This is a genomic window from Pyxidicoccus caerfyrddinensis, from assembly GCF_010894405.1.
GTDB classification, from domain to species: Bacteria; Myxococcota; Myxococcia; order Myxococcales; family Myxococcaceae; genus Myxococcus; species Myxococcus caerfyrddinensis.
In genome coordinates, this window is the sequence record NZ_JAAIYA010000010.1 from 57,302 (window position 1) to 113,773 (window position 56,472).

General features: G+C 70.1%; 49 protein-coding genes and 2 tRNA genes (2 of these 51 only partly in view). 36 read left to right on the plus strand and 15 right to left on the minus strand.

Features of this window, described 5'->3' with window-relative positions; all coding sequences use genetic code 11:
* Nucleotides 1–2,148: the 5' portion of a penicillin acylase family protein gene (locus tag G4D86_RS24490; RefSeq protein ID WP_163996437.1), read on the minus strand. 306 nt of this gene lie to the left of the window's left edge; the window shows 2,148 of its 2,454 coding nt (coding positions 1–2,148); the start codon lies at nucleotides 2,146–2,148; its stop codon lies off the left edge, out of view.
* Nucleotides 2,149–2,330: 182 nt separating this feature from the next.
* Here G4D86_RS24490 and G4D86_RS24495 point away from each other — a divergent pair, with 182 nt between their 5' ends.
* The 3 genes from G4D86_RS24495 to G4D86_RS24505 all read left to right on the plus strand — a co-directional run bounded on the left by G4D86_RS24495 (nucleotide 2,331) and on the right by G4D86_RS24505 (nucleotide 5,549).
* Nucleotides 2,331–2,612, plus strand: coding sequence for an FtsB family cell division protein (locus G4D86_RS24495; RefSeq protein ID WP_163996438.1), 282 nt, complete (start codon nucleotides 2,331–2,333; stop codon nucleotides 2,610–2,612).
* Nucleotides 2,609–4,774 carry a sensor domain-containing diguanylate cyclase gene (locus G4D86_RS24500; protein WP_163996439.1) on the plus strand — a complete coding sequence of 722 codons (2,166 nt, stop codon included), beginning with the start codon at nucleotides 2,609–2,611 and terminating at the stop codon, nucleotides 4,772–4,774. Before G4D86_RS24495 ends, G4D86_RS24500 begins: the two co-directional genes overlap by 4 nt.
* Nucleotides 4,775–5,027: 253 nt before the next feature.
* The gene (locus tag G4D86_RS24505) at nucleotides 5,028–5,549 is read left to right on the plus strand and encodes a hypothetical protein (RefSeq protein WP_163996440.1); all 522 of its coding nucleotides are present in this window, start codon (nucleotides 5,028–5,030) and stop codon (nucleotides 5,547–5,549) included.
* Between the two features lie 140 nt (nucleotides 5,550–5,689).
* On the opposite strand, the gene G4D86_RS24510 is transcribed toward G4D86_RS24505, so the two are convergent.
* Nucleotides 5,690–7,933: a di-heme oxidoreductase family protein gene (locus G4D86_RS24510; RefSeq protein ID WP_163996441.1), complete on the minus strand. Its 2,244-nt coding sequence runs from the start codon at nucleotides 7,931–7,933 to the stop codon at nucleotides 5,690–5,692.
* 224 nt (nucleotides 7,934–8,157) lie between these two features.
* Between G4D86_RS24510 and G4D86_RS24515 the strand changes: the two genes are divergently transcribed.
* Genes G4D86_RS24515 through G4D86_RS24525 form a run of 3 tightly spaced genes read left to right on the plus strand, consistent with a single transcriptional unit; the run spans nucleotide 8,158 to nucleotide 11,053 of the window.
* The gene (locus G4D86_RS24515; RefSeq protein ID WP_163996442.1) at nucleotides 8,158–8,943 is read left to right on the plus strand and encodes a class I SAM-dependent methyltransferase; all 786 of its coding nucleotides are present in this window, start codon (nucleotides 8,158–8,160) and stop codon (nucleotides 8,941–8,943) included.
* 23 nt (nucleotides 8,944–8,966) lie between these two features.
* Nucleotides 8,967–10,157: a DmpA family aminopeptidase gene (locus tag G4D86_RS24520; RefSeq protein ID WP_240360453.1), complete on the plus strand. Its 1,191-nt coding sequence runs from the start codon at nucleotides 8,967–8,969 to the stop codon at nucleotides 10,155–10,157.
* 23 nt (nucleotides 10,158–10,180) lie between these two features.
* Nucleotides 10,181–11,053, plus strand: a complete 873-nt coding sequence (locus G4D86_RS24525) for an aminotransferase class IV (RefSeq protein WP_163996443.1) — start codon at nucleotides 10,181–10,183, stop codon at nucleotides 11,051–11,053.
* On the opposite strand, the gene G4D86_RS24530 is transcribed toward G4D86_RS24525, so the two are convergent.
* From G4D86_RS24530 to G4D86_RS24540, 3 genes are all read right to left on the minus strand, one after another.
* A complete protein-coding gene (locus G4D86_RS24530) occupies nucleotides 11,050–11,643 on the minus strand; it encodes a Uma2 family endonuclease (protein WP_163996444.1) in 594 nt (197 codons plus the stop codon). The two genes, G4D86_RS24525 and G4D86_RS24530, sit on opposite strands and share 4 nt — an antisense overlap.
* A 118-nt stretch (nucleotides 11,644–11,761) precedes the next feature.
* Nucleotides 11,762–13,033: a glycerophosphodiester phosphodiesterase family protein gene (locus G4D86_RS24535; protein ID WP_240360454.1), complete on the minus strand. Its 1,272-nt coding sequence runs from the start codon at nucleotides 13,031–13,033 to the stop codon at nucleotides 11,762–11,764.
* Between the two features lie 120 nt (nucleotides 13,034–13,153).
* Nucleotides 13,154–14,803 (minus strand): HAD-IG family 5'-nucleotidase, encoded by a 1,650-nt coding sequence (locus tag G4D86_RS24540; RefSeq protein ID WP_163996445.1) that lies wholly within the window; start codon nucleotides 14,801–14,803, stop codon nucleotides 13,154–13,156.
* Between the two features lie 449 nt (nucleotides 14,804–15,252).
* Between G4D86_RS24540 and G4D86_RS24545 the strand changes: the two genes are divergently transcribed.
* From G4D86_RS24545 to G4D86_RS24565, 5 genes are read left to right on the plus strand one after another with little or no spacing between them, the layout of a single operon-like run.
* Entirely contained in the window at nucleotides 15,253–17,364 is a 2,112-nt protein-coding gene (locus tag G4D86_RS24545; protein ID WP_205519719.1) for a serine/threonine-protein kinase, read from the plus strand.
* 4 nt (nucleotides 17,365–17,368) lie between these two features.
* Nucleotides 17,369–18,034, plus strand: a complete 666-nt coding sequence (locus G4D86_RS24550; RefSeq protein WP_163996447.1) for a response regulator — start codon at nucleotides 17,369–17,371, stop codon at nucleotides 18,032–18,034.
* 26 nt (nucleotides 18,035–18,060) lie between these two features.
* Nucleotides 18,061–19,374, plus strand: coding sequence for a M16 family metallopeptidase (locus G4D86_RS24555; protein ID WP_163996448.1), 1,314 nt, complete (start codon nucleotides 18,061–18,063; stop codon nucleotides 19,372–19,374).
* A gap of 32 nt (nucleotides 19,375–19,406) precedes the next feature.
* Complete coding sequence (locus G4D86_RS24560; RefSeq protein ID WP_163996449.1) at nucleotides 19,407–20,882, plus strand: M16 family metallopeptidase; 1,476 nt, start codon at nucleotides 19,407–19,409, stop codon at nucleotides 20,880–20,882.
* A complete protein-coding gene (locus G4D86_RS24565) occupies nucleotides 20,879–21,586 on the plus strand; it encodes an RluA family pseudouridine synthase (protein ID WP_163996450.1) in 708 nt (235 codons plus the stop codon). Before G4D86_RS24560 ends, G4D86_RS24565 begins: the two co-directional genes overlap by 4 nt.
* On the opposite strand, the gene G4D86_RS24570 is transcribed toward G4D86_RS24565, so the two are convergent.
* The 3 genes from G4D86_RS24570 to G4D86_RS24580 are packed head-to-tail and all read right to left on the minus strand — an operon-like array spanning nucleotide 21,573 to nucleotide 24,554.
* Nucleotides 21,573–22,421: a hypothetical protein gene (locus G4D86_RS24570; protein WP_163996451.1), complete on the minus strand. Its 849-nt coding sequence runs from the start codon at nucleotides 22,419–22,421 to the stop codon at nucleotides 21,573–21,575. The genes G4D86_RS24565 and G4D86_RS24570 overlap by 14 nt on opposite strands.
* A complete protein-coding gene (locus tag G4D86_RS24575) occupies nucleotides 22,418–23,926 on the minus strand; it encodes a hypothetical protein (RefSeq protein ID WP_240360471.1) in 1,509 nt (502 codons plus the stop codon). The genes G4D86_RS24570 and G4D86_RS24575 overlap by 4 nt, the downstream gene beginning before the upstream one ends.
* Before the next feature lie 46 nt (nucleotides 23,927–23,972).
* Nucleotides 23,973–24,554, minus strand: a complete 582-nt coding sequence (locus G4D86_RS24580; protein ID WP_163996453.1) for a hypothetical protein — start codon at nucleotides 24,552–24,554, stop codon at nucleotides 23,973–23,975.
* A 186-nt stretch (nucleotides 24,555–24,740) separates the two neighbouring features.
* On the opposite strand from G4D86_RS24580, the gene G4D86_RS24585 reads away from it, so the two are divergent.
* From G4D86_RS24585 to G4D86_RS24665, 17 genes are all read left to right on the plus strand, one after another.
* Entirely contained in the window at nucleotides 24,741–25,556 is an 816-nt protein-coding gene (locus G4D86_RS24585) for an MlaE family ABC transporter permease (RefSeq protein WP_163996454.1), read from the plus strand.
* A 56-nt stretch (nucleotides 25,557–25,612) separates the two neighbouring features.
* Nucleotides 25,613–26,350, plus strand: a complete 738-nt coding sequence (locus G4D86_RS24590) for an ABC transporter ATP-binding protein (protein WP_163996693.1) — start codon at nucleotides 25,613–25,615, stop codon at nucleotides 26,348–26,350.
* Nucleotides 26,351–26,455: 105 nt separating this feature from the next.
* Complete coding sequence (locus G4D86_RS24595) at nucleotides 26,456–27,985, plus strand: MlaD family protein (protein ID WP_163996455.1); 1,530 nt, start codon at nucleotides 26,456–26,458, stop codon at nucleotides 27,983–27,985.
* 143 nt (nucleotides 27,986–28,128) lie between these two features.
* A complete protein-coding gene (locus G4D86_RS24600; protein WP_163996456.1) occupies nucleotides 28,129–29,055 on the plus strand; it encodes a PfkB family carbohydrate kinase in 927 nt (308 codons plus the stop codon).
* A gap of 101 nt (nucleotides 29,056–29,156) precedes the next feature.
* Nucleotides 29,157–29,510, plus strand: coding sequence for a TIGR02266 family protein (locus G4D86_RS24605; RefSeq protein WP_240360455.1), 354 nt, complete (start codon nucleotides 29,157–29,159; stop codon nucleotides 29,508–29,510).
* 29 nt (nucleotides 29,511–29,539) lie between these two features.
* Nucleotides 29,540–30,271 carry a metallophosphoesterase family protein gene (locus tag G4D86_RS24610; protein ID WP_163996458.1) on the plus strand — a complete coding sequence of 244 codons (732 nt, stop codon included), beginning with the start codon at nucleotides 29,540–29,542 and terminating at the stop codon, nucleotides 30,269–30,271.
* A 76-nt stretch (nucleotides 30,272–30,347) separates the two neighbouring features.
* Nucleotides 30,348–31,043: a hypothetical protein gene (locus G4D86_RS24615; RefSeq protein WP_240360456.1), complete on the plus strand. Its 696-nt coding sequence runs from the start codon at nucleotides 30,348–30,350 to the stop codon at nucleotides 31,041–31,043.
* Between the two features lie 77 nt (nucleotides 31,044–31,120).
* Nucleotides 31,121–31,963 carry an archaetidylserine decarboxylase gene (gene asd, locus G4D86_RS24620; protein ID WP_163996460.1) on the plus strand — a complete coding sequence of 281 codons (843 nt, stop codon included), beginning with the start codon at nucleotides 31,121–31,123 and terminating at the stop codon, nucleotides 31,961–31,963.
* 26 nt (nucleotides 31,964–31,989) lie between these two features.
* Nucleotides 31,990–33,252, plus strand: a complete 1,263-nt coding sequence (hisS, locus tag G4D86_RS24625; RefSeq protein ID WP_275899146.1) for a histidine--tRNA ligase — start codon at nucleotides 31,990–31,992, stop codon at nucleotides 33,250–33,252.
* Nucleotides 33,253–33,435: 183 nt separating this feature from the next.
* Nucleotides 33,436–33,843, plus strand: a complete 408-nt coding sequence (locus G4D86_RS24630; RefSeq protein ID WP_275899142.1) for a S24 family peptidase — start codon at nucleotides 33,436–33,438, stop codon at nucleotides 33,841–33,843.
* Nucleotides 33,840–34,136, plus strand: coding sequence for a PqqD family protein (locus G4D86_RS24635; protein WP_163996463.1), 297 nt, complete (start codon nucleotides 33,840–33,842; stop codon nucleotides 34,134–34,136). Before G4D86_RS24630 ends, G4D86_RS24635 begins: the two co-directional genes overlap by 4 nt.
* Nucleotides 34,136–34,666, plus strand: coding sequence for a hypothetical protein (locus G4D86_RS24640; RefSeq protein ID WP_205519720.1), 531 nt, complete (start codon nucleotides 34,136–34,138; stop codon nucleotides 34,664–34,666). Before G4D86_RS24635 ends, G4D86_RS24640 begins: the two co-directional genes overlap by 1 nt.
* Before the next feature lie 16 nt (nucleotides 34,667–34,682).
* A complete protein-coding gene (locus G4D86_RS24645; protein WP_163996465.1) occupies nucleotides 34,683–37,763 on the plus strand; it encodes an outer membrane protein assembly factor BamB family protein in 3,081 nt (1,026 codons plus the stop codon).
* A gap of 17 nt (nucleotides 37,764–37,780) precedes the next feature.
* Nucleotides 37,781–37,939 (plus strand): hypothetical protein, encoded by a 159-nt coding sequence (locus G4D86_RS24650; protein ID WP_163996395.1) that lies wholly within the window; start codon nucleotides 37,781–37,783, stop codon nucleotides 37,937–37,939.
* On the plus strand, nucleotides 37,927–38,829 hold the full coding sequence (locus tag G4D86_RS24655; RefSeq protein ID WP_240360457.1) for a hypothetical protein: 903 nt from the start codon (nucleotides 37,927–37,929) through the stop codon (nucleotides 38,827–38,829). Before G4D86_RS24650 ends, G4D86_RS24655 begins: the two co-directional genes overlap by 13 nt.
* A complete protein-coding gene (miaA, locus tag G4D86_RS24660) occupies nucleotides 38,822–39,742 on the plus strand; it encodes a tRNA (adenosine(37)-N6)-dimethylallyltransferase MiaA (protein WP_163996466.1) in 921 nt (306 codons plus the stop codon). Before G4D86_RS24655 ends, miaA begins: the two co-directional genes overlap by 8 nt.
* Nucleotides 39,743–39,920: 178 nt before the next feature.
* Entirely contained in the window at nucleotides 39,921–40,511 is a 591-nt protein-coding gene (locus G4D86_RS24665; protein WP_163996467.1) for an HdeD family acid-resistance protein, read from the plus strand.
* Here the strand turns inward: G4D86_RS24665 and G4D86_RS24670 are convergent, their stop codons facing one another.
* The 3 genes from G4D86_RS24670 to G4D86_RS24680 all read right to left on the minus strand — a co-directional run bounded on the left by G4D86_RS24670 (nucleotide 40,512) and on the right by G4D86_RS24680 (nucleotide 44,396).
* Complete coding sequence (locus G4D86_RS24670) at nucleotides 40,512–42,245, minus strand: response regulator (protein WP_163996468.1); 1,734 nt, start codon at nucleotides 42,243–42,245, stop codon at nucleotides 40,512–40,514.
* 51 nt (nucleotides 42,246–42,296) lie between these two features.
* Nucleotides 42,297–43,253, minus strand: a complete 957-nt coding sequence (locus tag G4D86_RS24675) for a diguanylate cyclase (protein ID WP_163996469.1) — start codon at nucleotides 43,251–43,253, stop codon at nucleotides 42,297–42,299.
* A 399-nt stretch (nucleotides 43,254–43,652) separates the two neighbouring features.
* Nucleotides 43,653–44,396 carry a tetratricopeptide repeat protein gene (locus G4D86_RS24680; protein ID WP_163996470.1) on the minus strand — a complete coding sequence of 248 codons (744 nt, stop codon included), beginning with the start codon at nucleotides 44,394–44,396 and terminating at the stop codon, nucleotides 43,653–43,655.
* A 96-nt stretch (nucleotides 44,397–44,492) separates the two neighbouring features.
* Here G4D86_RS24680 and G4D86_RS24685 point away from each other — a divergent pair.
* The 5 genes from G4D86_RS24685 (at nucleotide 44,493) to G4D86_RS24705 (ending at nucleotide 47,311) form a co-directional block, all read left to right on the plus strand.
* Nucleotides 44,493–44,578: transfer RNA gene (locus G4D86_RS24685), tRNA-Leu, on the plus strand.
* Between the two features lie 96 nt (nucleotides 44,579–44,674).
* A complete protein-coding gene (locus G4D86_RS24690) occupies nucleotides 44,675–45,337 on the plus strand; it encodes a response regulator (protein ID WP_163996471.1) in 663 nt (220 codons plus the stop codon).
* Between the two features lie 107 nt (nucleotides 45,338–45,444).
* Nucleotides 45,445–46,725, plus strand: a complete 1,281-nt coding sequence (locus G4D86_RS24695) for an RsmB/NOP family class I SAM-dependent RNA methyltransferase (RefSeq protein WP_163996695.1) — start codon at nucleotides 45,445–45,447, stop codon at nucleotides 46,723–46,725.
* Nucleotides 46,726–46,780: 55 nt separating this feature from the next.
* Nucleotides 46,781–47,182, plus strand: a complete 402-nt coding sequence (locus G4D86_RS24700; RefSeq protein ID WP_163996472.1) for an aminoacyltransferase — start codon at nucleotides 46,781–46,783, stop codon at nucleotides 47,180–47,182.
* 56 nt (nucleotides 47,183–47,238) lie between these two features.
* A tRNA-Ala gene (locus G4D86_RS24705) sits at nucleotides 47,239–47,311 on the plus strand.
* A 179-nt stretch (nucleotides 47,312–47,490) separates the two neighbouring features.
* Here G4D86_RS24705 and G4D86_RS24710 read toward each other — a convergent pair.
* Nucleotides 47,491–48,414, minus strand: coding sequence for a class I fructose-bisphosphate aldolase (locus G4D86_RS24710; protein ID WP_163996473.1), 924 nt, complete (start codon nucleotides 48,412–48,414; stop codon nucleotides 47,491–47,493).
* Between the two features lie 291 nt (nucleotides 48,415–48,705).
* Between G4D86_RS24710 and G4D86_RS24715 the strand changes: the two genes are divergently transcribed.
* Nucleotides 48,706–50,490, plus strand: coding sequence for a TolC family protein (locus G4D86_RS24715; protein WP_163996474.1), 1,785 nt, complete (start codon nucleotides 48,706–48,708; stop codon nucleotides 50,488–50,490).
* 55 nt (nucleotides 50,491–50,545) lie between these two features.
* Nucleotides 50,546–51,172: an MlaC/ttg2D family ABC transporter substrate-binding protein gene (locus tag G4D86_RS24720; protein ID WP_163996475.1), complete on the plus strand. Its 627-nt coding sequence runs from the start codon at nucleotides 50,546–50,548 to the stop codon at nucleotides 51,170–51,172.
* Between the two features lie 83 nt (nucleotides 51,173–51,255).
* Here the strand turns inward: G4D86_RS24720 and G4D86_RS24725 are convergent, their stop codons facing one another.
* Genes G4D86_RS24725 through G4D86_RS24735 form a run of 3 tightly spaced genes read right to left on the minus strand, consistent with a single transcriptional unit; the run spans nucleotide 51,256 to nucleotide 55,018 of the window.
* Entirely contained in the window at nucleotides 51,256–52,257 is a 1,002-nt protein-coding gene (locus tag G4D86_RS24725; protein ID WP_163996476.1) for an NAD-dependent epimerase/dehydratase family protein, read from the minus strand.
* Between the two features lie 18 nt (nucleotides 52,258–52,275).
* Nucleotides 52,276–53,460, minus strand: a complete 1,185-nt coding sequence (locus G4D86_RS24730) for a GNAT family N-acetyltransferase (protein ID WP_163996477.1) — start codon at nucleotides 53,458–53,460, stop codon at nucleotides 52,276–52,278.
* A 7-nt stretch (nucleotides 53,461–53,467) separates the two neighbouring features.
* Nucleotides 53,468–55,018: an aminotransferase class I/II-fold pyridoxal phosphate-dependent enzyme gene (locus G4D86_RS24735; RefSeq protein ID WP_163996478.1), complete on the minus strand. Its 1,551-nt coding sequence runs from the start codon at nucleotides 55,016–55,018 to the stop codon at nucleotides 53,468–53,470.
* Nucleotides 55,019–55,440: 422 nt separating this feature from the next.
* On the opposite strand from G4D86_RS24735, the gene G4D86_RS24740 reads away from it, so the two are divergent.
* A protein-coding gene (locus tag G4D86_RS24740; RefSeq protein ID WP_163996479.1) for an efflux RND transporter permease subunit crosses the window boundary here: on the plus strand, nucleotides 55,441–56,472 show its beginning. It continues 1,503 nt past the right edge of the window; the window shows 1,032 of its 2,535 coding nt (coding positions 1–1,032); it begins with the start codon at nucleotides 55,441–55,443; the stop codon falls past the right edge of the window.

Consider the following 56,472-nt stretch of genomic DNA (forward strand, 5'->3'; position numbering starts at 1 on the left):
CTCGTTCCGGTGGGCGCGCTGCACCGTGCCTGGCGACACGTCCAGGGGGAGGCCGCGGTCTCGCATCACCTGCACCGCGCCGCCGAGCGCCTGCACCACCTGCGGGTGCAGCGTGTTGAGGCCGCGCGGCGTGTTCACCGGGTCCGTGGGCAGGAAGGGCACGAGGTACGGGCCGCCCGTCACGGGCACGATGCGGGCGATGAACTGGCGCCACAACACGCCGCCCGCGCTGTCCAGGTCGCCGCGCAGGTTCCACTTCTCCAGCACGGGGCACGCGGCGCGCACGTCCACCAGCCGCCCGTCCTCCGCGAGGATGAACGGCGTGCGCTTGCACAGGGCCACCGTGCCGTCGCGAAGCAGCTCGCCGGAGTGGTTCCGGTTGTTGAACATCACCGTCTGGAGCTGCTCCAGCGTGAAGCGCTGGCCCTCCAGCCCGTCCGTGCCGGCCAGGCGCCCCTGCACCAGCTTCAACCCCAGCCGGGTGCGCAGGCTGCGCGCGGCGTTCTCGTCGCCGATGATGCGGTCATACCCTGTGAGCGGCTGGGCCGGGTTGGACAGCCAGTAGCTGTCGTTGGAGTTCGTCACGTAGTCCTGGCGCACCAGGTGCGGCATCCGGCCAGGGCCGAACATGCCCGGCTCCACCGCGTCCGCGTCCGTGCCCCACTCGCAGTCCGCGCGGGTGCCGTCCAGCACCGGGAGCTTCGCGGACTGGTACACGAGCAACGCCACCGGGGAGAGCACGCAGCGCGCCACCATTTCATCCGTGACGTGCGGGACGACGGCGGAGTCCGCGTAGAACGCGCGGCCCTGGTCGTCCGCCGCCACGGTGTTCACCCAGGGGATGCCCTGCCAGTAGTCCTGCGCCTGTCGCAGCTCGTCCACGCTGCCGGCCCTGTTCATGGCGAGGAACTGGTCCAACACGCGGAAGTTGGTCGCGTTGACGTCGCGGAACGCGTAGCCGGTGAGCGCGTTCCACGTCATGTACCCGGCCGGGAAGTCGAACATCGGTCCGAAGCGCGTCCAGTAGAACGTGTGCGTGCGCGGCTCCAGCGTCCCGTCCGCCTTGCGTGCGAGCACCGTGGTGGGGCGCGGCGTCATCTGCTGGAGCTGGCCGTTGTAGAGGTACGTCGTCGGGCTGCCCGGGACGAGCTTCAGCTCGTACGGGGTGAAGCGGAAGCCCGTGGACACGGTGTGGCTCCAGGCCACGTGCGCGTTGTGTCCGATGAGCACCGCCGGCACCCCGAGCAGGCTGGCGCCGCTCACGTCGAGCTGGCCCGGGAGCGTGAGGTGGACCTGGTAGAAGCGCTCCGAGCCCTCCCACGGGAAGTGGGGGTTGCCCAGCACCATGCCGTTGCCGTTGCGCGTGCCCTCGCGGCCCAGGCCGATGGCGTTGCTGCCCATGCCCAGGTCCGTCGCCTTCGGAATCGCGCCGGCGGGGAGCACGTCGGGCAGGGTGAGGGGCACGGGCAGGGCGCCATCCGGCAGTGGCCCGGGCGGCTGCGCGTCGACAATCGAGGTGAGGAACGCGCCGGAGCTGGCCAGCAGGCTGAGCTGGTAGTAGCGCCGGAAGAGGTCCAGCTCGGTGAGGGGACGGACCCAGGCCGCGCCCCGGCACCGCGGGTCCGGCAGCGCGTCCACGCCCGTCTCGCGCAGGTAGCGGTTGTAGCCGGCGACATAGCCCCGGACCAGCTCGCGCACTTCCGCTGACGGGCCGCGCGGCGGGGCCTGCGCCACCAGCGCCTCCACCGTGCCCGCGTCGTTGATGGACTGGTAGAAGAAGTCGCTCTTGAGGTTGGGGATGTTGCCGACCAGCGTGGCGGGGTACGTCGCGTCCGGTCCGAAGTACTGGGAGCGCTGCGCGCTGACGGTGACGACGATCTGCGCCAGCTCGCAGAGGTTGTCCTGCGCGAAGGCGTAGCCGTACCCGTAGCCGAGGCCCGCGTAGTCCTGGGCCAGCACGTGGGGAATGCCGTGCGACGTCCTCCGCACCGTGGCGGAGAACCCGCCCGTCGCGGCCAGCTTCACCGCGGGCAGGGACGGGGCGTGCGCGGTGGCCGCGGGGCTCCCGGTGTCACAGGCCGTGGCTAGCAACAGCAGGGCCAGCGGCGCCAGACGGACGCCTCGTGTCGAAGCAGGGATGGGTTTCATGATGGCGCTCCAGGATGGGTGCGAGACCTCGGGGTCTCCGTGGCCCCAGCCTCGGGGCGCGCGGGAGTCCGCGTCTCCTGGGACAGATTGTGCGGAAGGGGGCCGGTTGGATCGCGCGGCTGCTACATGCCTGGAGCGGTTTTCTTGCGGGGCAGGGGGTCGCTGGTACCTTCGGCGCGTTCATGACGGCGAGGCGAAAGTTCCTGGTGGTGGCGGTGGGTGTGGCGGGGGCCTTGAGCCTGCTGTCGGTGGCGGATGCCAAGGGCTTCCGCCGCTACATGTCGCTGCGCCAGGACGTCGACTCGCTGCACGAGCGCAACCGCACGCTGGCCGAGCAGAACGAGGCCCTGCGGGAGGAAATCAATGCCCTGCGCAAGGACCCGGCCGCCCTGGAGCGGGCCGTGCGCGAGGAGCTCGGCTACGTGAAGCCGGGCGAGATGGTCTTCCACCTGGAGTCCCCATGACGTCGCTGACCGCTTTTCCGTCTCCCGGAAGGTTGCTGCGTCACGCCGTGAGGGCCATCCCCGCGGCCGCGGCGCTCGCCACATTCATCCACCTGGCGCGCGGAGGCTTCCGAGGACTCTCCACGCTGGAGTGGACCGAGGCGGCCCTGGTGGGCTTCCTCCTGGTGGGCATCGCTCTGGCCGCGTGGCGCCGTGCCATGCGTGGCGCCGTGGGCGCCGTCATCGACCTGCGCGACGACCTGGACCTGGGCGGCGGGCTCATCGCCGCGGCCTTCATCGTCGTGGCCATCGGCGGAGGGGAGCTGTTCCCCATCGTCTACCTCCTGATGGCCTTCCTGGTGGCGTTCCTGCCGCGCAACGCGGGGCTGACGCTGCTGGGCGTGGCGCTGGTGTTCGACGCGCTGGTGACGCTCGCCGGGCACGTGCCGAACTGGTCTGGCTTCGCCACGCATGCGGCCTTCCTGGCGCTGTTCTCCGGGCTCTACCACCTGGTGCTGGCGGCGCGGATGGCCGCGGCGCGCCGGGCGGAGAGCGATGCGGTGCAGAAGCGCATCCGCGAGGTGGAGGAGCGTGCGCGCACCTTCCGCCTCGTGTCCTCCGGCACGCAGGACAGCTTCAGCGGCATGAGCAGCGACGAGAAGTGGCTCGTCGCCTCCGTGAAGGAGATCGAGGGCGCGGTTCATGCCGCGCTCGAAATCGCTGAGACGGGCCTGCGCACGCACACCTGCGCGGCGTTCCTGCTCACGTCGGATGACCGGAGCCTCAAGCTGTACGACTGCCGCTCGGGCTCCGAGCGCGTGCAGCGCGAGCGCTTCTCCGCCGGCGAGGGCATCATCGGCGGCGTGCTCAAGCGCCGGGCGCCGGTGCGGATGAACTCGCCGCAGGGGCTCAAGGGCGTGACGCACTACGAGGGCAGCGCGCCCACGGTGCAGGCGCTGCTCGCCGTCCCCATCCTCGAGGGCAGTGGCCTGGTCCGCGGCGTGCTGGTGGCGGACCGCGTGGCCAACGAGCCCTTCAGCGACCAGGACGAGAAGCTGCTGTCCATCATCGCCGGCGAGGTGCTGCGCTCCATCGAGGTGGAGCGGGTGATGAGCTACATCCGCAAGACGCGCGACGAGAAGGACCGGTTCTTCCGCGCCATCGAGGAGCTGAACCGCGCGGGCAGCCCGGACCAGGTCTTCGTCGCCGTGCTGGAGAGCACCCGGCACCTGGCGGGGCTGGACTTCTGCGCGGTGACGCTGGTGTCCGAGGTCGACGGCAAGCGGATGCACCGCGTGGTGCGCATGTCCGGCGTCACGGCGCAGGGCCAGGCGCTGGAGGGCCAGTCCTTCCCGGACAACAACGGGCTCGTCGCCAACGTGGTGCGCTACGGCGCGCCGCTGCCGGGCCGCGACATCAAGGCGATGGACCGGCAGATCATCTTCGACGACGAGACGCAGATTCGGGGCTTGGGCGCGCTGAAGATCTTCCCGCTGGTGGCGGGGGACCGCATCCTCGGCACGCTCGTCGCGGGCTCGCGCAAGAAGGCCGCCTTTGAGCAGGACGTGCTGCGGATGATTGAGGTCATCGCCATCCAGGCCGCCCAGGCGGTGCTGCGCGCGCAGCTCTACGAGCAGATGGAGCGGATGGCCACCACGGACGGCCTCACCGGCCTGTACAACCACCGCACCTTCCAGACGAAGGCGGACGAAATCCTCGCCCAGGCGCGGCGCTACCAGCGCAAGTGCTCCGTCGTCCTCACCGACGTGGACCACTTCAAGAGCGTCAACGACACCTACGGCCACCCCACGGGTGACCAGGTGCTCAAGGGCGTGGCGCGCATCATCAAGTCGCTGGCGCGCGACACGGACATCGTCGCCCGCTACGGCGGCGAGGAGTTCGTCATCGTCATGCCGGAGACGGACGCCAAGGGCGCCTTCACCATCTCCGAGCGCATCCGCGAGGCCGTGAAGGCCGAGGTCTTCCAGACCGAGATGGGCCCGCTGAAGATCACCATGTCGCTGGGCATCGCCACCTTCCCCGACAACGGGATGGAGAAGCAGCAGCTCATCGATCTCGCGGACCAGTGCCTGTACCACTCCAAGCGCAACGGCCGGAACCAGTCCGTCACCGTCGCGCAGATGCAGGGCGGCCGGAAGCTCCAGGTGGCGGACGCTTCCTGAGTCCTGGCGCGGTGCGTACTCCCGCCCCACGTGGCTCACGGGCCCCCGCCAGGCGCGGGTCTCAGGGGAGGTGGGGCGCGCGGCGCGGATGTCGTGCCGCCATGCCGCGCCAGGGGAAAAGTGCGCGGCACGCGGAATGGCATGCGCCGTCCCGCACCATGCATGCGCTTTGACCTGGACTGTCTCCGAGGCTCGGCTATCCCAGGACGGCCGTCGGGCACGCCGCCCGGCGGTCATCCCCCGGAGGAAGTCCATGAAGCGTCTCACCCTCCCGTCGTTCCTCCTGAGCAGCGCCCTGTTCGTCGCCTGTGGTCCCGCCGCCGAGCCCACGCAGCAGCCCGAGCCCACCTCCACCACCGAGCAGTCCGTCACCAACATCGAGTTGGTCGAGACGGCGCTGGACGCGCAGCTCGCCGCCACCGCCGCGCAGGTGGGCGCGGACGTGCACGCGCTGGAAATCAACGAGCCCGTCACCGGCGCGGTGAGCCCGGCTGACGCGGCACCGCTCGCGATCGAGCTGGTCAGCGACTCGCGCATGCCCTGGCAGTACGGCGCCACGCTGACGCGCGCACAGGTCCGCGCGCAGATTGGCACCACGCTCGCCAACGACATCGAGCGGTACATCAACACCGGCGAGAGCTACACGGCCGTCGTGTACGGCTGGAGCCGCGAGACGCAGCCGGACTACTGCTCCACCGGTCACTTCTACACGCTCGTCTTCAACCAGGCGCGCTTCGTGATGACGGTGGAGGTCAACGGCGGCAACGAGTGCTGAGCTGACGCGAAGAGGCCCGCCACCGCGGCGTGTGCCACGGCGGCGGGCCCCCGTTTGTCAGCGCGGCTTGCAGGAACTCATGCAGTGCTGAACCAGAAACGGCCACCGCGTGCAGCCCGGGTGGCCGTTTCCCTGTTTCGTTACAGCGACTGCAGGAACTTGAGCAGCGCGGCGCGGTCCGAGGCGTTCATGCCGTTGAAGGCGTTCTTCGCGTTCTGCGCCTCACCGCCGTGCCAGAGGATGGCCTCGGAGAGGTTGCGTGCGCGGCCGTCGTGCAGGTAGGCCTCGCCGCCGCTGACGCCCGCCGTCAGGCCGATGCCCCACAGCGGGGGCGTGCGCCACTCGGAGCCCGTCGCCTGGCCCTCGCCGAGGTTGTCGGCCAGGCCCGAGCCCATGTCGTGCAGCAGCAGGTCCGTGTACGCGTGGATGGTCTGGCTGCGCAGCTCCGCGTTCGGGTGGTACTGGCTGGTGGTCAGCGTGGCCGTGTGGCACTTCGCGCAGCCCGCGCTGGCGAACAGCGTCTCGCCGCGCAGGGCGGTGGTGTCGCGGTAGTCACGGCGCGACGGAACACCGAGCAGCGCGATGTAGCGCGTGAGCTTGTCCAGGTCCGCCGCCGCCAGCTCCGTGCTGGTGCCCGCGCAGCCCGTCTGCTGCGGGCCGCAGTCCATGGCCGTGAAGACGGGCGAGGTGACGCCCATGTCATTCACCAGGGCGTCCGCCACCTGGTGCTTCAGCTTCGCCGCGCCGGCCTTCCAGCCGAAGCGGCCCAGCCGCGTCGCGCCCGTCTCCGGATCGCGCACCGTCTGCATCTTCCCTGAGATGCCGTCCCCGTTGCTGTCGTTCGGGTCCGCCAGCGCGGCGATGGCGCTCTCCGGCACCGCCTCCAGCAGGCCCATGCCCACGAGCTGCGGCGTGACGCGCGCGGAGTAGTTGGTGGGGATGACGTTCACGAAGCTGTAGGTCGGCCGGCGCAGCTGGTACGCGGTGCCGTCGCCGAAGGTGCCGCTGCTGTTGGTCCACCCGGAGATGCGGACGTCCGCCTCGGGCGTGCCGCTGGTGCGGCGGGGCTGCAGGCGGTAGCCGAGGAAGGCGTCCGCGCCGCCGCTGGCGTTGCCCACCTTGACCACGTAGTTGGCCAGCGTGGTGTTGACGGCGGGAGGCAGGCCGCGGCCGTTCTGCACGTGGCAGGAGATGCAGGACGCCGAGACGAAGTTCGGCCCCAGCTTGCCCGCCTGCGCGGTGAGCACGGGGTTGGGCTGCTCGGAGTGGCTGCCGTCCCCGAAGTTCGTGTGGTGCAGGCGGCGGCCCTCGACGAAGGGCTGCGCATTCACCGGGGCCATGTTCAGCGCCATCTGGAGGAACCGGTTGTCCGGCTCGTTGGACATGGGCTGGTTCTGCGTCGTCGCGCCGCCGCTCAGGCCGGCCGCCGGCATGGGGAACGAGTCCTCCTGCGCGCCGGACACCTCGAACGGGGCGATGCCGCCGGTGCCGACGATGTAGAGCATGGCCGTGGAGTAGTAGTTGAACCGGCCTTCCACCGGTGCCCGAAGGAAGACACCAATCTCGATTTCCATCCGGTCGCCGATGCGGATGGCGCGGCCTTCCTTCGCGTTGAAGTTCACGCTGGCCGTGTAGAGGTAGTCGTTGACGGTGGTCATGTCCGCGTTGTGGAAGTACTCGGCCACGGTGTTGAGGCCGCGGAAGAACGCGCGGAAGTCCGGGCTGTCGTACGGGTAGATGGTGCGGAGGTTGACGACGATGCGGCTGCCGCCCTTGGCCACCTCGTCGATGATCTCGACGTTGTGCGTGCGGCTCTGGAAGTAGAACTGCAGGTAGTGGTCGTAGGCCTGGTACTCGTCCTCGCGCGCGTGGCGATCACGGACGCGATCTCCGACGCGGGTGATGATGGCCGTAGAGGTGTTCTCCACCGTGGCCGGCTCCAGCGCCGTGGTGTTGTCGAAGAGGGGGACGATGTTCCCCGTCGGAGGAGGCTGGCCCGCGTCCGTCGGCGGCGGTTGGCCGGCGTCTGGCGTGCCCGAGTCTACGGGTGGAGGTGGCGTGCCGCCGTGCGTGTACCGCGCCCACGCGGTGTCGCGGGCACAGTTGCAGGACACGTCCCAGTACGTGAACGAGTAGTCGATGAAGTCGCCCGCGACGAGCCCCGTCACCGTGTACTCGTTGCGGCCGTTGATGATGGCCATCCGGTAGTTGAGCTGCCCTCCGTTGTTCTTGATGAGGTGGATGTCCGCCCACGACGTGGTGTCGACGTAGAAGATGGCGGAGGAGCCAGACTGCGTGGCGCCGTAGGTAGCCGCGAATGCGTCAAACGCCAACAGGGCGGTGACGAGAACCACCACTGCGAGTCCTGCACTTCTGTTGCGCATGGTTTTCTCCCAGCGAGCCACTTCGGGCGGCGGGGGTGACATTCTTCACCGTCCGAAGGAAGTCCAGACTTAGGGCAGATGGATTAGAATTCCTATAAATTTCGGTAAGCAGGTCTGCCCCTGTCGGGTGTGCGACTGCGCACGAGGTCGGCGGCGCGGCGCGTCATTCCGCTCGACGGAGGCGTTGCCACGGGCGCGGTGTCGGGCAGGATGGGCGGCCTCGAATGGCTCCGATTCCGCTCGCGGTGACGACCAGCACGAAGGTGGACGCGGCCCAGATTCGCGAGGCCCGCGCCGTGGCGTCGCGCTGGGGGCTGCCGTTCCTTCCGCGTCGCTCGAAAGAGGGCATCGCCCCGTGGCTCGGGGTGAAGGCGGACGCGCTGCTGGTGGTGGGCGGTGACGGGGTGACGCTGTGGGACGCGGAGGGCTCGTTCGCCTTCCACGCGGGCATGGCGCACCTGCGCCGCATGCGACTGCGCGAGGGCGAGCCGGATGTCTTCGTGCGCGTGGCGGAATTGAAGCCCGGGGACACGGTGCTGGACTGCACGCTGGGGCTGGCGCAGGACGCGCTGGTGGCGTCACTGGCGGTGGGGCCCACGGGGCGCGTGGTGGGGCTGGAGAAGAGCCTGGCGCTGGGCGTGGTGGCCGGGGAGGGGCTGCGCCGCTACGAATTGGGGCCGGACTCGGGGCCCATCGAGGTGCGGCACGCGGATGCGCGCGAGTACCTGAAGACGCTGCCGTCCGGCGCGTTCGACGTCGTCTTCTTCGACCCGATGTTCGCGAAGCCGAAGAAGGCACAGCCCGCGTTCGAGGTGCTGCGCCGCTTCGCCGAGCACGCCCCGCTGACGCCGGAGACGCTGGCGGAAGGGCGCCGGGTGGCGCGGCGGTGGGTGGTGGTGAAGGGGGCGAAGTACTCGGACGACTTGAAGAAGCTCGGGCTCGCGGAGGAGCCCGGCTCGCGCTTCACGGACGTCGTCTGGGGACGGCTGGGGCCGGTGGCGGTTCCGTAGCGCTTCCTGTCTGGAGGTGGTGGATGCGGCGCATTGCACGGGCGTGGTGCGTGCTGGGCCTGCTGGTGGGCGAGCCGGCGCTCGCGCTCGCCACGAAGGAGGAGAAGATGGCGGACGAGAAGAAGGCACCCACGGAGGCGCGCGTGCGGGCACGGGAGCTCGGGGTGGCGCCGGGCATCTTCACGCCCGGGCCGCACAACGGCATCACCGACGTGGCCGGCGTGCGGGTGGGGCACACGACGCTGATGGCTGGTGACTCGGTGCGCACGGGTGTCACCGCCATCCTCCCTCATGGGGGCAACCTGTTCCGCGAGCGGGTGCCGGCCGCCATCCACGTGGCGAACGGCTTCGGCAAGCTGCTCGGCAGCACGCAGGTGAACGAATTGGGGGAGCTGGAGTCTCCCGTGCTGCTCACCTGCACGCTGTGCGTCTGGCGCGTGGCGGATGCGCTGGTGGGCTGGATGCTGGAGCAGCCCGGGATGGAGGACGTGCGCTCCATCAACCCGGTGGTAGGCGAGACGAACGACGGGCGGCTCAACGCCATCCGCACGAGGCCGGTGGGGGAGAAGGAGGTGCGGGCCGCGCTCGCGCAGGCGTCCACGGGGCCGGTGGTGGAGGGCAGCGTGGGGGCGGGGACGGGGACGGTGGCCTTCGGGTGGAAGGGCGGCATCGGCACGTCGTCGCGCGTGCTGCCGAAGAAGCTGGGCGGCTACACGGTGGGCGTGCTGGTGCAGTCCAACTTCGGGGGCGTATTGCAGGTGCTGGGCGCGCCGGTAGGCAGGGCGCTGGGGCGCTACGCGTTCCAGAAGGACGTGGAGGAGCGAGGGGACGGGTCGATCATGATGGTGGTGGCCACGGACGCGCCGTTGGAGCACCGGAATCTCCGGAGGCTCGCGGAGCGCGCCACGCTGGGGCTGGGGCGCACGGGCTCCTCGGCGTCGAATGGCTCCGGGGACTACGTCATCGCGTTCTCCACGGCGGACTCGGTGCGCCGGGCCTTCAATGCCGAGCGCATGACGGTGGAGACGCTGGGCAACGACGCGCTGTCACCGTTGTTCCAGGCGGTGGTGGAGGCGACGGAGGAGGCCATCTACAATTCGCTCTTCATGGCCAGCACGGTGAGCGGGAATGGCCAGAAGGTGGAAGCGATTCCCCTGTCGAGAGTGCGCGAGGTGCTGCGCCGGCATGGAATCGGGCAGGCCGTGACACCCTGAGGCACGAGCACTCGGAGGCGCGCATGCACGTCTATCTGAACGGGGAGGTCCTCCCGCTGGAGCAGGCCCGGGTGTCGGTGGAGGACCGGGGCTTCCTCTTTGGCGACGGGGTGTACGAGGTGACGCGGGTGCTCCCGAGCGGACTGTTCGCGGAGTCCGAGCACTGGGAGCGGCTGCAGCGGGGCATCAAGGAATTGAAGCTGCCGACGCCGGAGGGCTTCAACAAGGCGCAGGTGCGCGGCATCAGCGAGCAGCTGCTGGAGGCCAACGGGCTGACGGGGGGCCAGGCGACGGTGTACCTGCAGCTCACCCGTGGCGCCGCGCCGCGCAACCATGCCTTCCCGCCCGCGGGGACTCCGCCCACGCTCTACCTGTCCGCCTCGCCGTTCCAGGTGCCGTGGACCCAGCGGAAGGAAGGCGTGAGCGCGCTGATGCTGCCGGACCTGCGCTGGGCGCGGTGTGATTTGAAGACGGTCAACCTGCTGCCGAACATCATGGCCAAGCAGCAGGCGCGAGATGCCGGCGTGTACGAAGCCGTGCTGGTGCGCGACAACGTCATCACCGAGGGGGCATCGACGAGCGTGTTCATCGTGATGGATGGCGTGCTCCACACGCACCCGAAGAACCAGCGCATCCTTCCCGGCGTCACCCGGGACCACGTGGTGGCACTGGCACGCGAGCTGGGGATGACGGTGAAAGAGCAGCCGGTGGCGGTGAATGACCGGGGCCGCTTCCAGGAGGTGTTCCTCGCCGGTACGACGACGGACGTGCAGCCCGTGGTGGCGTTGAACGGGGCGAAGGTGGGGGAGGGGAAGCCGGGCCCGCTGACGCTCGCGCTCCAGCGGGCACTGCTCCAGCGGATGGGGCTGGAGGCGCCTGCGGACCTCGGGCTCTAGGGATGGGCCGCACCACTCGGGTCCGGCGACCACAGGAGGCCCAGATCCAGGGGGACAGCCTCGAAGGGTGCCTCGCGTATCACCGTGTTCCCACCGTACAGGGCCGTCCGCACCCAGCCGTTCTTCCCGCGTCCGTACACTTCCAGGGTGCGGCGCACGGGATCGATGAGCCAGGCGTGCTGCACGCCTTCGCGGTGGTACAGGGGCATCTTGCGTACCCGGTCGAGGGACCGGGTTGAGGGGGATAGCACCTCGCATAGCCAGTCCGGTGCGGCCGTGAGCCAGGGCGTCTCCGGGTCGGGTGGCTCTGGAACCCGCTCACGTCGCCATCCCGCGATGTCAGGTACCAGGATGTTGGGCTCGAAGTGCAATTCCGGCTCGGCCATGAACCACCAGCCTCCCGGGCCGGTCGGAGTCTGCTCGACCTGGGTGGCCAGAACCGCGCCAAGTTTCCACGAGGCGCGCTGATGTCCGACCGCAGGCCGGGGTGACGCATACAGCTCACCCGCGACGATTTCCCCCACCCATCCCGGCGGAAGAGCCTCGATGTCCTCGTAGGAAACCGGCTTCTTCCCCTTGTCCTGCCCCATGCGCACGCCTCCCGGAGAAATGACCTGACAGGTTGGCCATATGGCACCCGATGCGCTGGGGAGTCAACCTGCCAGGGCGGGAGTCTACGGAGGGGTCTGACATTCACTGCCGGCGCGACTACAGGCCCATGCAATTCGCGTAATACGTCACGCTGCCGGGCCAATCGCTGAAGATACCGATGACGCCGACGTGCCGGGCAAGCACGTCGAGCGCGACGTACATGTCCCCGTCGTTGTCAATCGCGGGGGCCACGGACTGGTAGTAGAAGCCGCCGCCCGTCTTCAGGGGACCGGCGCGCTCGAAGGACCAGGTGATGATGTCCAGGCCCGCGGCCCGCGCGGCCTTCGCGTACGCGGAGGGAACGATCTTCCCCGCCGAGTCCAGCGTGAGGAGCACGTAGATGGGCGGCGCGATGATCTTCACGCCCGAGTCGACCAGTTCATCCATGCTGGGGACCCAGGTGGTCGGGTTGTTCGGGTCGAAGATGGTGCCCGGGATTTCGTAGCGGCCGTCCAGGTACACGCCCTGCTTGCCGAAGCGGGGCTCGTGCTGGAGCCAGTAGAGGACGTCGTTGAGGTCGAACGACTGCGGCCAGACGTCGCTCGGGTCGACTCGCGCCTGCTTGTACTCGTTGATCATCTGCTGCGCGTACTGCTGCTGCGTGTACTCGCCCTGGAACGGCATGGGGACGCTGGGGGCCTTGAGCTCGGGCGTGAACTTCACGTCGAGCTTCTTGAAGAGCTCGATGCTCTCCCTGTGGGAGAGGACGGTGCCGCAGGTGGAGTACAGGTCCGTGCGCCAGTTGGCCGTGCCCCCGAGGTACTGGGCCACGGTGGTGGCGGCCGGGTTGGCGGCGTCCATCTTCCCGCAGAGTTGCTTGAACTCGGCGAGGGTGATGTCGCTGGTGCAGCAGAGCGCCGAGGCGGTGCGACCCGTGGTGGGATTCGCCGGCAGGAAGGGCTGCGTGCACTTCGAGGCCAGCGAGGGGATGGCGAGGATGTTGGTGGTGGTGTGCAGGTCACACTGCGAATGACGGCACACGAGCTGCCGGTCCTTCGTGAAGGTGACGTCGCACTCGAGGATGCCGGCGCCCATTCGGGCCGCGGCCTCGTAGGACTCCTTGGTGTGCTCGGGGAACTGGAGCGGGGCACCGCGATGGGCGATGGAGAACTCTGTCTTGTAGAACGGGCCCTCGGAGCACTGCTGGAGCTTGCGCTTGAGGGGGCTCTCGTCCATGTCCTCGACGAGGTAGTACGGGCGCGGGCCCACCTGCACGTTGAGACGGCGCGGAGGCCTGAGCTCGTTGTCCTTCGCGGACACGACGGCGGGGGAGGCGAGGCACGCGGTGAGGGTTACAGCGGCGAGAGTCATCATCCTCGTCGGGGTCATGAGTCGCACGGCTCCTTGCGGGAGTTCGGGGTCGGAAACCGCGCGCACCTTGCAACTCCTCGCTAGAACCGTGACGTCAAGAGTCCGCCACGTTTCCACGGCGGACTCGTGATCAACGACTCAGTCCTTCCCCGCACCCTTCGGAGGACCCTCGCCACCCATGGGCGACAGCGCCGCGGACAGTGCACCAGCCTGCTCGTGCGGCATCTTGTCGCGCGGTGAGCGGTAGTACTGCATGGGCGAGTGGTGCAGGAAGTTCGACACGCGGCTCGTATACAAACAGGCGTACTGCTCCACCTGGTACCCGAAGCGGCTGTTCTCGTTGCCCTCCTTGAACAGCAGCCCCCAGTACGGGTTGAAGCCCTCTTCGACGTCCTGCTCCAGCGTGTCCGCGATCTCGTTCGCGTCCTTCAGTGCCCGGCGCATCCGGTCCAGCTCGAACTTCGTCTGCTTCCGAAGCTCCTCCGCCTGCGCCCGCTCCGCCGGAGTCAGCGGCTCGCGCTCCAGCCTGCGCTCCAGCGTGTTCAGCAGCGTCTTGTGGTGGTTCACCTCGTCGTCCAGACGCTCGCGCACCACCTCCACCTGCGACAGCGTTCCAATCTCCTCCTGCCGTGAATCCGTGTAGGTGATCTCGTCTTCAATCTCCTGCACCACCATGCACGTGCGCCACAGCGACGACTTCTTCGACTTCAGGATGTCGCCGTAGATGTGGTCACCCACGTAGAGGATGTTCTCCCCGCGGTACCCCGTCAGCTCCTCGAACCGCGCCAGGTTGCCGCCCGAGTACACCTTGCCGCGATCCAACGAGCTCGCCTCGCCGATGACGCGGCCTTCCTCGGTGCTCGCGTCCAGCTCCAGGAACGGACGCCCCTCCGTGAAGAACCCCGGCTTGCCCGCCGCCGTCACCACCACGTCGAAGTAGTTCCGCCAGCTCGGGTACTCCGCCAGCTGCCCGTCCAGCAGGTACTTCATCACCGCGTCCGTGTAGTCCCACGCCGAGTTCGTCAGCAGGAACAGCCGCTTCCCACCCGAGCGCAGCTTGTGCAACGCCGGCCCCAGCTCCGGATCCAAAAACACGTAGCGCCCCAAGTCCTTGCGGACCTCGCGCTTCAGCGAGTTGTCCCGATGAATCGTGTCGATGGCCTCGCGGATGTCGTCGTACAGCTTCCCGTAATCCACCCGCTGCCCGAGCGACTCCATCAGCTCGATGATGCCCGCGAACAGACACGTCTCCGGCAACGCGAAGAGCGTGTCGTTCCACGCGAACTGCGGGTTGCGCAGCCGCACCCGCTTGTTGCGGTACAGCTCGCGCCACACCTCGAGCTTCAGCGGGCGCAGCCCGTGGTACGCACGCCCCACGTGGCCGAAGCGGTCCATCTTCAGGATGTTTCCGTTGACGCGGTCCACCGCCAGCCCGCGCATCACGAAGTGGTGGTCGTAGAGCAGGCCGCCCACCATCGGCGGGTAGCCGTACTCGGTCACCAGCTTCGCCAGCGTCATGTCGAACGAGAGCTGCTCCAGCCGGCGCATGTGGTAGATGGCCAGCGTGTAGTCCATGTCGAAGCCGAGCATCTCCACGCTCGACATGCGCAGGTTGCGGTTGACGAACACCTCTCGCGCCCGCGGCACCACGTCCCGCCGCTCGCGCGGCAGCGTGAGCAACCGGGTGAGCCCCTCGTCGGCCAGCAGCTCGTGGGCGCGCCGCGAGGCATTCGCCGCCCGCGCCTGGTTGAGTGGAGAACGAAAACTCCCGTGAAGCGGGTCCTGCATGGGCCCGCCCGGGATGGGTCGGAAGGGGGAGACGGTCTGGGGCACGGGACATCAACACATATCACGCGTGCGCCCCCTCGGCTCGTCCTTGCCGGGTCCAGAGAGAGCGTGGCACGCTCACCTTCTGCAATGCGCTCGCCCGCCCGACGCCAACCCTCGGAAGATGCCGAGGAGGTCCATGCGCGCCTGTCCGCCCGGATCGCCGCGCTCGAAGACCGCGTGCGACTCCTGGAGGCCCGGCTCCGCGTGAGCACCCGCGCGCCCGCGTCCGCCGTCCGGCAGGCCTCCAGGCGGGCCGGCGAGCCGTCGCGTCCCGCCCCCGCCCGCGCGCGGCCTCGCTGCCCCGGCTGTACCCTGGAGCTCCCCAAGGGACGGCGCGGTGAGTCGTGCGTCTGGTGCGGCTTCGTCTTCTCCGCCGTGTCCCGGCGCCGCCCGACACGAAAGAAGCGATGAGCGCCACCTACAGACTGACGGGCCGCATCGAGGCCGGCGAGCTCGCGGAGCTGTACGAGGGCCTCGCGCTCCCCGCGACCGAGGTGGTGGTGAAGCTCTTCCACCCCAAGACGTCGGACCCCGCCTACGCGCTGGACCTCGCGGAGACGACGCGGCTGCTCCAGTCCGTGCGCCACCCCGGCATCCTCCACGTGGTGGACATCGGCGTCGTGCGCCAGCGGCTCGCCGTGGTGCGCGAGGAGGTGGAGGGCTTCACGCTCGGCACCGCGCTGCAGCGGCTCCACACCAAGGAAGTGGTGCTGCCTCCCGCGGTGGCGCTCCACATCGTCATCCAGTTGCTCGAGGCCGTGCAGCAGGCCCATGAGGCCGGCGTCCTCCATGGCGCCCTCACGCCGGGCAACGTGGTGCTGTCGCGCGACGGCACGCCCGCGGTGTGCGACTTCGGCGCGCTGCGCGCCCTCATGGCGGTGCCGCAGTTGCGCCGCTCGTTCGCCAACCGGGGCCGCGGCACGTACCGCTCACCCGAGGTGACGCGCGGCGAGGCCCACACCGAGCAGTCCGACGTCTACTCCCTGGGCGCCATCGCCTACGAGCTGCTCACGCAGCGCGAGCCCGTGGTGGCGGGAGGCGGGGGCGTGTCCACGCGCCGCAGCGAGGCGCTGCCTCCGCCCAGCCGGTTGGACCGGCGCATCAACTCGCGGTTGGACTCGCTCATCCTCCGCGCCCTGGAGGCGACCCCCCAGCGGCGCTTCCGCTCGTGCGGCGAGTTCGCCTCGTCCCTGCGCAACTTCCTCTCCGCGAGCGGCGGCCTGCCGAGCGTGGACGACGTGCGCCGCTTCGTGGTCGAGCTGTTCCCCAACGAGGTGAGCCTCGCCGGCACCGTGGGGCCCGCGCCGTTCAAGGAGACGTTCACCCTGGAGCCCATCTCCGGCGCGGAGATGGACGACCTCCACGCCGAGGAGCCCGAGGCCTCCATCATCCAGCGCACGCCCTTCAGCCGCTCGCTCTCCGAGACGGAGGCCGGCGCGGACACCCAGGAGTCCGCCGAGCCCGCCTTCGAGGCGTACCGCCCGGAGGACTACGAGCCGGACATGGCCGCGCCATCCCTCACGCGCACCCGCGCACCCGAAGCCTCCGCGCAGCGAGAGGCTCCGGTGGGGGAGGGCGAGACGACGGGGCCGGGACAGGCGGGGCCGCTGGAGCGCGGCTGGGAGGCCCCGCCGGGCGCCGCGCCGGCCAGGCCGCGCCGGCAACTGGTGCCCCAGGGCGGGGCCAACGGGCAGCAGGGCACCCGCGTCGGCGCTCGCAACCCACGCATGCGGATGGTGGAGGACTTCTCCGGGCCGAGCCCTTCCGAGGACGACGAGGAGCTGTCCGTCTCCGTCTCGACGTCCGGCCGCCGCAACGCCCGGCCGCGCCGCCCTGCCGCAGAGCGCACGCCCCGTCCGCTGCCCGAGCCGTTCCCCGCCTCGGCGCGCGCGGAGGCGAAGTTTCGCGACGACATCCCCATGCCGCCGCCGTCGGAGCCGCATTCCCCCCGGCTGCTCACGGACGAGATGGACCTGTCCGGCGCCACGAAGCGGCGCGGGAAGATGGTGGCCATCGCCGGCGCACTGGCCCTGGTGGGGCTCATCAGCTTCGCCATCGCCGCGTGGCGCCTCGGAGGAGGGCCGCCGGAGGAGGGCGGCCCCCCCATCCGCGCCCCGGACCTCTCGGCCCAGCAGCCCGAGGCGCAGGGGCCGACGGAGCCCATCCCCGTGCCTCGGCCTCCGCCCCCGCCGGAGCCCGTGAAGACGGAGGAGCCCGTCCGTCAGGCCGCGCAGGACACCGCTCCGGCGGAGGAGGAAGACGTCTCCGAGGCGAAGCTCCCGCCGAAGTCGCAGCGCGCGTACGTCACCATCTCCGCCAACGGGCCCGCGCGGGTGTACATCGACGGGGAGCGGGTGGGCCGGACCACGCCCCTGTCCCGCTTCCCCATCAAGGCGGGCACGCGGCTCATCCGGCTGGTGTCCATCGCCACGGGCGAGGCGCAGGATTCGGAACTGCGCTTCACGCGCGGGCAGCATCGCAAGCTGGTGGTGAACTTCGTCAATTCTCCGAGACGGTGACTCCATGGACCGGACCCGCATCTTCGTCGTCGAGGACCAGCCGCAGCTCTTGAAGAACCTGGTCAAGGTGCTGGGCACCTTCCCCGAGCTGGAGATCGTGGGCACCTCGCAGGAGGGCGAGGCCGCGGTGGAGGCCATCCTCGAGGTGAAGCCGCAGCTCGTGCTGTTGGACCTGGAGCTGCCGGGCATCAACGGCATCCAGGTGACTCAGCGGGTGAAGCGCCGCGCGTCGGACATCGAGATCCTCATCCTCACGTCCTTCGACGACGAGCAGAAGGTGTACGAGGCCATCCAGGCCGGTGCGTCCGGCTACCTCGTCAAGCGCGTGGGTCCGGAGAAGATCCGCTCCGGCATCCAGGAGGTGATGTTGGGCGGCACCGTGCTGGAGCCCATCATCGCCCGCCGCTTCTGGAACTACTTCCAGTCCGTCCAGGCGAAGCCGGCCTCGCCGGAGAAGAAGGCGGACAACCCCTGGGCCCTCACGCCCACGGAGTTCGAGGTCCTGCGCTACGTGGCCAAGGGCCTGTCCAACGCAGAGGTGGGGCAGGTGATGACGCTGGAGCGGCGCACCGTGCGCACCCACCTGTCACATATCTACCGGAAGATGGGCGTCAACTCTCACGTGGAAGCCGTCGTGATGGCTCTGCGTGCGGGCGTCGTGGATCTATAGCCGCGCTCTATGTACGTTGGGGGCCTATGCGCAAGGCTTCCCAAGTCACTGCCCCCGCTCGCGCGGCGGATCCCGCCCTCGAGTCCCTGTTCGACGTGCACGAGGCCACGCTGCCCAATGGCCTCCAGGTGCGGTTGCTGGCCAACCACCAGGCTCCGGTGGTCAGCCTCTACACCTTCTTCCAGGTCGGCAGCCGCAACGAGCGGCCCGGCATCACCGGCATCAGCCACCTGTTCGAGCACATGATGTTCAACGGGGCGAAGAAGTACGGCCCCAAGATGTTCGACAAGACGCTGGAGTCCAGCGGCGGTCGCTCCAACGCGTACACGTCCAATGACATGACGGTGTACTACGACGACTTCGCCGCCGACTCGCTGGAGACGGTGCTCGACCTGGAGTCGGACCGGATGCGCTCACTGCGCATCTCCCAGGACACGCTGACCAGCGAGCGCGAGGTGGTGAAGGAAGAGCGCCGCGTCCGCGTGGACAACGACATCGCGGGCATCATGGACGAGGAATTGGGCACGCTCGTCTACAAGGCACACGCGTATCGCTGGCCCGTCATCGGCTGGATGGCGGACATCGAGAACATCACCCGCGAGGACTGCCAGGAGTACTTCCGCACGTACTACGCCCCCAACAACGCGGTGCTCTACATCGTGGGGGACATCGACCCGAAGAAGACGCTGGCCCTGGTGCGCAAGTACTACGGGAACATCCCCCGCGGCCCCGCGCCCGCGAAGGTGCTCAACGCGGAGCCGGAGCAGAAGGGCGAGCGCCGCGCCCTGGTGCGCCACCCCGCGCAGTCACCCGCGCTGATGCTCGGCTTCCGTGGCCCCTCCGCGCGCGAGGACGACACCTTCACCCTGGACGTGGCGCAGTACGTGCTGACGAAGGGGGAGGGGAGCCGGCTGGTGCGCTCGCTCGTGTACGAGCAGAAGCTGTGCGTCTCCATCATGCTCGACTGGAGCTGGCGCATCGACCCGGGCACCATCCTCTTCTACCTGGAGCTGAAGCCGGACTCCGACCCGCAGAAGGTGGAGGCCGCGCTGTACGCGGAGCTGGAGAAGCTGGCCCGCGACGGCATCACCGACCGCGAGCTGCAGAAGGCGCAGAACAACCTGCGCGCGGACCACATGCGCGAGCTGGCCACCAACAACGGCCGCGCCCACGCACTGGGCCACTACGAGGCGCTGCTGGGTGACTGGCGCCGCCTGCTCACGCTGCCCAATGCCTACTCGTCCATCACCAACGACATGGTGAAGGCCGCCGCGGCGAAGTACTTCGCCCCCGAGCGCCGCTCCGTGGTGACGCTGCTGCCCGCCCCCTCCGAGGCTTGAGCCTGGACCGGAAAAAGAAAGCCCCAACGCCCATGGCCTCTCGCAAGAGCTCCTCCCTGAAGTCCTCCGTGAAGTCCACCGCCGCCCGCGCCGCGAAGGCGCCCGTCCGGGCCCTCAAGCGCGCCACCCGCAAGGCCCCGGCCTCCGGACGGACGGCCTCGCCCCGCAAGGCGGCGAAGGCGTCCACCGGCGCGCTGAAGCTGCCCACGCTGCACGAGAGCACGACATCCAGCGGCCTGAAGGTGATTGCCGCCGAGCGCGGCCCGCTGCCGCTGGTGTCCATGCGGCTGGTGCTGCGCGCCGGCAGCGCCACCGACCCCGACGGCAAGCACGGCCTGGCGGACTTCACCGCCCGACTGCTGCGCCGGGGCACGCGCCGCCTCACCGCCCAGGCCATCGACGAGACGGTGGAGTTCGTCGGCGCCAGCCTGGGCGTGGGCGTGGGCGAGGACACCATGTCCATCGCCCTCACCACGCCGGCCGAGCACTTCGCCCAGATGCTGGGCGTGCTGGGCCAGCTGGTGCGCGAGCCCACCTTCCCGCAGTCCGAGGTGGACGACGCGCGCGAGCGCGCCCTGGCCCAGTTCTCCAACGACCTGGACGACCCGTCCGTCATCGCCGACCGGGCGATGGTGCGCGCGCTCTGGGGTGACCATCCGTACGGGCACGACGTGGGCGGATCGTCGCGCACGGTGCGCACCTTCACCCGTGATGACGTGGTGCGCTTCCACCAGGAGCGCCTGGGCCCGAAGGTGGCCATGCTCGTCGTCGTGGGCGCGGTGAAGCCGGAGCGCGTGGCCGCCGCGGCGGAGGAGGCCTTCGTCGGGTGGACGGGCGGGCCGGACGCGCCGCCCACCGTGCCGCCGCTGAAGCGCATTCCGCAGGCCGGGCGCGTGCTGCTGGTGGACAAGCCGGACCAGACGCAGTCCCAGGTGCGCCTGGGCGGCCCCGGCTTCCGCATGGGGCACGAGGACTACTTCCCGGCCACGGCGATGAACATCGCGCTGGGCGGTGGCTTCACGTCGCGGCTGATGAACGAGATTCGCGTCAACCGTGGACTCACCTACGGCGTCAGCTCGTGGTTCGACTCGATGAACGCCGGCGGCGTCTTCGCGCTGTCCACCTTCACGAAGACGGCCTCCACGCGCGAAATCATCGACGTGGCGCTGGGGGAGATTCGCAGCGTCCGCGAGAAGGGGCTCAAGCCGAAGGAGCTGGCGGACGCGCAGGCGTACCTCGCCGGCCTCTATCCGCTGCGCACGGAGACGAACGAGTCCATCGCCGGCAGCATCGCCGACACGCGCATCCACGGGCTGGGCGATGACTGGGTGGAGAAGTTCCGAGATCGCCTGCGCGCGGTGACGCCGAAGCAGGTGTCCGCGGCCGCGAAGAAGTACTGCCTGGCGGAGGCGCCCGCCGTGGTGGTGCTCGGCCGCGCGGCGGAGGTGAAGAAGCACCTCAAGGGCCTGGGCCCCATCACCGTGGTGCCCGCGTCGGAGTACGAGTGACGGACGCCCGCATCCTCTTCGAGGGCGGGGGCGTGCTCGTGGTGGACAAGCCGCCCGGGGTGCCGGTCATCCCCGGGCGTGACGGTGGGCACTCGCTGCGAGACGCGCTCGAAGCGCAGCGGGGCCAGAAGGTCTTCGTGGTGCACCGGCTGGACAGGGACACGTCCGGGGTCCTCGTCTTCGCGCTGGATGCGGCGGTGCACCGCGCCCTCTCCGTGGCCTTCGAGTCCGGCAAGGTGCGCAAGCGCTACCTGGCGCTGGTAGAGGGCCGGCTGGAGGCACCGCGCCTGGTGGACGCGCCGCTGGTGGCCGCGCGCAAGGGCCGCATGCGCGTGGCGCGGCCGGGAGAGACGGACGCCAAGGCGTCGCGCACGCGGGTGCGGCCGGTGGAGACCTTCGAGCGCGCGTCGCTGGTGGAGGCCGAGCCCCTCACCGGACGCACCCACCAGATTCGCGTCCACCTGCTGTCCCTGGGGCACCCGCTGCTCATGGACCACCAGTACGGCCGCGACGCGCCGCTGACGGAGAAGGACCTGGGCGGGGCAGGGGACGCGGTGGTGCTCGCCCGGACGCCGCTGCACGCGGCGCGCGTGGAGTGGCCCGCGTTGCCCGGTGTGGAGGCTCGGGCGGTGGAGACACCGCTGCCGGCGGACATGCTGCGCGCCCGGGAGCTGCTGCGCGGTGCGGCGGCTACTGCACCTTGAAGCCGTTGCTGGTGCCCTGGGCACCGTAGGCATCCGTCACCGTGAGCTTCACGTTGGCGCCGTGCGCGTCCACGGTGACGAGCTGCACGCACAGGCCGAAGTCGAACGGGCCCAGCTTGAGGGGGCTCACGCCCCCGTTCAGCTTGTTGACGGTCAGCTCCACGCCGTCCTGGAAGTGCGCGGCGCGCGGCCCCATCGCGCGGACGGTGACGAGGAAGGGCACGCCCCGAGCCTGGTCTCCCAGCGTGTCCAGTTCGAAGCCGGTGATGTCTCCCGGGAGGATCGGGTCGTCGGGACCGGGCTCGCCGGGCGTCTTCACCCCCGCGTCCGGAGACGTGCCGCCATCCTCCAGCGAGCCGCCATCCAGCAGGACGACAGGGCCCGCATCCTCACCTTCGGGAATCTCCACCGTTCCCGCGTCGGTGACCTGCCGGCCGTCGTCCCAGGGGATGAGGCGGAGGACGGAGGACCGCGTCGACTCGCGTCCGTCGGACAGGGCGACACGGACGTCGTAGCTGCCCGTGTCGAGCGCCTCGGGCACGACCACGGTCAGGGTGCCGTCCTGCTCCACCCACTGCACCAGTGCCTCCTCGGAGCCAATCCACACCCGCGCGGCGTCGGTGCGCACCTGCTCGTCGCCGTAGTCCACGCGGACGGGAATCACCGCGTTGAGCGACACCCGGACGGGGCTGCGCAGCTCGACGGGGACCTCCCGCGGCACGGCGACCTGGTTGGGGGTGACGGAGAGGATGTCCGGGGCGGGCAACGACGTGCTGGAGTCGCAGGCGCAGAGCAGGGCGGCGACGAGCAGCGCGGTGACCCGGCCCAGGCTCATGGCTCGAACCTCACGCCGAGGAGTCCGCTCAAGCCGCCGAGCTGCGCGTCCAGCCAGGGCGTGCGCGCAGGCGCCCACGACCCACGCACCTCCGCCAGCGCGCTCCAGCGCCCGAGTCGGTACGCCCCCTGTACGGAGAGGAACCCCATCCCCGCCACCTTGCTCTCTTTCAGGTCTTCCTGGAAGTCACTGAGGAGCCGGTGCTGGAAAGGCAGCACTCCGCCCCCTGCTCGTCCGTGCAGGGAGAAGGCGGCACGCTGGAAAATCACACCGCGCACCGAAGCGAGCACCGGCACCGCCAGCACGCGCGAGCGCACCGCGCCCAGCGAGTCCACGCGCCCGTCGAAGGTGGCGCTGCGCAGGCCTGCTTCGAGCTCGGCGGCGAAGCGGCCTCCCCACCATGGCGGCGACAGCGAGACGCCCACCGCGCCCGCGGGCCCCGTGTTCGCCCCGCTCGCGATGGCGCCACCCGCGAGCACGAAGACGGAGGGCCGCCAGGGCCCCGTCACCGTGGGCGCGGGAGTCGGCGTCTCGGGCCGTGGCACCGGAGCGGGAGGAGGCACCACCACCGGCACGTGCGTCACCTCCGCCACCGTGCGCGCCTGGTCCTCGTACCCCTTGCGCCGCACCGTCACGGTGACGGCGGTGGCGTCTTGCGCGGGCCTGATGCGGTAGCGCAGCGGCGCGCCTTCCACGGCGGACAGCGCGGCTCCAGTGGCGGACAGCATCGGTTTGCCCGAGCGGTGGTCCTCTGAACCGGACCGCGTGGCTTCATCCGCTGTCGGCGTCGGTTCGCCCGCACGGCGGCCCGCCTCATCGGACAGCGTGGCGCCTTCGACGGTCAGCTCCAGCGCGTCCGCGCGCAGGCCCTCCTCCCCGGCGACGAGGAGCCAGCCGCCCTCGCGGAGGGGGAGGGGAGACGGCGTGAGGGCCGCGACGAGCGGCACTTCCTGCGGCGGGTCCAGGGGAATGGTCGCGCGCGTGCGCAGCGTCTCGCGCGTGGCCAGCACGCTCGCGGAGCGGACACCGGGAGGCACCTCCACCGGCACGCGGGCCCGGCCGCTGTCATCCGCCTGCACGGGGCCGAAGCGCGTGCCGCCCACCTCCACCACCACGCTGGCACCTGCCGCGGTGGACACGTCCAGCTGGGTCTTGCCCAGCAGCGGAATGCGGACGACGGCCTGGTCCAGTGGCTTCGCCTCGGAAGCGTCCGTGCCGCCCTCCAGCCAGAAGGTGAGCACGGCCACCAGCGGGTAGCGCACGGATGGGGGCGTCCACTCGAAGGCGCGGACCTCGCCGCCTTCCATCCGCTCCCTGGCGAAGGTGCCGGAAGAGGCGGCGCCGCGCACGGGGCCGGAGCCCGCGGGGACGCGCACCTCCACCGTCACCCGCGTGTCCTGGCCCAGCACCACCCGCGCCGGCGTCCAGGACACCGTCACTCCGGGCGGGGCCGCCCACGCGAGCGGGGCGGCGAGGAGCAGCAGGAGGAGGGGGAGGGGACGCATGCTCACGGGACGTGGCATCGACTTCACCCCCTCCTTCCCGACACGGTCAACCCTCGGTGGAGACCGGAGGCTCACCCTCGGCCACGGGCTCGGCCGGGAGCTCGCTTCCCTGGGCAGGCTGGGGCTTGTCCGCCGGGCCGGTGGACCGGGCGTTGGGCGGGCTGAAGGCGGGCTTTTCGGCGGGGGCGCCGCCGCGACCGTGCACCAGCGTCTTGGTGTCGGTGCGGAAGGTGATGTCCACCTTGTCGCCGCGCACCGCCGTCACGAAGCCCGTGCCGAACGTCGGATGCTGGATGACCTGGTCCACCTGGTAGGTGTCCTTCGGGCTGTACTTCGGCGCGTTGGCCACGTCCTTGCCGGACAGCTGCTCCTCGAAGGAGATGATGACCTTCTCCGCCTTGGCGGCCGCCGCCGTCGCGGCCCGGGCCGCGCGCGCGGTGCCGCTGCTGGACGCGGACGGCCGGTCCGTGACGCCCGGAGCGGCGCGGTACACGTGGTCCCCGCCGCAGGTGTTGCAGCGCACCCGCGCAATCTTTGGCCCCACCATCGCCAGGATGGTGTGCGCGAGGGTGAGCTTGCAGCGGGTGCACTGAGCGTCCACCTCGCCGCCGACCTTTTGAGTTGCCATGTTCGTCTGTTTCTCGACCCGGACTGGAGACGCCGGGCGTGTGATTGAAGATTAAGGGGCGCGGAACATAACGGCTTCACTCCGACGGGAGGAAGTGTCTTCGACGCCCGCCTCCTCTCCTGCCCCGGAGTCATCACTTCGCTTGCACCCAACGCCCGGTCAGTCAAGAGTAGGTTCCACACCGCAATGACCACGCAGACCCCCAGCAGCCCGAACCGCGAGCCCGGATTCCTCCATCAGTCCGTGGCCAGCTTCGGCAAGGGCCTCATCGACGTCGTCAGCACCCTCGGGGGCGTGGCGACCCTGGGGTTGGACGTGTTCCGTTGGGCCGTCCGGCCTCCCTTCCGGCTGACCAACCTCTTCGCCCAATTGGACTTCGTGGGTGTGGGCTCCATCTTCATCGTGGGCCTGACGGGCACCTTCACCGGAATGGTGTTCGCCCTCCAGACGTCCACCGCCTTCGCGCTCTTCGACGCGGAGAGCCTCGTGGGCCCCACGGTGGCGCTGACGCTCACCCGCGAGCTGGCCGCCGTGTTCTCCGCGCTGATGGTGACGATGCGCGCCGGCTCCGCCATGTGCACCGAGCTGGGCACCATGCGCGTCACCGAGCAGGTGGACGCGCTGGAGACCATGGCCGTCAACCCGGTGCAGTACCTGCTCGTCCCCCGGGTGCTGGCCGGACTCTTCATGGTGCCCGCGCTCACCATGCTCTTCAACACCACGGGTATGGCGGGATCCTACCTCGTGGCGGTGGGCGCCCTGGGCATCTCCCCCGGCACCTTCCTGTCACGCACCCAGCAGTGGCTGGCGCCCGCGGACATCTACGAGGGCCTGGTGAAGGGGGCCGTGTTCGGCCTCGCCGTGGCGCTCATCTGCTGCTTCAAGGGCTACAACGCGTCCGGCGGCGCGAAGGGCGTGGGCCAAGCCACGACCGAGGCCATGGTGGCCAGCGCGCTGTCCATCTTCATCCTCGACTTCATCCTCGGCCTCATGTGGCACTGATGGCGGCGCAAGAGTCCACCCGCGCGGGCTCCGGCCCCGCCGCGTCCACGACGCCGATGATCGAGATCGTGGACCTGCACAAGACCTTCGGCGAGACGAAGGTCCTCACCGGCATCAACCTCAAGGTGCCCGCCGGCAGTACGTGCGTCATCCTCGGTGGCTCCGGCTCCGGCAAGACGGTGCTGATGAAGCACATGATCGGCCTGCTCAAGCCGGACAGCGGCAAGGTCATCATCGACGGGGAGGACATCGTCCCCATGAGCGTGCGGGGCCTGCAGCAGGTCCGCAACAAGTTCGGCATGGTGTTCCAGGCCGCGGCCCTCTTCGACTCGATGACGGTTTTCGAGAACGTCGCCTTCCCCCTGCGCGAGCACACGAAGGACTCCGAGGACGTCATCCACCAGAAGGTGCGCGCGCGGCTGGATTTGATGGGCCTGAAGCCCGCGGTGGAGGACAAGTTCCCCGCGGACCTGTCCGGCGGCATGCGCAAGCGCGTGGGCCTGGCCCGCGCCACCATCCTGGGGCCGAAGATCGTCCTCTATGACGAGCCCACCACCGGGCTGGATCCCATCACCACCGACTACGTGGACGACATGATCCTGGCCGCGCAGAAGGGGCTGGGCGTCACCAGCGTGGTCATCAGCCATGACATCGCCTCCGCCTTCAACGTGGCGGACCAGATCGCCTTCCTCTCCAAGGGCGTCATCGTGGAGAACGGACCTCCGGACCAGGTCCGCGAGTCCCAGCATCCCGCGGTGAAGGTCTTCCTCCAGACCTGGTTCGGAAAGAACTGAGCCGGGGTTCAGGTGGGAGGGCGGGGTGCCCCTGCGGAAAAGGTGGCACTCCGAATGCAAAACGTTAGAGTCGCGCCCGGCCGGTAGCCCTCGGAGTCACATCAGGTGAAGAAGCTCGTCACGCCCTTCCGTGTTGGCCTCCTGGTCATCGCCGCGGGTGCCTTTCTCGTCACCTTCGTCCTGTTCGCCCGCAAGGGAGGCTTGAGCGATAGCGAGTCCCTCGTCGTCTGGGCCTACTTCCGCGACGCCTCGGGCCTCGCGGTGCGCGGCCGGGTGCAGATCGCCGGCATCCCCGTCGGAGAAATCGACGCGATCACGCTGGAGGGCACGCGCGCCAAGGTGTTCCTGCGGATCCGCAAGGACGTGGACCTGCGCGAGGACGCCGTCGTCACCAAGCGCTCGGAGTCGCTGCTCGGTGACTACCTCCTGGACCTCAATCCCGGCACGGAGAACGCGCCGCCCATGGAGGACAACGGGCAGATCCGCCGCGTCATCGACACCGCCGGCATGGAGGCCGTGTTCGAGTCGCTGTCGCAGATCACCGCCGACATCCAGCAGGTGACGGGCTCGCTGCGCGAGGTGCTCGGCGGGGAGAAGGGCCAGGGCTCGCTCCAGCGAATCGTTGAGAACCTGGTGCGCCTGTCGGACTCGGTGGACGCCACGGTGCGCCGCAACGCGGACCGGCTGGACATCATCGTCGGCAACGTGGAGGGCATCTCCGAGGACGTGCGCAGCATCACCCAGAGCAACTCCGCGGACGTGACACGCATCGTCGACAACATCGAGATGATCACCCGCGACGTGCGCGAGGTGCTCGCGAGCGTGAAGAACATCGTCGGCACCGGCGAGGGCGACGTGAAGGAGACCGTCGCCAGCCTGAAGGAGACGCTCAACAAGCTGGACGGCACGCTGGGCAATCTCGAGGAGATCACCCGCAAGGTGAAGGACGGGGAGGGCGCCGCGGGCGTGCTGCTGGCCGACGAGAGCGTGGGCCGCGAGGTGCGCGAGACGGTGCAGGACGTGGCCCGCTTCGCCGCCAAGCTCACCGACCTCCAGACGGAGGTGGGCATCCAGTCCACCTACCTGGCCGCCCAGGGCCGCTCGAAGAACCTGCTGTCCCTGCGGCTCATCCCCAAGCCGGACAAGTACTACCTGCTGGAGCTGGTGGACGACCCGCGCGGCACCGTGTCCACGCAGGTGGTGCAGACCAACCCGCCCTCCGAGGGCGACCCCGTCATCCAGACGCAGAAGGTGACGAAGGAGAGCCTGAAGATCAGCGCCCAGTTCGCCAAGCGCTGGTACTTCACCACCCTGCGCGTGGGCCTCATCGAGTCCACCGGCGGCGTGGGCGGTGACCTGCACTTCTTCGAGGACGCGCTGACGCTGAAGCTGGACGCCTTCAACTTCGCGGCGGACGAGCTGCGCTACCCCCGGCTGCGCGCCACCCTGCGGGCCCAGGCCTTCGACCACCTCTTCGTGGTGGCGGGCATGGACGACATCCTCAACGCCCAGCAGAGAGACCTGACGACGCAGCGGCTGATCGCCGGCCGGGACTTCTTCGTCGGTGGTGGCCTCTTCTTCACCGACGACGACCTGAAGGCCATCCTCACCGCCACGGGCGTGCCCACGCCTTGAGCCTCGCGCCGCTGGCCCTCTGAGCCCGCGCCCTCCGTCCGTTCGACTCTTGACGGAAGGCGGGAAAACACGTACCCGGCTACGGCACGGGGTTCCCGGGGAGCGCCGTGCCCTTTCACGGCATTCACCCCCCAGGAAGCTCCATGTCTCTGCTTGTCGTTGGCTCCGTCGCTCTGGACTCCGTGGAAACCCCCTTCGGGCACAAGGAGGACATCCTCGGCGGCTCGGCCACCTACTTCTCCACGTCGGCCTCGTTCTTCACCCCAGCACGCGTGGTGGCGGTGGTGGGGGAGGACTTCCCCGAGGCGCACCTCAACTTCCTGCGCGGCCGGGGCATCGACCTGGAGGGGCTCACCCGCGAGTCCGGCCGCACGTTCCGCTGGAAGGGCCGCTACGGCTACGAGCTGAACGAGGCGCAGACGCTGGACACCCAGCTCAACGTCTTCCAGGCCTTCTCCCCGAAGCTGCCGGAGGCGTACCGGGACACGCCGTACGTCTTCCTCGGCAACATCCACCCGGAGCTGCAGGCGCAGGTGCTGGACCAGGTGCGCGCCCCGAAGCTGGTGGCCGCGGACACGATGAACTTCTGGATCAACGGCAGTCGCGCGGCGCTGCTCAAGACGCTCAAGCGCGTCAACCTGCTCTTCGTCAACGACGCCGAGGCCCGGCAGCTGGCGGGGGAGCACAACGTGGTGAAGGCGGCCCGGGCCATTCTCGGCATGGGCCCCCAGCGCGTGGTCATCAAGCGCGGCGAGTACGGCGCGCTCCTCTTCGACCACGGGCACATCTTCGCCTGCCCGGCCTTCCCCCTGGCCGAGGTGTTCGACCCCACCGGCGCGGGTGACACCTTCGCGGGCGGCTTCATGGGCGCGCTCGCCACCTCGACGGGCAGCCTGGACGCGGGGGTGCTCCGCCGCGCCATGGTGATGGGCAGCGTCATGGCCTCCTTCACCGTGGAGAAGTTCAGCCTGGAGCGGCTGCGCGAAGTCACCCGGCCGGAGATCCACGCCCGCTTCGCCGAGTTCCGGCAGCTCACCCACTTCGACGACCTGGGACCGCTGGAGCGCTGATCCGCAAGCCTCGGGGTGGGGGCTGCTCCCACCCACGAACTTGACGGTGGATTCATGCCGTCCGTAGGCTGTGGTTCTGGGTGCCGGAAGAAGGACGCGGGTTGAGCGATAATCGAAAGCACACGCGGATCCCCACCCAGCTGCGGTGCTGGTGCGAGGGCGATAACGTCACGCTCTACGCGCGCATCACCAACCTGAGCGAGGGAGGCCTCTTCCTCCGGACGAGCACCCCCCTGGCTCGCGGCGCCCGAGCCGTTGTCCGCCTGACGCCTGGGGGAGATCCGGCGATCCACGCCCAGGCCACGGTGGTATGGCTGCGTGAGGAAGAAGAGCGGGCCTTCCCGCCCGGCATGGGGTTGCGCTTCGAGTCGCTCGACGGCGAAACCCTGGGACGGCTCCGGCAGATGATCTCTCAGCAGAAGCAGAACCAGGTGAAGGTCGGCTGGGCCGGCTGAGCCTGACCCGGTCCCCCACCGAGGCCCCCATGCGTATCGCGGTCATCTCCGACATCCACTCCAACATCGAGGCGCTCACCGAGGTGCTCCGCGCCGCCGAGCACCAGAAGGTGGACCGCTTCGTCTCGCTGGGGGACATCGTCGGGTATGGGGCCTCGCCCAACCCGTGCTGTGACCTGGTGCGCTCGGTGGCGGAGGTGACGCTGCTGGGCAACCACGACGCGGCGGTGGCGGGGCGGATGGACTACTCGTACTACTACGACGCCGCCCGGCACGCGCTCGACTGGTCCGCCAACGTCCTCACCGACGAGAACATGGCGTGGCTGCGCAGCCTCCCGTACACGTACCGCATCGGCGACGTGGGCTTCTGCCATGGCTCGCCCATCGACCCGAAGGCGTACGAGTACATCTTCGCGCTGGAGCAGGCCCGGGAGCTGACGCCCTACGTGGCGGAGCTGCCCGAGGTGACGTTCATCGGCCACAGCCACCTGTGCCGCGCCTTCGCCATCGGCAATGGCGAGGTGAACGACGTGGTGGCCCAGAAGTTCGGCATCCGGAAGGGCTACAAGTACATCATCTCCGTGGGCAGCGTGGGCCAGCCGCGCGACTACGACAACCGGGCCTGCTTCGTCATCTGCGACACCGACGCGCGCACGGTGGAGTACGTCCGAGTGGAGTACGACATCGAGACGTCCGCCCAGAAGATCTTCGACGCGGACCTGGCGCTCAACTTCGGCAAGCGCCTGTTCCTCGGGGTGTGACGCGGCGGTACACAAAAGTCGGCACAGGCGCGGGGAAATGACATAAACCCGTTCCGTGCATACCCCCGTCCTTCGAGTGTCCCTCCGGCCCCTCGTGGGCATTGCCTCCGCCGTCCTGCTCGTGCTGGCGCCCCTGGCCTGCAAGCGCGACTCGGGCCCCTCTGCTGACTACGAGGAGGCTGCCCGCCGCTTCCGCACGCTGTACGCGCAGAAGCTGGATGCGGCCTACCTGGACCCGCAGCTTGGCGAGATCGAGGCGCAGCTGCAGCGCGTGCCGGAGGACAGCCTGGACGCCCAGGGCGCGCGCGAGCTGCTCCAGCGCATCCAGGACGGCCGCAACCGCATGCAGGCGGAGGCGAACGCCACGGACAAGGCCATCGCCACCGCGCGCGAGGTGCCCGCCGGGACGTCCATGCCCACGCTCACCCCTCCGGAGCCTCCGGCCGCGGCCGAGCCCCCGGACGCCGGGCCGCCGGACGCCGGGCTGAGTGGTCCCCAGGCAGGCACCCCCGCGTCCGAGCTGGTGTCGGGCTTCCGGGGCTGCTTCCGGCGCGGGACGCCGCTCGAGGTGGAGGGGCGGGGGATGCGGGAGACGTGGGAGCTGGCCGACCGCACGTCTTGCCGCCTGGAGTTCCCCGGGCATGTGGACTCGCTGCTGCTCGTCGAACAGGGACGGGTGCTGACGCTGTTACCCAGGAGCGCCGTCCGAACCGTGACAGTCACCGCCGATGGCGGCACGGTGCCGCAGCCCGCGGCGGACGCCGGACGTTAAGACACAGTCCTTTTTCGCCGCACGGGGCCGTCAGGCGCGGCGGGCCCCTTTCGACTCCTTTTGGGAGCGTTGAGCCGATGAACGAACAGACCTTCATGAAGCTGATGCAGTTGTTGCCCAAGTCGGCGCTCTCCACCGCGGTGGGCATGGCCACGCGCCTGCCCGCTCCGGCGCCGGTCCACCGCATGGCGATGCGCGCCTTCGCCAAGGCCTACAACGTGGACATGGAGGAGGCCGAGCATGAGCTCGAGCGCTACCCCACCTTCGCCGAGTTCTTCACCCGCGGCCTGAAGCCGGGCCTGCGCCCCATCGACCCGGGAGAGAAGGTGGTGGTGTCCCCGGTGGACGGGCGCGTGTCCCAGGTGGGCTACTCGGACCAGGGCCGGTGCCTGCAGGCCAAGGGCATCGAGTACACGGTGGACGAGCTGCTGGGTGACGCGCAGGCCGCGAAGCCCTTCCACGGCGGCGCCTGGACGACCATCTACCTGTCCCCGCGCGACTACCACCGCATCCACGCCCCGCTGGGCGGCACCATTACCGGCTACGCGTACATCCCCGGTGAGTTCTGGCCGGTGAATCCCGCGTCGGTGAAGAACAAGCAGTCCCTGTTCTGCGTCAACGAGCGGCTCGTCACGTACCTGGACACGGTGGCGGGCAAGTGCGCCGTGGTGAAGGTGGGCGCCACCTGCGTGTCGCGCATCAAGGCGTCGTACGACGAGGTGCTCACGCACTCGGGCAAGCCGGGCAAGGTGCACACGTACGAGTCGGGCTTCAAGGTGGAGAAGGGCGGCGAATTGGGCCGCTTCGAGATGGGCTCCACCGTCATCCTCCTGTTCGAGCCCAAGCGCGTCATCTGGGACGACAGCCTCAAGGAGGAAGCGGTGGTGCGGCTGGGCAAGCGCATTGGAGTGATTACGTGAGCCAGAAGATCTCCGGCGTGAAGGGCATGAACGATCTCCTCCCCGGGGAGATCGAGATCTGGCAGCACGTGGAGGGCACGGCGCGCGAGCTGTTCGGCCGGTTCGGCTACGGGGAGATCCGCACGCCCATGGTGGAGGACACCGCGCTCTTCGTGCGCAGCGTGGGCGAGGAGACGGACATCGTCGGCAAGGAGATGTACACGTTCCTCGACAAGGGCGAGCGCAGCCTGTCGCTCCGTCCCGAGGGCACCGCGCCCGCGGCGCGCGCGTACATCGAGCACTCCATCAGCAACCAGGAGCCCGTCACCCGCTGGTTCTACATGGGGCCCATGTTCCGCTACGAGCGGATGAAGACGGGCCGCTACCGCCAGTTCTACCAAATCGGCGCGGAGGCCTACGGCGCGAAGGAGGCCGCCCAGGACGCCGAGATGATGGACATGGTGGTCCAGTTCCTGACCGCGCTGGACTTGAAGGACGTGTCCCTCAACCTCAACTCCCTGGGGGACGAGGCGTGCCGGCCCGCGTACCACACGAAGCTGGTGGAGTACCTGAAGGCGCACCGCGAGGAGCTGTGCGGTGACTGCCAGCGGCGCATGGAGACCAACCCGCTGCGGGTGCTCGACTGCAAGAACGAGAAGTGCCAGGCCGTCGCCGCGGCGGGGCCCAACGTGCTCGAGTTCCTGTGCGAGCCGTGCCGCGCGCACTTCGACGACTTGCAGCGCAAGCTGACCGCGCTGGGCATCAAGTACGTCGTCAATCCGCGCATGGTGCGCGGCCTGGACTACTACACGCGCACCGTCTTCGAGTTCATCGCCTCGCACCCCGCGCTGGGCACCGCCAGCACCGTGGGCGGCGGCGGCCGGTACGACAAGATGATGAAGGGCCTGGGCGGGCCGGACGTGCCCGCCGTGGGCTTCGCCATGGGGTTGGACCGGTTGGTGCTGCTGCTCAAGGAGAGCGGCCGCAAGTACACCGCCGCGCCGGACCTGTTCGTGGCCGTGGCGGACAAGGAGTCGCAGGACGTGGCCTTCATGCTGGCCAGCCGCCTGCGCCGCGAGGGGCTGCGCGTGGACTTCGACACGCGCGGCGGCAGCCTCAAGAGCCAGATGAAGCGCTCGGACAACAGCGGCGCCCGCTTCACCCTCGTGCTGGGTGAGGCCGAGCGCACCAGCGGTCAGGCGAAGCTGAAGCCCATGGCCGGTGGCGACTCCATCCCCGTGTCCCTGGACAGCGTGGCGGAGACCGTCCGCCGCGCCCGGCAGGCCGCCGACCCGGCGGGTTCCGCCTGAGACTCCAGGCATTTCCGGTGCCGCCCGCCCCCTCTCGGGTGGGTGGGCGGCATCCGGAAGGCTGGAGACTCCTGTAAGAGCCGCGAAGAGCGAGCAGGCGTGTAACCCCCGGGAAAGTCAGGGAGAGTGGCGCCGGGTGTACTCGCCGTGACAGTGCCGGTGCGATAGACTGCGCTTCCTTCCATGCAGCCAGAAGCTTCCCATTCCACCGTGCCACCGGCCCTGAGCTGGATCCCCGTGCGAGGGGACAGCATGTGGCCGTCGTTGCGTTCGGGGGACCTGGCGGGTGTGGAGCCGCTGGCTCGCGAGCCGCGTCCCGGTGAAGTGGTGCTGGCGCGGTTCGATCATGCGCTGGTGCTGCACCGGGTGAAGCGGTGTGACGCGGGAGTGCTCGCGCTGCGCGGGGACAACTCGCCCGCGGAGGATCCGCCGCTGCCGCCGTCGCGCGTGCTCGGGCTGGTGCGGCGGGTGCAGCGCAGCGGCGTGGTGCTGGAAGAGGGTTGGGACTCGGGCCCGTCGCGACTGGGCCGTTGGCGGGTAGCGGTGAAGTGGCGCCTGGCGGCGTTGCTGGGGCGGGGAGGGCGCTCATGAGCGCGGGCTTCGGTGTGGACCGCGTTCCCCGGCCGCGCGAGGGCGTTTCCGGGCAGCGGTTCGGCTCGGACTACATCGTGCTGGACGCGGAGGGGCACACGCTGCGCGGGCTGAACCCGACGGCGATTCGCGTCTGGGAGCTCTGCGACGGGAAGCGCACCGCGCGCGCCGTGGCGGAGCAGGTGGCCGGAGAATTCAAGGCGGACGCGCGGCAGGTCCTCACGGACACGCTGCGCTTCCTGACGGAACTGGCCCGGTTGGGCCTCATTGACGAGCTTCAGGAGGTACGGTGATGCGAGCGCGCACGGCGTTCCTCGCGGCGGCGTTGTGCCTGTCCGCGTGCACGGAGGGGGTGTCCCCCCTCGCCCTGGTGGGCCGGGGAGACACGGATGAGCAGCCCACGGAGCCACTCCCGGCCACGGACGTCCTCGCGGACGGTCCGGAGAGCGCGCGGCAGCCGCCGCAGCAGGAGATCGAGCCCGCGCCCGCGGTCATTCCGGTGACGGGCAGCGCGGCCGTCGTGGGCCTGGAGGAGGGTGCTCGGGGCCTGTCGTCCGTGCCGCAGGTGGACGTGGACCTGACGGTGAGCGGCGTGCGCGGGCGCGGCACGGTGGAGGTGGAGTTCATGTCGCCGGCCGGTCACCCCTACGAGCGGCGCTCGTCGGTGGTGGAGGCGCAGCCGGACGTGTCTCGCACGGTGCGCTTCTCGCTGCCGGTGGCTGGTACCACCGTGGCCACCACGGGCATGAGCGGGACGTGGCAGGTGCGCTTCTTCCTCGACGGCGAGCCGCTGACCACGGCCGCCTTCACCCTGGAGCCGTGACGTGAGGCCCTCCGCCATGAAGCCCTTCAACGCCCGCCTCGCGGTGCTCCTCGCCTTCCTCGTGCCGACCGTCGCGGCGGCGCAGGCCCGGTCCTGGAGCATCACCCCTGTGGCCAGCCCGAACGACACCGTGGCGCGCGTCGTGATGGATGAGGTCTCCGAGCTGACGGTCGACGCCCGCAACACGTCGAACAACAACTCGCGCCGGATGACGAGCATCTCGTTCGTCCTGCCCACCGGCTACCAGCTCCTGGACACCGCGCCTCCCACCGGGTGGCAGGTGAACTACTTCGACGTCGGGACGCGGCAGATCACCTTCTCCGCCACGGCCTCGTGCTCCACCGGCACCACCGGTCTGGGGCAGGGCGAGCAGGCGCGCTTCACCCTCCGCGTGATTCCTCCGGCGGCCGCCGCGGATGTGGCGACGGATCGGTTCGTGGCGGGGACGGCCGCGACGGACCAGTGCCAGGGCGCAACCTTCAGCATCACCCTGAACGCCCAGCCCCCCTGGACGCGCTCGGCGCTGTCGTCGCAGGTCTCCGTCTGGCCGCCCGCGTTGGGCGTCAACACGGAGCTCGCGGCCCGCATCGTCGTCGAGAACCGTGCCACGGCGGCGGTCAACAACGTCACCGCCACGGGCCCGTCGACGGGCACCGGCTCGGTCAACTTCACCGTGGTGGGCACGGAGCCCACGCCCTTCACGTTGAACGTGCCGGTGCGGAACGCGGGCGTGCTGGTGGCCCGGGCGCAGGTGACCTCTACCGGCACCGCAGTGGCGCAGGTCCGCGCCACCAATAACAACAATGCCACCTCGCAGGTGGCGGACACGCCGATGGTGAACGTGGGCCCGATGGCCGCGTCCGTCGACGTGGACACGGTGGACGCCTTTTCCAATGACACAGTGCAGGTGCGGATGACGGTGACGAACACGTCCGCCACCGACTCGCTCGTGGATGTGCGGCCGCGCGGACTGGTGACGCAGGGCTCGGCCACCTTCACCGCGCTGTCCGGGCCCACTCCGGCCAGCGTGAGCCGGCTCGCGCCCGGGACGTCCGCGCAGTTCGTCTGGAGCTACCGCGTCTCCGGTGCCGACCGGGTGAACTACCTCTTCCGGGCCCAGGCGGATGCGACGCGCAACGGCGTTGCCCTGGCGGGTGACCCCGTCGACTCGCCGCGCGGCCGTATCGGCCTGCAGCGCGTGCGCGTCAGCCCGGAGGCGGTGGCGGGCAATGCCACCAACCAGACCTTCACGTACACGGTGGAGAACCGCGGCACGCTGCCCATCGCCCAGGTCCAGCTGCTGCGGCCGGCGGCCAACTATTTCACCTTCGGCAGCACGCCCAACCCGGTGGCCGACTGGATCGTGACCCGCAACGCCACCACCGGCATCATCACCTGGGATGCCCAGGGCGAGGGCATTCCCGTCAACGGCTCGGCCACGTTCTCCGTGACGTATACCGGCTTCGGCTCCGGCGCGGCGATCACCGCGCCCACGGCCTTCCGGCACCGGATGCAACTCGTGGACGACTTCAACGCGCAGCGCATCCGCGTCGAGGCCCCCGTCACGCTGCTGACCGGCACCGCGCCGGAGGTGGAGCGCTTCACGGCGGTCGCTCGCGATGGCAGCGTGACGCTGACCTGGGACAACCCCTCGCTGCACAGCGGCACCCTGGTGCTGCGCGCGACGGGCGCCGCGCCGAACACCGCGCCCGTGCAGGGCCGGAGCTACGCGGTGGGGGCCACATTGGGCAACGCCACCGTCGTCTACACGGACGACTTCAGCACGGCCTCCACCTTCACGGACACCACCGTGTCCAACGGCACCACGTACTACTACCGCGTGTACAACGCGGATGACGTGCGCTGGTACTCGGCGGGCAACCGGCCCACTTCGGCGGCGCTGGTGGCCACCCCGCGGGCGCGGCTGACCAACGCGCCGCTGTGGTGCTACTCGGTGGGCCTGGATGCGCGGCAGCAGCCCATCACCGAGCTGGGTGTGGGCATCTTCAGCTCGTTCAACAACTCCGTGGTGGCGAGCACCACGCAGGTGAGCAACCCGTCCCAGGACGGCGCCGAGCGCTGGAGGCCGCTGCCCCTGTCGGGCCTCATCGGCAGCCGCTTCCCCGTGGTTCCGCTGCGCGGGCTGTCCGGCCAGTACATCCTGGTGGGAGACCAGGCCGGCGTCGCCTACGCCATCAACGCCACCACCGGCCAGGTGCTGTGGCGCTGGGACAACGGCGGCACGCCCATTGGCACCATCCAGTCGTTCCCCGTCACGCAGCTGCATGACTTCGCCAACGCGGCGTATCAGGCGGCGCACCCCGGCAGGGACCTGGTGTTCTTCGCGACGCGGCTGGCGAACCCGGCGCAGAACCGCGTGGTGGCGCTGAATGCCGCCACGGGCGCTGTGGTGTGGACGTACCAGCCCGGGGACCTGGGCATGGTCAGCGGCGGCATGGTGGTGGACTACACGACCAACCGGCTCTTCATCGGCATGAAGACCCACGCGGGCTCCACGGACACGCTGCGCGTCCTCAACACGCTGGCCACCGGTCCCACCGCGCAGGAAGTCGCGCGGCTGCCCGTGGGTGACATCGACCTGAGCCTGGTACGCAACGCGGTGAGCAACCTCATCTTCGCGACCGACAGCGATGGCACCGTCCACGCCGTGAGCGCGAGCACACTGCAGCCGACGTGGAACCTGACCATCGCCTCGCGCCCGGCTCCGAGCACGCCCGCCTTCACCAGCTTCGTGCGCCCGCAGGGCGCGGGCTTCGTGGCCAGCCTCGCGGCGGGCCAGGTGGCGTTCTACGACACGACGAACGTCACCGTCGCTCCGACGCTGCGGTGGAGCACGCCCATCGCGTCTCCGTCCGGCACGTTCTCCTTCAACCGCAACGCGGTGGCCCGTGTGTACGTGGGCAGCTCGGACGGGAAGGTGCACCAGCTCGAGCTGACCAATGGCGCGGACTCGCAGCAGGTCTCGGTTGGAGGGGCGCAGCGCATCGGCACTCCGACGGTCGACACCACGGTGAGCCGCCTGCACGTGGGCTCCGAAGATGGCCGCATCTGCGCTTTCCCGGTACCCTTCCCGTGAGAAAAGAGCCTTCCTTCATGACGGCCCGGAACCCTGACATGAACGCCTCGCAGGCCCCTGCCACCGAGGCGCGCCCGAAGTACGAGGCGCCCGCCATCCTCTGGGAGCAGCCCTTCGTGGCGCTGGCGCAGATCTCCCAGTGCAACATCCCGGGCGAGTCGGAGTGCACGCCCTGAGCGCCTCGGGAACCGGCCTGTCCGGTCCCGATGGCTCCATCAGTCCCGACGACCCTCCACAGGCCACCGGCGTGCACCTGCGCATCGCCGGGTGGACGGTGGCGGTGGAGGTGGCCGACACGGGCCTTCGCGGCTCGCTGCGGCGGCTGTTCTCCCGGTTCCTCGTCCCCGCCGCGGAAGGCGGCGCGGTGGCGCGGCTGGAGGTGGTCTCGCCCGAGGTGGCGAGGCCCGCGCCCGCAACCCGGGAGCTTCCCCGGGTTCAGCGTGCTCCGGAGGGCTCGCTGCATCTGGAGGGCGAGGACTACTCCGCGACGCTCGCCGCGGATGGCCTGCGCGCCACGGTGGTGGGGCAGGGGCGGTTCCCCGTGGAGACGGTGCTGAAGGTGATGCTCGCGGGGGCGCTTGCCCGGCGCGGGGGCCTGCTGGTGCATGGCGTGGCCGTGGCGCACCAGGGGCGGGCCGCGCTGTTCGTGGGGCACTCGGGGGCGGGGAAGAGCACCCTGGGGGCTTTGTGGACGGAGGCGGGTGGGGAATTGCTGTCCGATGAGCTGGTGGCCGTGTGGCCGGAGCGGGAGACGGGGCTTCCTGCATGGCGGGTCGCGGGGACGCCGTGGAACGTGGGTGTTCCGGGTGAGGCCATGTTGAGCGCGGTGGGCACGTTGGCGTGGGACACGGGCTCTCGGTGGGAGTCACAGCCAGCGGGCGAAGTGGGGCGTTTGCTGCTGCTCAATGCGCTATTGCCCGAGGCCACGGCCACCGGTCGTGGTGGGCTGCTGGCGGCGGCGGGACGTCTGTTGTCGGAGGTGGCACCGGTGCGGCTCGTGTTCGCACGGGATGCGTCCGCTGCGGCGGTGGTCCGTGGCGCGCTGGAGGCGGTGGGACATGGGTGAGGGCGTGGAGGGCAGGCCGCTGCTGACGGTGATTGCCGGGCCGACCGCGTCGGGGAAGACGGCGCTCGCCATCGAGCTGGCGCGCCGGGCGGGCGGAGAGATTGTCAGTGCCGACTCGCAGCAGGTGTACCGGCACTTCGACATCGGTACGGCGAAGCCCTCGTCCGAGGAGCTGGCCTCGGTGCCGCACCACCTGCTGTCCGTGGTGGACCCGTTGGAGTCCTTCTCCGCCGCCGAGTACCAGCGGCGCGCGGATGCGGTCATCTCCGAGATTGTCGGGCGGGGACGGCCCGTGTTCGTCGTGGGCGGCACGGGGCTGTACCTGCGCGTGCTGCTGCACGGCGTGGTGGACGCGCCCGGTGCGCTGCCCGCATTGCGTGCGGAGCTGGAGGCACTCGCCGCCGCCGAGGGACGCGAGGCAGTGCATCGCCGGCTGACGGTGGTGGACCCGGAGACGGCGGCGAAGCTGCCCCCGCAGGACCTGGTCCGTGTCGTCCGAGCGCTGGAGATCCACGCGCAGACAGGCGTGCCCGCGTCGGAGTTCCGCAGGGCGCATGCGTTCTCCGCGGACCGCTATCCCTTCCGGCTCTACGTGCTGGACCCGCCGCGCGAGTCTCTCTACGAGCGCATCAATGCTCGCACGGAGGCGATGTTCTCCGGAGGGCTCGTGGAGGAGACGCGCGGGCTGATGGCCCGGGGTTACGCCGACGCGGCCCCCATGCGCAGCGTGGGCTATGTGCAGGCGCGCGCGGTGGTGGAAGAGCGGATGACCGTGGCGGAGGCCATCCACGACACGGCGCAGGAGACGCGCCGCTACGCCAAGCGCCAGCTGACGTGGTTCCGCAAGGAGCCCGGCGCGGTGTTCGTGCCGCCGCCGTACGAGCCCCTGCTCGAACGCTCTCGCGAGAGCTGACGCCTCCCGGGGTGGGGCAGGGGAGGGACGGAGCGGGAAGCCCGCGCATTGTCCCCGCTGTCCCGCGCTCCCATGTTCGCGGGTGGACGAGCCCCGGGCCCGGACGCCGACGTGCGGACACTGGACGGACGCACGGCCTCCCGGCCGCCAGGGTGCTCACAACGCGGGAGCGGACGTCATGGCCATCACCATCCAGCACAAGCAGGAGACGGCTCCAGACGACAGGCCGAAGGTCAACTCGACCCTCTGGGGCGGCCCCTTCATCCTCGGGCTCCTGCTGACGGCCCTCGGCATCGTCGCGCTGGGCACCGCCTTCCTCACCAGCCTGGTCACCGCCATCTTCTTCGGCGCGATGCTGGCCATCGAGGGTGTCGCGGAAATCGTCTCCGCGTTCCGCGTCCGCAAGTCCGGTGGGCCGTTCGTGCTCTACCTGCTGGGCGGCGTCCTCTCCATCGTGGTGGGACTGTTCGTCCTCGTGTACCCCGGCGCGGGGCTGGCCGCGCTGACGCTCCTGCTCGCCGGCTACTTCTTCGCCAGCGGCCTCTTCCACGCCATCACCTCGCTCGTGGACCGCTATCCCCGCTGGGGCTGGGACTTCTTCTACGGCGCCGTCTCCGTCTTCCTCGGCATCGCGGTCATGTCCCAGTGGCCCATCTCCGCCGTCTGGCTGGTGGGCACCATGGTGGGCATCGGCATCCTCGTCCGAGGCATCGCCCTCATGGCCGGCTCACTGACTCTCCGCCGCACCCTGCGCCAGGTCACCGCGTAGTCAGGACGCGTACCGGTCCGAACCCAGCGCCTCCTCGCTCACCGTGGGCCGGGCATCCGGTTCCACCGTGTCGGGCGCCGGCACGTGGCCGGTGAGCAGGCGCAGCAGCCGCTCGGGGTCCACGGGCTTGGGCAGGAAGGCCTCGGCCCCCGCGTCCAGCGCCCGCTGGCGCACGTGCGGCCGGTTGAGCCCGCTCATCACCACCACCCGCGTGTTGCGCGTGAGCGGGTGCTGCTTCAGCCCCTCCGCGAGTCGCAGGCCGTCCACCCAGTGCAGCACCACGTCCAGCAGAATCGCCGTGGGCGGCCGCCGCGCCACCGCGCAGAACAGCGCCAATTCATCCGCGAACGACACCACCTTCGCGCCCGTGCTTTCCAGCAGCGCCGTCAGCGCCTCGCGCGCGTCCGGGTCGTCGTCCACCACGTAGTAGAGGTCCGGCTCCAGCTCGGGCACCGCCGTGGGCACCGGCTCCATCGTCGTGCGCATCCACGAGCCCACCACCTCGCGCAGGCCCGCCCAGCGCGCCGCACCCAGCAGCGCAGTGGGCGTGGGCGCGCTCATCCCCAGCACGCCGCCGCCGTACACGCCGCCCATGCCGCGCCGGCCCTTCGCCGTGATGAAGGCCGCCGGCGCCCGCCGTCCCGCGCGGCGCAACCAGGTGATGGAGCGCGCGCCCGCCGCCGCGTCCTCCATCAGCTCGCCCAGCCCCTCGCGCACGTACCGGCGCTCCAGCGCGGCCGCCTCCAGCCCGCCGTCCAGCAGCGCCACCGCCGCGCGGCTGCACGAGGCCAGCGTCTCCGACAGGCCCACCTGCAGCGGGTGGCCGAAGGCCGCGGGGCCGACCACGATCTGGCCCGGCGCCACCAGGGTCCGGCCCGGCCCGTAGGGCAGCCGCGTCGTCTCCAGCGCCGCCAGCTCGAAGCCTTCCTCCACCAGCCCGTCCCGCGCCGCCATCATCAGCACCTGGCACAGGTCCGCCGGCGTCACCGCGGGGCCGAAGGCCAGCGCGTACACCGAGCTCGCCCCGGGCAGCAGGAACAGCGCATCCACCGTGGGCAGCGGCGCAATCCACAGCCGCGCCAGCGGCGCCAGCTCCAGCCGGGGCGACGCGTGCCGCAGCCGCGCCTGCACCGCCGCCACCGTGGGCGCCGGGCGGAAGCCCTTGAAGAACGCATCCCCCATCAGCGGCCCCGCGCCCGTGGCCAGTGCCACCGCGTGGAAGCGGTCTCCGCTGCCCTGCGCGCGCACCACCAGCGGCCCCGCACCCCGCACCGATGCGGGCGCGTCCGGCGCCGGAGCCTGCCGCTCCACCTTCTCCACGTGGCGCGAGACAAAGCGCGCGCCCTGGGCGCTCGCCGCCGTGGCCAGCACGTCCCGCACCTGCTCCAGCCCGCCCTGTCCCTGCGGCCAGCCGTCCACCACCCACAGTCCACCCGAGGCCGCGGGGAGCAGCTCACGGCGGCCCTCGGCGATGATCTCCACGCCGCGCAACTCATGCGCGCGCCACTCGGTGGGAATGCGGCAGCCCAGGGCCGCAAGGCGCGAGCGGCACTCCGGGGTGAGCACCGCCGGGGGCGCCGTGCGCTCCGCCGTCCCGCCTGCGTAGACCCGCACGTCCAGCGTCAGCCCGCGTGCCCGCCCGTTGAAGAGGAGCGAAGCCGCCAGCCCCGCGCCGGCAATGCCGCCTCCGACGATTGCCACCCTCGAACCGCTCGCCAGCCTGTTGCCCTGCATAGCCTCGCCCCTCGCTGCCCCGCCGTTGCCTGCCTCGCCCGAGCTGCTCTTTCAGTGCCGCTGCACCGGCGGGGAGATCACCGGCCGGCCGAACACCACCACCCGATCCCGCCCCTCACGCTTCGCCTCATAGAGGGCCGCGTCCGCCGCCTTCATCAGCGCGTCCGGATCCTCCTTCGGCCCTTCCAACGTATGGTCGGCGATGCCCACGCTCACGCTGAGCCCGAAGGGGGCAGGGCGGCCGTCGCTCTTCTGCACGCCCACGGTGCGCAGCCCGGCGCGGATGCGCTCGGCGAACACGGCCGCCTCCAGCGCCGTCTGATGGGGAAGCAACGCTACGAACTCGTCCCCGCCGAAGCGGGCCGCGAAATCGGACTCGCGCAGGTTGCCCTTGAGCTGCGACGCCAGCGCGGCGATGGCGCGGTTGCCTACGTCGTGCCCCATGCCGTCGTTGATGGCCTTCAGGTGGTCCAGGTCGATGACCACCACGCTCAGCGGGTACTGGTAGCGGTGCGCCCGGCGGAGCTCCTCCTCCAGCCGCACCGTCAGCGCGCGGAAGTTGGCCAGCCCGGTGAGCGCGTCCGTCTGCGCGAGGATTTGAAGCCGCCGCTGCTGCTCGCTCTGGCGCAGCGCCCGGTCGATTCGCGCCAGCAATTCGCGCGCGCTCGCTGGCTTGTGGATGAAGTCCACCGCACCCATTTCCAGACACCGCTCGAGCGTCGCCTCGTCCGCATCGCCGGTGAGGAAGATGACCGGCACGGCCTCCGTGCGCGGGTCGCGCTGGAGCGCCTCCAGCACCATCAGCCCGTCGCCGCTGGGAAGGAAGCGGTCCAGCAGGACGAGGTCCGGCCGGTGCTCGCGCGCCAGCTCCAGGCCCGCGTCCGCGTCCGGCGCCGCGAGCACGTCGAAGCGGGAGGCGAGCAGGTCCATGAGGCTCTCACGAACTCCGGCGTCGTCCTCGATGATGAGGAGGAGGGACCGCCCCGAGGTACGGCCACGCCGTTCCATGCACCACTCCGCTTCGCTCGCCTGCTGCGAAATGGCAGGCCGAAAGTCTCGGGTGCCACGCCCGTCCGAGTGCTCCCGACGCCCCAGCGCCCCACGCGCATCCGCCGCCACCCAGTCCTGCAAGCACCCGCCGACTCCCGCAACCTTCACCCGAGACCTCCGGCTGCCAAGCCCGTATGCCGCCGCGCCGCGGGCCCGCTTCCCGCCCTGCGCGCGCACGGCCCTGGAGCAAGCAGCATGCCCCGCGCCGGCACTGGCCCTTCGCCGTGATTTCAGGTGGTTGCGTGCCCTCTCCGTCGCCCCGTTTTAACGGGTCGGAAGACGTTCCAGCATCGTCTTGAAGGGCCCGGTAGGAATTGCCGTACGCGGGCGGACGCTAGCCCGCCCCGCGCAGGGCGATCAGCGTCGCGTATTGAACTGCATCCGACGGCCGCCACCCATGGGGGGCATCATCGGAGGGGCCTCGAGCCCGAACTGCCACCACATGGGCTCGTAGGGCTTCATCTTCAGGCGCTTGTCGTTCTGCAGCTGCGCGAGGCTCCCCTTGAGCTTCTCGTCCTTGGGGTTCTCCTCCACTCCGCGCGCGAGCACGCGGAGCGCGTCGTCCTTCTCCTTGTTCTGCAGGAGGCACCAGGCGTACACGGCCCAGACGATGGACTCCTTCTTGCCGCTCTTCACGGCGGCCTCGAAGGCGGCCTTCATCGCCGGGAAGTCCTTGCGCTGGTAGTACAGGGCGCCCTGCATGGCCTTGGCCATGTAGTTGCGCGAGCTGGCCTTTTCGAAGTGCGCCTTCGCCCCGTCCAGGTCCTTCACCATGTACTTCAGCATGCCGATCTGGGCGTGGATCTCCGGGCCGACGAGGAACTGCCACTTGTCGTAGACGAGCCCCTGCTCGAGCGTCTTCACCGCCCGGTCCACCCGCCCCTGTGCATCCTTCTGGCTGGTGGGCTGCGACTGGAGGTCCTGTTGGACCACCGTCATCAGGGCCTGGATTCGGCCGGCCACCCGGCGGGCGAGCAGGACGAAGGTGCCGATGAGGGCGATGATCCCGGGAACGAGGCCGGCCCAGAGGGAGAAGCCCGCGAGCTTCACCAGGAGCGCGACGACAATCCCCACGGCGAGGGAAATGAGAAGGTTGTACATGCGGGGCCCCTCTTAGCGATGTGCGTTCGGCACCGCAATCTTCGGATGCACAAGGACGCAGGTCGCGGTATACGTCTGGTCGTTCCTGCAACAAGCGGCCCTCTGTCGAAATTGGTAGACGAGGCGGACTCAAAATCCGCTGCGGCTGACCCCGCGTCCCGGTTCGAGTCCGGGGAGGGCCACAATCCGAAAGGGCGGACCGGCGGGGGTGACCATGCTGGCCCCGCCCGGGTCCTGGATGGACCGGCAGCTGTCAGGCCCGACGGAGGCTCCCCGCAATGAAGGTGCTGTTGGTCGAGGACGACGCGAGCCTCCGGGAAGGCATGGGCGAGATCATCGCCGAGCTGGCCGAGGTGCGTGAGGTCGGGACCGAGACCGAGGCGCTGGAGGCCCTGCGCGCGGAGCGGTTCGACCTGGTCATCACCGACCTGCGCATCGCCGGCCATGAGCAGGGCGGCCGCACGGTGCTGGAGGCCGCCCGGCGCGGCCAGCAGGCGGTGGCCATCGTCAGCGCCGCCGCTCCCGACGAGGTCTCCCGGACGCTGCGCCCCCACCTGCCGGACGCGGTGCTGGTGAAGCCCTTCCAACTGGATGACATCGTCACCCTGGTGGAGCGCTTCCTCGCCCTGCGGCGCCAGGCGGAGCAGGTGGCCACGGCTGGGACTCCGGAAGGCGCCTGGACGGATGCCGGGCCCGGGGTCCGCACGACGTCAGCAGGCCCGGAGGCGGACGCGGCCTGGGTGCGCGTGGCGGCCGGCGGCGCCTTCACCTGGCGGCCGCGCACGAAGGGCGGCGAGGGCGTGCTGCTCGTGGAGGGAGACCTGGAGGTGGCTGGCGAGCGGCACACCGCGCCCCGGTACTTCTTCGTGGGATCCAGCCAGGCGCTCGAGGTCCACTCCCGCGAGGGGTGCCTCGCCATCACCCTGGCGCTGAAAGGCTAGAGGCGCTCCCCGTGGATTCCGTGTGGCCTTCGACACCGCTGGACGCGGCCCGCCTCGGGCGTCCGTCGCGCAGCGCCGCCACCGCGGCCATTCAGGCGCACATCAAGGTGCTCCGGGGCGAGCCGTTGAAGGCCGCGCTCGCGGAGGCCCTGCGCGAGGCGGACGGCCTCGGCGGGCAGGAGCGGCGCTTCACGGCCTTCGCCGTGCGCGAGCTGTCCCGGCATCAGCGGCTCTTGGACCTGGCGGCGCGCCTGCTCGGCCACAGCATGGGCAAGGTGGGGCTGACGGAGGACCAGGCGGTGGTGCGCTACGCCCTCTGGCGGCGCATCTTCTGCGGCGAGGGCTGGAAGCGCATCGGCCCCGAGGTGAAGCTGCCCGGCCCCGTGCGCCCCCGCACCATCAAGGACGACCTGCTGCAGGAGGTGGTGGAGTCCCCGCTGCCGGAAGCGCCCCTGCCGGACTCGCCGGCGGAGCGGCTGGCGGTGCGCTACTCGTTCCCCACCTGGTTCGTGGTGCGGCTGGCGGAGGTGTACCCGGAGGACGTGCTGGAGGGCCTGCTGTCCTCGCTGGACGAGGAGCCCGCGCTGCACTTCCGCGTGCGGCCTCCCGGCACGCGCGACGCGGTGCTGGCGGCGCTGGCGGAAGAGGGCGTCGCCGCGGAGCCCGTGGCGGCGGCCCTGGACGCGGTGCGCGTGGTGGACGCCAGCCACCGCATCTTCGAGACGAAGGTGATGAAGTCCGGGAAGCTCCAGGTCCAGGACGTGGGCAGCCAGCTCATCTCCGAGCTGTGCCGGCCCGTGGGCGGCACGCTGGCGGGGCTCACCGTGGCGGACGTGTGCGCGGGGGCGGGCGGAAAGACGCTGGCGCTGGCGGACTTCGTGGGCCCGACGGGCAGGGTGCTGGCGGGAGACCGCTCCCGGCGCCGGCTAGCCGAGGCGCGCGAGCGGGTGAGCCGGCTCTCGCTGCGCCAGGTCGCCTTCCCGCACCCGCTGCCGCTGTCCGACGCGGACGTGCTGCTCATCGACGCGCCGTGCAGCGGCACGGGCTCGCTGGCGCGTGAGCCGGACCAGAAGTGGAAGCTCACCGCGGCGGAGATCGCCAAGTACCAGACCACCCAGGCCGGGCTGCTGGAGGAAGTCGCCGCGCAGACGAAGCCCGGGGCGCTCATCGTCTACGCCACCTGCTCGGTGATGCCGGAGGAGGACGAGACGGTGGTGGAGGCCTTCCTGGCGAAGCACCCGGACTTCACGCTGGAGCCGGTGGGAGACGTGCTGGGAGCGGAACGGGCGGCGCTGGCGGCCCAGGGGCCGTACCTCAAGGCGCTGCCTCCGCGCGTGCCCGGAGGCGGCTTCTTCGCGGCGCGCCTTCGCAAGACGGCACGGGGTTGACAGCCCGCGAGCCCACACGCTACGCAACTGTCGGAATTCTCAAGGGGTGACCCACGTGGCGGCCGACCCGAAGCAGTCCGAGGTGGTGAAGCAGATCAACGAGGCGTTCCAGGCGGCCCAGGCCCGCCTGGCCCAGCTTCGCGAGGCGGTGGAGCGCAACACGGATCTGGCCCGCGCCAACGCCAAGTCCACCGTGCTGAAGGATCAGAAGGAGCGCGCGCTGAAGGAGCTGGGCGAGGTCGTCTGGCGCCAGGTGCAGAAGGGCAGGCTGGAGCTACCCGCCGGTTTCGCGTCCGTCCTCAAGGCCGTCGAGGCCGCCGAGCAGGCGGCCGAGGCTCACGCCCGCGAGCTCACCGACATCCTCCGGGAAGGAGAAGAAGTCGCTGAGCGGTTGAAGGGTGGAAAAAACGCCACGAAGCCACAAACAATTGTGGCCAACGGCGGAAAGAAGCGGTAGAAGGCACCCACTTTCGACGTCGGGCCGCTCCCCACAGCGGCCCAGCAGCAAAAGACGGGGCTATAGCTCAGCTGGGAGAGCGCTTGAATGGCATTCAAGAGGTCATCGGTTCGATCCCGATTAGCTCCACTCTGAAATGAAGAGGCCCGCCCGGGAAACCAGGCGGGCCTTTTTGTTTTCCGGCACAGGCCCGTGGGCCGCGGCGGACTCGCCTGCGCGACGTGGCGCCTTGGGCCGGGGCCGAGAATGAAAAAGGCCCGCCAGGAGCAACCTGACGGGCCCTGCGCGCTCGTGAGCGACGTCTGCGTCTACGCCTTGCCGGCGAAGATGTTCATCACGTCCTTGAGCAGCTTCACGGACTCGCCGTGCGGACGCTGGAAGGCGTTGCGGCCCATGATGGAGCCGAAGCCGCCGCCCGCGTTGATCTGCTTGATCTCCTCCAGCAGCGCCGGGGTGTCCTTGGCCTCGCCGCCGGAGAAGATGACGATGCGCTTGCCGTTGAACGCGGAGCGCACCACCTCGCGCACGCGGTCGGCCATCGTCTTGGTGGAGATGCCGGCCTTCTCGAAGGCCTTCTTCGCCTCCGGCTGCTCGAGGTGGTCCTGCGGCGGCTTCACCTTGATGATGTGCGCGCCGAGCTGGGCGCTGATCTGCGCCGCATACGCAATCACGTCGATGCCCGTCTCACCCTCCTTGGACATGTTGCCGCGGGGGTAGGCCCAGACGACGGTGGGCAGGCCGTAGGACTTGCCCTCGGCGATGATCTCGCGGAGCGCCTCGTACTGCTCGTTGCGCGCGCCGGAGCCCGGGTAGATCGTGTAGCCCACCGCGACGCAGCCCAGGCGGACGGCGTCCTTCACCGAGGCCGTCACCGCGGACATCGGGTTGGGGACCTTGGCCAGCGAGTCGGAGTTGTTGAGCTTGAGGAGGAGGGGAACCTCGCCCGCGAACTTGCCGGCGATGGCCTCCAGGAAGCCCAGCGGCGCCGCGTACGCGTTGCAGCCCGAGTCGATGGCGAGCTGCGCGTGGTAGTCGGGGTCATAGCCGGCGGGGTTCGGGCCGAACGAGCGCGCGGGACCGTGCTCGAAGCCCTGATCCACCGGGAGGATGACGAACTTGCCCGTGCCGGCGAGCGTGCCGGTGTTCATGAGGCGGGCCAGGTTGGTCAGCGTGCCGGGGCTGTCGGACGTGTACCAGGACAGGATCTGCTTGACGCGATCGGTATAGGCCATGTGTGGGGGTCCTCGGTATGCGGGCACTCCGGCCCGACTCGGGAACGGTCGCAATCTGCTGCATACGTCACGTCCAACCAACTCATTTTCTCGCCCGAGTGTCAGCGGTCCTACGCGAGCCCGCCGATTCCACCCCCTGGCAGGACGGCCACCGCTCCGCCAGGGCAGGGCTTCCGAGGGACGCCGGACGCTTGAAATGGGACGAACATGGTCGGTGACGGCGCCTCGTGGAACGAAGATGCTGCGCCGCTGCGGGTAACTCGGATATGGGGCCCGCACGAGGCGGTACGAATGCGCAGACACCTGGATCGAGGCGTGACAGTGGCGCTGGTGCTGGCGGCCGGACTCTCGGCGGCACAGCTCACCCCCGGGCAGACGGGGCCGGGAGGCAGCCCGTCTCCCACTCCCGGGACGGGCACGCCGTCGACCACTCCGGGGACGCCCGGTACGGGGACCTCGGGGACGTCCACCACGCCTGGGACGGGCACGTCCACCACGCCCGGGACAGGGACGTCCACCACGCCCTCCACGCCTGGGACGGGCTCGGGCTCCACGGGCGCCGGCGTGCAGACGCCCCAGCCCGGTGCCGGGGCTACGCAGCTCCCCCCGGGGCCGCCGACCATCGCTCCCAACACGGTGGATCAGCCCACGGCCATGCCCTCCGGCGGAAGGACGGTGTCGCCCTCGCCGGTGCGCGAGCCCGGGCAGCAGGCGCAGCAGGCCATGGAGGACGTGCGCGAGACGCCCGACTCGGAGGTGCCCGCCCAGTCGGCGCCGCTGACGCTGGCGCAGCTGGTGGAGCGCGCGAGGGCCACGGACTCGCGCGTGGAGGAGGCCACGGCGGAGCTGCGCAAGTTCCAGGCGCTCTACCAGCAGGCGAAGTGGGCCTGGTTCCCCAAGTTCGAAATCACGGTGGGCCTGGGCGGCCCCGTGCCCGAGGCGCGCAACGACGGGCTGGGTGGACCGCCCACCACCGAGGCCTCGCTCGAGGGTGACTTCAAGTTCGGCCGCGTGGGCGTGACGGCCTTCTCCACGGGCAACGCGGTGCTGCCCATCTACACCTTCGGCAAGCTGACCGCGCTGGAGAAGGCGGGCTCCCGTGGGCCGGTGGTGGGCGAGGCGCTGCGCGAGCGCGCCCGGGCCGAGGCGGGTTTCCAGGCCGCGCAGGCGTATTACGGCTACCAGCTCGCGCGCGCCGGCCTGCAACAGCTCGAGGACGTCTCGAAGCGGCTGGAGGACGCCGCCGAGCGCATCGACGCGCTGCTGAAGGAGGAGTCCAGCCAGGTGTCACAGGTGGACACGTACAAGGTCCGCTTCTTCCGCCAGGTCGTGGATGCGCGCAAGGCGGAGGCCTGGCAGGGCCGGCAGTTCGCGATGGCTGCCATCGGCCTGCTGGCCAACGCTCAGCCGGGCACGCCGGTGGCCGTGGTGGAGGAGGATCTGCCGCTCGACGAGGCCGTGGAGCCTCCCTCGCTGGAGCGCGCCCTGGAGCTGGCCGAGCAGCGCCGGCCGGAGTTCGTCGCCATCACCGCGGGCATCGCCGCGCGCGAGGCCGAGGTGTTCATCCGCCAGCGCAGCTACTTCCCGGACCTGGGGCTCGCCGGCTTCTATGACCTGCGCTTCACCACCAGCGCCACGCGCCAGCGGAGCCCCTTCGCGTATGACCCGTACAACGACCGCACGGTGGGGCTGGGCCTGGTGATGCGCGGCACCTTCGACATCCCGCTGAAGGACGCGCAGCTCGAGCAGGCGCGCGCGGAGCTGGACAAGCTGCGCGCCCAGGAGAAGCAGCTCCACTCCGGCATCCGCCTGGAGGTGACGAAGGTGCACGGCGAGCTGGTGTCGGCCTGGGCCCGCGCGAAGGCCTATGGCGAGGCGGAGAAGAACGCCCGCCGCTGGGTGACGGCCGCCTTCGCCGCGTTCGACCTGGGCACGGGTGAGACGCGGGACCTGGTGGATGCATTCACGGCCTACGCCCAGGCCTCTGGCGACAAGTCGAAGAGCTGGTTCGACGTGCGGGTGGGCATGGCCGCCCTGGACCGCGTCACCGGGACACCGCCCGCGCCGGGTGAATAACCCGGCCCATGCAACTGTCCTTTCTAGCGTCCTCCACCACGGAGCCAAAAAACACATGATTGCATCCCTGCTCGCCGCCACCCTGCTTGCCGCCGCGCCTGCCGGCCCGCTCTCGGTCGTCAAATCCGGGAATGCAGACGTGCAGAAGGCCGCCAACGCGCCTGGCGCCACCGTCGAGTCGCTCGCCACCGTCGTCGAGAAGTTCGTCGACTTCGAGGAGCTGGCGAAGCGTGCGCTGGGCGACAAGACGTGGACCTCGCTCACGCCCCCGCAGCGCAAGGAGTTCACCGAGACGATGACGGGCCTGCTGCGCGCCTCCTACGCCCAGAAGGCCATTGGCCAGGCCCAGGCGGACGTGAAGTACGTGAAGGAGGAGGCCAAGGGGAACGAGGCCACCGTCCACACCATCCTCACGCTGAAGAAGGACAACATCCCCATCGAGTACCGGCTCTTCCGCACGGACGCGAAGAAGGAGTGGCGCATCTACGACGTCATCACCGACGAGGTGTCGCTCGTGGACACGTACAAGGGCCAGTTCCGCAAGCTGCTCGCCGACAAGGGCTTCGACGGCCTGCTCACCACGCTGAAGAGCAAGCGGGCGCAGCTGGAGAAGGAGAACGCCGGCAAGTCCGCCAAGGGCGCCACCGCGACGCCGGCCAAGGCCGAGGGCAGCGCGAACTAGCCCGCGAGTCGGAGTGGTAGCAAGCGAGGCCGGGTGTCCCTCCTACGAGGGGCCCCGGCCTTCGTTCGTTCAGCGGTGGGGCGTCAGTGCCCGCTGGCGAGCTGGTACGTGGCCAGGGTGCCCGCGATGCCCTGTGCCAGGGGGATGCTGGGCGCGAAGCCCAGCTCGCTGCTCGCGCGCTCGGTGGTGCATGTCCACGCGGCGCACGTCATCTCCCGGACCTTGTCCCGGTTGAGGATGGGCACGGTGCCCTTCAGCCGGGCCATGAGCTCCGAGCCCAGGCCAATCAGGTAGCCGATGACGTCCGGCACCGGCACCACCGTGGGCCGGCCGCGCCCCAGGGCCCCGGCCAGCGCCCCGCAGACGTCCTCCCACGTGTACTCGCGGCCGTCGGACACGGTGTAGACACCGCGCGCCGGGTCGTCCTTGGCCAGCGTGGGGCCGCGCTCGGCGGCCGCCAGCAGCGCGGTGCACAGGTCATCCACGTGGATGACCGAGTAGCGCTTGGGCCCGAAGCCGCTCTTGATGGCCAGGCCCTTGCGCGCCATGGGCAGCATGGAAGGGATGAACTCGGTGTCGCCCGGCCCGTACACAATCGGCGGCCGGACGATGACGCAGGGCACGCGGTCCGCGTACTCGCGCACCGCCTCCTCGCCGCCCAGCTTGCTGCGGCCGTAGATGGAGACGGGCGCCGGAGGGTCCTCCTCGCGCCGCGGACGGGCCGGAGTGGAGGGGCCGGCGGCAGCCAGGGACGAGCAGTAGACGAGCCGGGGAGGGCGGGGCAGGGCGGCCATGGCCTCCACCACGCGGCGGGTGCCGTTCGCGTTGCCCTCGAAGTAGCTGGCCGGCTTGCGGGCCTTGGTGACGCCCGCGAGGTGCAGCACGCAGTCCACGTCGCGCACCGCCTCCGTGAGGCCCTCGCCCGTGGTCAGGTCGCCCACGGCGAAGCGGGCGCCCATGGCCTCCAGGGGGCCTCGCTTCGAGCTGGGCCGCACCAGCGCGGTGAGGGTGTCCCCGCGCTCGAGGATGCGGCGCGCGAGCCGCTGGCCGATGAAGCCGGTGCCACCGGTGAGCAGGAAATGCAAAGGGGACTCCGTGGAGGGTTACAGCGAGCGCTGGTAGACGCGGTACGTCTTCGAGCGCTGGGCGCCCATGGACTCGATGGCGCGGTTGACGAGGTGGTTGTCCTCCAGCGTCCAGGAGATCTCCCCGCCCACGTAGCCCAGCTGCTTCGCCGTGCGCAGCGTGTCCAGGTACAGGATGGCGTCCAGGCCGCGGCGCCGGTAGCCCTCCTTGATGCCGAGGATGATGAGGCGCAGCCGGTTGATGCGCCGCGAGGCCAGCAGCAGCTTCGCCAGGCCGATGGGCAGGCCGAAGTGCGTGAGCCGCCCGCCGGCCGCCTTGATGGCCTGGTTCGCGTCGGGGACGGTGAGCGCGAAGGCCACCGGCTCGCCCTTCACCTCGGCCATCAGCGCCAGCTCCGGCCGGACGATGGCTTTCAAGTCCTTCGCCAGGTGGTCGAACTCGGCGTCGGTGAAGGGGACGAAGCCCCAGTTCTTCTCCCAGGCGGAGTTGTAGATGTCGCGGATGCGCTTCACCTCCGCGTCCAGGTCCTTCATGTTCACCGGGCGCACGGTGACGCCCTCGCGCACGCGGAGCTTCTCGGCGATGCGCACCACCTTCTCCGGCGGCGCGGCGGACGAGGACAGCTCGAAGGCGTACAGGTCCTTCGCCTTGGTGAGGCCGCACGCCTCCAGCAGCGCCGCGTAGTAGGGCGGGTTGTGCGGCATCATGATGGCCGGGGGCGTGTCGAAGCCGTCAATCAGCAGGCCCCAGTCCTGGTTGGACGAGACGTTGGCCGGCCCGAGCATGGCGTTCATGCCCCGCTCGCGCAGCCACGCCGCCGCCGCGTCCAGCAGCGCCCGGGTGATGCCCGCGTCATTCACGCACTCGAAGAGGCCGAAGAAGCCCTCCTTCGTGCCGTGGACCTCCATGTGGCGCGGGTTGCGGATGGCGGCGATGCGGCCCACCACCTCGCCGCCGCGCCGCGCGAGGAACAGCTCCACCTCGCCGTACTGGAAGAAGGGGTTCTTCTTCGGGTCCAGGAAGTCCTTGCGCTCCATCTCCAGCGGCATCACCCAGTTCGGGTCGTTCTTGTAGATGCCGTAGGGGAAGCGGATGAACTGCATCTTCTCCGTCGAGCCACGCACAGGAGTCACCTGCACGTCCGAGGGCAGGGGAGGGAGCGAAGCTGTCGCGGGCGAAGAAGGCTCGGCGGGGAGGGCCATGGGTGCTCTAGTTCCTGTCTTCGGACTGCGTGCCGTTGGTGCCGTTGCGCATGAAGAAGTGAGCGCCCTTCTCCAGCAGGAGGCCCGGCAGCTCGCCCCGCTTCTCCCACAGCTTCATGGGGGCGTTGCCCAGCTTGCGCAGGTCATCCGGCTGCAGGTTGGCGGCGCGCCAGGTGAGCTGCTCCACCGCGTCGAAGAGCTTGCCGGCCACCTCGCGCGACGACATGCGCGACAGCTGCTCCAGCGTGAGGCCGCCCTTGTCCGCGAGCAGGCCCGCGGAGCCGGCCGCCCACGTCTCGCTGGCCTTGTTGTGCAGCACGCGGGTGCCCGGCCGGGCGATCTTCACCGGCTCGTACACCGTGGGGCGCGTCTCCGGAATCACGTTCAGCTTGCGGCCGATGGTCTCGAAGGTGTCCAGCACGCGGTCCAGCTGCGCGTCCGTGTGCGTGGCCATGTACGAGGTGCGGATGAGCGCGTGGCCCGCCTCCACCGCCGGCGGAATCACCGGGTTGGCGAAGACGCCCGCCTCGTGCAGCGCGCGCCAGAAGCGGAAGCACTTCACCTGGTCGCCGATGTGCACCGGCACCACCGGCGTCACCGACACGCCCGTGTCGAAGCCCATGGCGCGGAAGCCGTTGTGCATCTTCTCCGCGATGTCCAGGAGCCGCTCGCGGCGCTGCGGCTCGGCCTCGATGATCTCCAGCGCCTTGAGCGCCGCGGCGATGGAGGCCGGCGTCATGGACGCGGAGAAGATGACCGAGCGCGCCTTGTGGCGGATGTAGTTGATGACCTCGAAGGGCCCGGCCAGCACGCCGCCCAGCGACGCGAAGCTCTTGGAGAACGTCCCCATCACGAGGTCCGTCTCCTTCTCCAGGCCGAAGTACTCGGAGGTGCCGCGGCCCTTGTCGCCGAGCACGCCCATGGAGTGGGCGTCATCCGTCATCACGCGGGCGTTGTAGTGCTTCGCCAGCTCCACGATGCGGGGCAGGTTGCAGAGGTCGCCCTCCATGGAGAAGACGCCGTCGGTGACGATGATCTTGCCCGCGTTGGGCTCCGCCTGGGCCAGCAGCTGCTCCAGGTGGTCCATGTCGTTGTGGCGGAACTTGCGCTCGGTGGCGAAGGACAGGCGGATGCCGTCCACCAGCGACGCGTGGTTCTGCCGGTCGCTGAAGACGATGTCGTGCCGGCCCAGGATGGACGCCAGCGCCAGGTTCGTCTGGAAGCCGGTGGAGATGACGATGGCGGCCTCGCGGTTGAGGAACTTCGCCAGCTTCGCCTCCAGCTCCTCGTGCAGCGCCAGCGTGCCGTTGAGCAGGCGCGAGCCGGAGCACGTGGTGCCGAACTTCTCCACCGCCTTGATGGCGGCTTCCTTCACGCGCGGATCCGCGGAGAGGCCCAGGTAGTTGTTGGACCCCACCATGACGACCCGCCGTCCTTCGATCTCCACCTCGGTGGCGCCGTGCGACGCTTCGATGGCCCGGAAGTACGGGTAGAGACCCGTGGCCTTCGCGATGCGGTAGTCCTTCCAATTACTGCACTTGTCGAAGACGTCGCTCATGGGTGGTCTTTCTTGAGGCTGCGTCGGGAGGGTCGATCCTCTTGGGGGGACTGCGGATCTCCGGCCGCCAGCCCTTGCAGGGCTCGTTCCGGCCTCGGAAACCAGCGTCCAGCGACCTCCCACGGGGGACGCGGGGCCGTGAATAAAGAGGGTTAGCGGCAGTGTCAAGGCGCGGACTGTTGCTTGGGTCCCTTGCAAGGGTTCCTTACCGGGCCCATGGCTTGACAGCACCGTGACTTTGATGGCACGCCCCCGCGACACGAGCGTTGTCCAGTGGATACTGGAAGCCACCGTGTGAAGATGGCTGCACGCCCGCCGGAGGGCCTCCGGAGGCCTGGAAGACTTCGTCCGGGCCTGATGTTTGCGGGGGCCATTAGCTGGCTGGGAATTTGCTTTCGCCGGCCTTCATCGAGGAGTGGACGGTGGCCAGGTCGCTGCGACAGCGGTGGTTCGAGGGATTCATCCAGGCGGCCGTGTCCCGTCCCTGGCAGGTGCTGCTCGTGTTCGCGCTCCTGGCGGCGGGCGGTATGGCGCTGGCGTCGCGGTTGGAGTTCCGCGGGTCGTTCGTGGAGCTGCTCCCCCAGGGCGCCCGCGAAGTTCAAGACCTGACACGCGTGTCACAGAAGGCCGGCGGGGACGGGTACCTCGTCATCCTGGCCAAGGGGGACGCCCCCGAGCGACTGAAGGCCTACGCGGCCGAGCTGAAGGCCCGCCTGGAGGCGCTCCCGGAGGTCCGCTACGTCGAGCACAGCTATGACGTGGACTTCTTCCGCCGACACGGTCTGCTGCTGCTGCCGGCCGAGAAGCTGGCGGAGCTGCGCAAGGACCTCGAGGCCCGGGTGCGCTACGAGCGCCAGCAGGCCAACCCGTTCTACATCGACCTGGGGGCCACGCCGCCGCCGGCGGACTTCGACGAGATTGCGAAGAAGCACACGCCCAACGCGCCCATGAAGGAGTACCTGGCGAACGCGGATGGCACCGAGGTCTACCTGATGCTCAAGCCGTCGGGGACGGCGGGGGACCTGGACTTCGCGCGGCGCTTCGTGGAGCTGGCCATGGGCACCGGCCGCACGCTCGCGGCGGAGCGCTACCCGTCGGTGAAGCTGGAGGCGACGGGCAACTTCCAGAACCGCATCGAAGAGGACGCGGTGATGCGCAGTGACTTGTCGCGCGCCGGCATCCTCTCCGCGCTGATTGCCGTGGGCCTCATCCTGCTGGCCACCCGGCGCATCGCCGCGCTGGCGGTGGTGGGCCTGCCCGTCGTCGTGGGCATCCTGCTCACGTTCGGCTTCGCACAGGTCTTCATCGGCCACCTCAACGTGGTGACGGGCTTCCTCGTCGCCATCCTCATCGGCCTGGGCATCGAGTACGGCGTGCACCTGTGCATGCGGTACTGGGAGGAGCGCGAGCACCTCACCGCGCGCGAGGCGCTGAAGGCGGCGGTGGGTGGCACC

Coding starts and splice junctions, on each gene's coding strand:
- G4D86_RS24520 (WP_240360453.1), top strand. CDS start 8,967: ATGCGGCGCATTGCACGGGCGTGGTGCGTGCTGGGCCTGCTGGTGGGC.
- G4D86_RS24710 (WP_163996473.1), bottom strand. CDS start 48,414: ATGGCCTATACCGATCGCGTCAAGCAGATCCTGTCCTGGTACACGTCC.
- G4D86_RS24610 (WP_163996458.1), top strand. CDS start 29,540: ATGCGTATCGCGGTCATCTCCGACATCCACTCCAACATCGAGGCGCTC.
- G4D86_RS24555 (WP_163996448.1), top strand. CDS start 18,061: ATGCGCAAGGCTTCCCAAGTCACTGCCCCCGCTCGCGCGGCGGATCCC.
- G4D86_RS24580 (WP_163996453.1), bottom strand. CDS start 24,554: ATGGCAACTCAAAAGGTCGGCGGCGAGGTGGACGCTCAGTGCACCCGC.
- G4D86_RS24730 (WP_163996477.1), bottom strand. CDS start 53,460: ATGGCCCTCCCCGCCGAGCCTTCTTCGCCCGCGACAGCTTCGCTCCCT.
- G4D86_RS24715 (WP_163996474.1), top strand. CDS start 48,706: ATGCGCAGACACCTGGATCGAGGCGTGACAGTGGCGCTGGTGCTGGCG.
- G4D86_RS24505 (WP_163996440.1), top strand. CDS start 5,028: ATGAAGCGTCTCACCCTCCCGTCGTTCCTCCTGAGCAGCGCCCTGTTC.
- G4D86_RS24690 (WP_163996471.1), top strand. CDS start 44,675: ATGAAGGTGCTGTTGGTCGAGGACGACGCGAGCCTCCGGGAAGGCATG.
- G4D86_RS24540 (WP_163996445.1), bottom strand. CDS start 14,803: ATGCAGGACCCGCTTCACGGGAGTTTTCGTTCTCCACTCAACCAGGCG.
- G4D86_RS24495 (WP_163996438.1), top strand. CDS start 2,331: ATGACGGCGAGGCGAAAGTTCCTGGTGGTGGCGGTGGGTGTGGCGGGG.
- hisS (WP_275899146.1), top strand. CDS start 31,990: ATGAACGATCTCCTCCCCGGGGAGATCGAGATCTGGCAGCACGTGGAG.
- G4D86_RS24670 (WP_163996468.1), bottom strand. CDS start 42,245: ATGCAGGGCAACAGGCTGGCGAGCGGTTCGAGGGTGGCAATCGTCGGA.
- G4D86_RS24545 (WP_205519719.1), top strand. CDS start 15,253: ATGAGCGCCACCTACAGACTGACGGGCCGCATCGAGGCCGGCGAGCTC.
- G4D86_RS24535 (WP_240360454.1), bottom strand. CDS start 13,033: ATGACCCCGACGAGGATGATGACTCTCGCCGCTGTAACCCTCACCGCG.
- G4D86_RS24635 (WP_163996463.1), top strand. CDS start 33,840: ATGAGCGCGGGCTTCGGTGTGGACCGCGTTCCCCGGCCGCGCGAGGGC.
- G4D86_RS24575 (WP_240360471.1), bottom strand. CDS start 23,926: ATGCGTCCCCTCCCCCTCCTCCTGCTGCTCCTCGCCGCCCCGCTCGCG.
- G4D86_RS24645 (WP_163996465.1), top strand. CDS start 34,683: ATGAAGCCCTTCAACGCCCGCCTCGCGGTGCTCCTCGCCTTCCTCGTG.
- G4D86_RS24525 (WP_163996443.1), top strand. CDS start 10,181: ATGCACGTCTATCTGAACGGGGAGGTCCTCCCGCTGGAGCAGGCCCGG.
- G4D86_RS24720 (WP_163996475.1), top strand. CDS start 50,546: ATGATTGCATCCCTGCTCGCCGCCACCCTGCTTGCCGCCGCGCCTGCC.
- G4D86_RS24680 (WP_163996470.1), bottom strand. CDS start 44,396: ATGTACAACCTTCTCATTTCCCTCGCCGTGGGGATTGTCGTCGCGCTC.
- G4D86_RS24640 (WP_205519720.1), top strand. CDS start 34,136: ATGCGAGCGCGCACGGCGTTCCTCGCGGCGGCGTTGTGCCTGTCCGCG.
- G4D86_RS24510 (WP_163996441.1), bottom strand. CDS start 7,933: ATGCGCAACAGAAGTGCAGGACTCGCAGTGGTGGTTCTCGTCACCGCC.
- G4D86_RS24515 (WP_163996442.1), top strand. CDS start 8,158: ATGGCTCCGATTCCGCTCGCGGTGACGACCAGCACGAAGGTGGACGCG.
- G4D86_RS24585 (WP_163996454.1), top strand. CDS start 24,741: ATGACCACGCAGACCCCCAGCAGCCCGAACCGCGAGCCCGGATTCCTC.
- G4D86_RS24630 (WP_275899142.1), top strand. CDS start 33,436: ATGCAGCCAGAAGCTTCCCATTCCACCGTGCCACCGGCCCTGAGCTGG.
- G4D86_RS24650 (WP_163996395.1), top strand. CDS start 37,781: ATGACGGCCCGGAACCCTGACATGAACGCCTCGCAGGCCCCTGCCACC.
- asd (WP_163996460.1), top strand. CDS start 31,121: ATGAACGAACAGACCTTCATGAAGCTGATGCAGTTGTTGCCCAAGTCG.
- G4D86_RS24735 (WP_163996478.1), bottom strand. CDS start 55,018: ATGAGCGACGTCTTCGACAAGTGCAGTAATTGGAAGGACTACCGCATC.
- G4D86_RS24590 (WP_163996693.1), top strand. CDS start 25,613: ATGATCGAGATCGTGGACCTGCACAAGACCTTCGGCGAGACGAAGGTC.
- G4D86_RS24530 (WP_163996444.1), bottom strand. CDS start 11,643: ATGGGGCAGGACAAGGGGAAGAAGCCGGTTTCCTACGAGGACATCGAG.
- G4D86_RS24665 (WP_163996467.1), top strand. CDS start 39,921: ATGGCCATCACCATCCAGCACAAGCAGGAGACGGCTCCAGACGACAGG.
- miaA (WP_163996466.1), top strand. CDS start 38,822: ATGGGTGAGGGCGTGGAGGGCAGGCCGCTGCTGACGGTGATTGCCGGG.
- G4D86_RS24570 (WP_163996451.1), bottom strand. CDS start 22,421: ATGAGCCTGGGCCGGGTCACCGCGCTGCTCGTCGCCGCCCTGCTCTGC.
- G4D86_RS24560 (WP_163996449.1), top strand. CDS start 19,407: ATGGCCTCTCGCAAGAGCTCCTCCCTGAAGTCCTCCGTGAAGTCCACC.
- G4D86_RS24550 (WP_163996447.1), top strand. CDS start 17,369: ATGGACCGGACCCGCATCTTCGTCGTCGAGGACCAGCCGCAGCTCTTG.
- G4D86_RS24500 (WP_163996439.1), top strand. CDS start 2,609: ATGACGTCGCTGACCGCTTTTCCGTCTCCCGGAAGGTTGCTGCGTCAC.
- G4D86_RS24675 (WP_163996469.1), bottom strand. CDS start 43,253: ATGGAACGGCGTGGCCGTACCTCGGGGCGGTCCCTCCTCCTCATCATC.
- G4D86_RS24600 (WP_163996456.1), top strand. CDS start 28,129: ATGTCTCTGCTTGTCGTTGGCTCCGTCGCTCTGGACTCCGTGGAAACC.